Annotated in this window: 60 protein-coding genes, 8 tRNA genes and 1 pseudogene; 54 read left to right on the forward strand and 15 right to left on the reverse strand. The window is 28.8% G+C overall.

Translation table 4 applies throughout. The annotated features are described in order from the left end of the window. The first annotated feature begins 1,388 nt into the window (after positions 1-1,388). The 10 genes from V2E24_RS01715 (at position 1,389) to V2E24_RS01760 (ending at position 3,524) form a co-directional block, all read left to right on the forward strand. Positions 1,389-1,465: transfer RNA gene (locus V2E24_RS01715), tRNA-Pro, on the forward strand. A 5-nt stretch (positions 1,466-1,470) separates the two neighbouring features. Then, a tRNA-Ala gene (locus V2E24_RS01720) sits at positions 1,471-1,547 on the forward strand. A 7-nt stretch (positions 1,548-1,554) separates the two neighbouring features. Beyond that, a tRNA-Met gene (locus V2E24_RS01725) sits at positions 1,555-1,631 on the forward strand. A 17-nt stretch (positions 1,632-1,648) separates the two neighbouring features. Further along, positions 1,649-1,724: transfer RNA gene (locus V2E24_RS01730), tRNA-Ile, on the forward strand. Position 1,725: 1 nt separating this feature from the next. Beyond that, positions 1,726-1,818, forward strand: a tRNA-Ser gene (locus V2E24_RS01735). Positions 1,819-1,847: 29 nt separating this feature from the next. Beyond that, positions 1,848-1,923, forward strand: a tRNA-Met gene (locus V2E24_RS01740). A 3-nt stretch (positions 1,924-1,926) separates the two neighbouring features. Next, positions 1,927-2,003, forward strand: a tRNA-Asp gene (locus tag V2E24_RS01745). Between the two features lie 5 nt (positions 2,004-2,008). Further along, positions 2,009-2,084: transfer RNA gene (locus V2E24_RS01750), tRNA-Phe, on the forward strand. Positions 2,085-2,232: 148 nt separating this feature from the next. Further along, positions 2,233-2,385 (forward strand): 50S ribosomal protein L33, encoded by a 153-nt coding sequence (gene rpmG, locus V2E24_RS01755; protein WP_330500707.1) that lies wholly within the window; start codon positions 2,233-2,235, stop codon positions 2,383-2,385. 98 nt (positions 2,386-2,483) lie between these two features. After that, positions 2,484-3,524 (forward strand): M24 family metallopeptidase, encoded by a 1,041-nt coding sequence (locus V2E24_RS01760; RefSeq protein ID WP_330500708.1) that lies wholly within the window; start codon positions 2,484-2,486, stop codon positions 3,522-3,524. Between the two features lie 38 nt (positions 3,525-3,562). Here V2E24_RS01760 and V2E24_RS01765 read toward each other — a convergent pair whose 3' ends face one another. The 5 genes from V2E24_RS01765 to V2E24_RS01785 all read right to left on the reverse strand — a co-directional run bounded on the left by V2E24_RS01765 (position 3,563) and on the right by V2E24_RS01785 (position 10,509). Next, positions 3,563-5,122, reverse strand: coding sequence for an MAG5620 family putative phospho-sugar mutase (locus tag V2E24_RS01765; protein WP_330500709.1), 1,560 nt, complete (start codon positions 5,120-5,122; stop codon positions 3,563-3,565). A gap of 60 nt (positions 5,123-5,182) precedes the next feature. Then, on the reverse strand, positions 5,183-6,187 hold the full coding sequence (locus V2E24_RS01770; RefSeq protein ID WP_330500710.1) for an ABC transporter permease: 1,005 nt from the start codon (positions 6,185-6,187) through the stop codon (positions 5,183-5,185). Continuing rightward, on the reverse strand, positions 6,180-7,169 hold the full coding sequence (locus tag V2E24_RS01775) for an ABC transporter ATP-binding protein (protein WP_330500711.1): 990 nt from the start codon (positions 7,167-7,169) through the stop codon (positions 6,180-6,182). Before V2E24_RS01775 ends, V2E24_RS01770 begins: the two co-directional genes overlap by 8 nt. 8 nt (positions 7,170-7,177) lie before the next feature. Further along, positions 7,178-9,850, reverse strand: a complete 2,673-nt coding sequence (gyrA, locus tag V2E24_RS01780; RefSeq protein WP_330500712.1) for a DNA gyrase subunit A — start codon at positions 9,848-9,850, stop codon at positions 7,178-7,180. Positions 9,851-9,957: 107 nt separating this feature from the next. Then, positions 9,958-10,509: a YgjP-like metallopeptidase domain-containing protein gene (locus V2E24_RS01785; protein ID WP_330500713.1), complete on the reverse strand. Its 552-nt coding sequence runs from the start codon at positions 10,507-10,509 to the stop codon at positions 9,958-9,960. Positions 10,510-10,621: 112 nt separating this feature from the next. Between V2E24_RS01785 and V2E24_RS01790 the strand changes: the two genes are divergently transcribed. Next, positions 10,622-11,620, forward strand: a complete 999-nt coding sequence (locus V2E24_RS01790; protein WP_330500714.1) for a phosphatidate cytidylyltransferase — start codon at positions 10,622-10,624, stop codon at positions 11,618-11,620. Positions 11,621-11,773: 153 nt separating this feature from the next. Here the strand turns inward: V2E24_RS01790 and V2E24_RS01795 are convergent, their stop codons facing one another. Genes V2E24_RS01795 through V2E24_RS01835 form a run of 9 tightly spaced genes read right to left on the reverse strand, consistent with a single transcriptional unit; the run spans position 11,774 to position 18,965 of the window. Further along, positions 11,774-12,904 (reverse strand): anhydro-N-acetylmuramic acid kinase, encoded by a 1,131-nt coding sequence (locus V2E24_RS01795; RefSeq protein ID WP_330500715.1) that lies wholly within the window; start codon positions 12,902-12,904, stop codon positions 11,774-11,776. Beyond that, positions 12,894-13,982 carry a DUF871 domain-containing protein gene (locus V2E24_RS01800; protein WP_330500716.1) on the reverse strand — a complete coding sequence of 363 codons (1,089 nt, stop codon included), beginning with the start codon at positions 13,980-13,982 and terminating at the stop codon, positions 12,894-12,896. The genes V2E24_RS01795 and V2E24_RS01800 overlap by 11 nt, the downstream gene beginning before the upstream one ends. Then, the gene (locus V2E24_RS01805) at positions 13,982-14,332 is read right to left on the reverse strand and encodes a hypothetical protein (RefSeq protein WP_330500717.1); all 351 of its coding nucleotides are present in this window, start codon (positions 14,330-14,332) and stop codon (positions 13,982-13,984) included. Before V2E24_RS01805 ends, V2E24_RS01800 begins: the two co-directional genes overlap by 1 nt. 24 nt (positions 14,333-14,356) lie before the next feature. Next, positions 14,357-15,823: a PTS sugar transporter subunit IIC gene (locus V2E24_RS01810; protein WP_330500718.1), complete on the reverse strand. Its 1,467-nt coding sequence runs from the start codon at positions 15,821-15,823 to the stop codon at positions 14,357-14,359. After that, entirely contained in the window at positions 15,823-16,131 is a 309-nt protein-coding gene (locus V2E24_RS01815; RefSeq protein ID WP_330500719.1) for a PTS sugar transporter subunit IIB, read from the reverse strand. Before V2E24_RS01815 ends, V2E24_RS01810 begins: the two co-directional genes overlap by 1 nt. A gap of 1 nt (position 16,132) precedes the next feature. Further along, positions 16,133-16,720, reverse strand: a complete 588-nt coding sequence (locus V2E24_RS01820; RefSeq protein WP_330500720.1) for a hypothetical protein — start codon at positions 16,718-16,720, stop codon at positions 16,133-16,135. A gap of 1 nt (position 16,721) precedes the next feature. Then, positions 16,722-17,057, reverse strand: a complete 336-nt coding sequence (locus V2E24_RS01825; RefSeq protein WP_330500721.1) for a PTS lactose/cellobiose transporter subunit IIA — start codon at positions 17,055-17,057, stop codon at positions 16,722-16,724. Further along, positions 17,050-17,928 carry an N-acetylmuramic acid 6-phosphate etherase gene (locus tag V2E24_RS01830; protein ID WP_330500722.1) on the reverse strand — a complete coding sequence of 293 codons (879 nt, stop codon included), beginning with the start codon at positions 17,926-17,928 and terminating at the stop codon, positions 17,050-17,052. The genes V2E24_RS01825 and V2E24_RS01830 overlap by 8 nt, the downstream gene beginning before the upstream one ends. Positions 17,929-17,930: 2 nt before the next feature. Beyond that, positions 17,931-18,965 (reverse strand): N-acetylmuramoyl-L-alanine amidase-like domain-containing protein, encoded by a 1,035-nt coding sequence (locus V2E24_RS01835; RefSeq protein ID WP_330500723.1) that lies wholly within the window; start codon positions 18,963-18,965, stop codon positions 17,931-17,933. 187 nt (positions 18,966-19,152) lie between these two features. Between V2E24_RS01835 and V2E24_RS01840 the strand changes: the two genes are divergently transcribed. From V2E24_RS01840 to V2E24_RS01865, 6 genes are all read left to right on the forward strand, one after another. Further along, entirely contained in the window at positions 19,153-19,716 is a 564-nt protein-coding gene (locus V2E24_RS01840; RefSeq protein WP_330500724.1) for an NUDIX domain-containing protein, read from the forward strand. 269 nt (positions 19,717-19,985) lie between these two features. After that, positions 19,986-21,677, forward strand: coding sequence for a putative glutamine/gamma-aminobutyrate antiporter GadC (gene gadC / locus V2E24_RS01845; protein ID WP_330500725.1), 1,692 nt, complete (start codon positions 19,986-19,988; stop codon positions 21,675-21,677). A 12-nt stretch (positions 21,678-21,689) separates the two neighbouring features. After that, the gene (gene glsA, locus V2E24_RS01850) at positions 21,690-22,619 is read left to right on the forward strand and encodes a glutaminase A (RefSeq protein WP_330500726.1); all 930 of its coding nucleotides are present in this window, start codon (positions 21,690-21,692) and stop codon (positions 22,617-22,619) included. Between the two features lie 11 nt (positions 22,620-22,630). Then, complete coding sequence (locus V2E24_RS01855) at positions 22,631-24,025, forward strand: glutamate decarboxylase (RefSeq protein WP_330500727.1); 1,395 nt, start codon at positions 22,631-22,633, stop codon at positions 24,023-24,025. Between the two features lie 207 nt (positions 24,026-24,232). After that, positions 24,233-25,942, forward strand: a complete 1,710-nt coding sequence (gene ptsP / locus V2E24_RS01860; protein ID WP_330500728.1) for a phosphoenolpyruvate--protein phosphotransferase — start codon at positions 24,233-24,235, stop codon at positions 25,940-25,942. A gap of 261 nt (positions 25,943-26,203) precedes the next feature. Continuing rightward, on the forward strand, positions 26,204-33,463 hold the full coding sequence (locus tag V2E24_RS01865) for a hypothetical protein (RefSeq protein ID WP_330500729.1): 7,260 nt from the start codon (positions 26,204-26,206) through the stop codon (positions 33,461-33,463). 56 nt (positions 33,464-33,519) lie between these two features. Here V2E24_RS01865 and V2E24_RS01870 read toward each other — a convergent pair whose 3' ends face one another. Continuing rightward, positions 33,520-34,086 (reverse strand): ECF transporter S component, encoded by a 567-nt coding sequence (locus V2E24_RS01870; RefSeq protein WP_330500730.1) that lies wholly within the window; start codon positions 34,084-34,086, stop codon positions 33,520-33,522. Positions 34,087-34,168: 82 nt separating this feature from the next. On the opposite strand from V2E24_RS01870, the gene coaBC reads away from it, so the two are divergent. From coaBC to V2E24_RS02055, 37 genes and pseudogenes are all read left to right on the forward strand, one after another. Continuing rightward, positions 34,169-35,311 (forward strand): bifunctional phosphopantothenoylcysteine decarboxylase/phosphopantothenate--cysteine ligase CoaBC, encoded by a 1,143-nt coding sequence (coaBC, locus tag V2E24_RS01875; RefSeq protein ID WP_330500731.1) that lies wholly within the window; start codon positions 34,169-34,171, stop codon positions 35,309-35,311. Next, positions 35,299-36,045 carry a type III pantothenate kinase gene (locus tag V2E24_RS01880; protein WP_330500732.1) on the forward strand — a complete coding sequence of 249 codons (747 nt, stop codon included), beginning with the start codon at positions 35,299-35,301 and terminating at the stop codon, positions 36,043-36,045. The genes coaBC and V2E24_RS01880 overlap by 13 nt, the downstream gene beginning before the upstream one ends. A gap of 80 nt (positions 36,046-36,125) precedes the next feature. After that, the gene (locus tag V2E24_RS01885; RefSeq protein ID WP_330500733.1) at positions 36,126-37,778 is read left to right on the forward strand and encodes a ribonuclease J; all 1,653 of its coding nucleotides are present in this window, start codon (positions 36,126-36,128) and stop codon (positions 37,776-37,778) included. Positions 37,779-37,798: 20 nt separating this feature from the next. Further along, positions 37,799-39,292 (forward strand): hypothetical protein, encoded by a 1,494-nt coding sequence (locus tag V2E24_RS01890; RefSeq protein ID WP_330500734.1) that lies wholly within the window; start codon positions 37,799-37,801, stop codon positions 39,290-39,292. A 21-nt stretch (positions 39,293-39,313) separates the two neighbouring features. Continuing rightward, positions 39,314-39,664: a thioredoxin family protein gene (locus V2E24_RS01895; protein ID WP_330500735.1), complete on the forward strand. Its 351-nt coding sequence runs from the start codon at positions 39,314-39,316 to the stop codon at positions 39,662-39,664. A 390-nt stretch (positions 39,665-40,054) separates the two neighbouring features. Further along, complete coding sequence (gene rpsJ, locus V2E24_RS01900) at positions 40,055-40,360, forward strand: 30S ribosomal protein S10 (RefSeq protein ID WP_330500736.1); 306 nt, start codon at positions 40,055-40,057, stop codon at positions 40,358-40,360. Positions 40,361-40,388: 28 nt separating this feature from the next. After that, positions 40,389-41,198, forward strand: a complete 810-nt coding sequence (gene rplC, locus V2E24_RS01905) for a 50S ribosomal protein L3 (protein WP_330500737.1) — start codon at positions 40,389-40,391, stop codon at positions 41,196-41,198. 35 nt (positions 41,199-41,233) lie between these two features. After that, positions 41,234-41,806 (forward strand): annotated as a pseudogene (rplD, locus tag V2E24_RS01910) (50S ribosomal protein L4); the annotation flags it as partial. After that, positions 41,806-42,267: a 50S ribosomal protein L23 gene (gene rplW / locus V2E24_RS01915; RefSeq protein ID WP_330500738.1), complete on the forward strand. Its 462-nt coding sequence runs from the start codon at positions 41,806-41,808 to the stop codon at positions 42,265-42,267. The pseudogene rplD and the gene rplW, both read left to right, overlap by 1 nt. A gap of 107 nt (positions 42,268-42,374) precedes the next feature. Further along, the gene (gene rplB, locus V2E24_RS01920; RefSeq protein ID WP_330500739.1) at positions 42,375-43,220 is read left to right on the forward strand and encodes a 50S ribosomal protein L2; all 846 of its coding nucleotides are present in this window, start codon (positions 42,375-42,377) and stop codon (positions 43,218-43,220) included. After that, entirely contained in the window at positions 43,220-43,498 is a 279-nt protein-coding gene (rpsS, locus tag V2E24_RS01925; protein ID WP_330500740.1) for a 30S ribosomal protein S19, read from the forward strand. The genes rplB and rpsS overlap by 1 nt, the downstream gene beginning before the upstream one ends. Beyond that, positions 43,498-43,839, forward strand: coding sequence for a 50S ribosomal protein L22 (rplV, locus tag V2E24_RS01930; RefSeq protein ID WP_407940491.1), 342 nt, complete (start codon positions 43,498-43,500; stop codon positions 43,837-43,839). Before rpsS ends, rplV begins: the two co-directional genes overlap by 1 nt. 1 nt (position 43,840) lies before the next feature. Next, on the forward strand, positions 43,841-44,515 hold the full coding sequence (rpsC, locus tag V2E24_RS01935; protein WP_330500741.1) for a 30S ribosomal protein S3: 675 nt from the start codon (positions 43,841-43,843) through the stop codon (positions 44,513-44,515). Next, the gene (rplP, locus tag V2E24_RS01940) at positions 44,493-44,921 is read left to right on the forward strand and encodes a 50S ribosomal protein L16 (protein WP_330500742.1); all 429 of its coding nucleotides are present in this window, start codon (positions 44,493-44,495) and stop codon (positions 44,919-44,921) included. The genes rpsC and rplP overlap by 23 nt, the downstream gene beginning before the upstream one ends. Beyond that, positions 44,921-45,112 carry a 50S ribosomal protein L29 gene (rpmC, locus tag V2E24_RS01945; protein WP_330500743.1) on the forward strand — a complete coding sequence of 64 codons (192 nt, stop codon included), beginning with the start codon at positions 44,921-44,923 and terminating at the stop codon, positions 45,110-45,112. Before rplP ends, rpmC begins: the two co-directional genes overlap by 1 nt. Before the next feature lie 2 nt (positions 45,113-45,114). Continuing rightward, positions 45,115-45,384 carry a 30S ribosomal protein S17 gene (gene rpsQ / locus V2E24_RS01950; protein ID WP_330500744.1) on the forward strand — a complete coding sequence of 90 codons (270 nt, stop codon included), beginning with the start codon at positions 45,115-45,117 and terminating at the stop codon, positions 45,382-45,384. After that, positions 45,384-45,749 carry a 50S ribosomal protein L14 gene (rplN, locus tag V2E24_RS01955; RefSeq protein ID WP_330500745.1) on the forward strand — a complete coding sequence of 122 codons (366 nt, stop codon included), beginning with the start codon at positions 45,384-45,386 and terminating at the stop codon, positions 45,747-45,749. Before rpsQ ends, rplN begins: the two co-directional genes overlap by 1 nt. Positions 45,750-45,758: 9 nt before the next feature. Beyond that, positions 45,759-46,088 carry a 50S ribosomal protein L24 gene (gene rplX / locus V2E24_RS01960; protein WP_330500746.1) on the forward strand — a complete coding sequence of 110 codons (330 nt, stop codon included), beginning with the start codon at positions 45,759-45,761 and terminating at the stop codon, positions 46,086-46,088. A gap of 2 nt (positions 46,089-46,090) precedes the next feature. Beyond that, positions 46,091-46,639: a 50S ribosomal protein L5 gene (gene rplE / locus V2E24_RS01965; protein WP_330500747.1), complete on the forward strand. Its 549-nt coding sequence runs from the start codon at positions 46,091-46,093 to the stop codon at positions 46,637-46,639. After that, positions 46,639-46,824 carry a type Z 30S ribosomal protein S14 gene (locus V2E24_RS01970; RefSeq protein WP_330500748.1) on the forward strand — a complete coding sequence of 62 codons (186 nt, stop codon included), beginning with the start codon at positions 46,639-46,641 and terminating at the stop codon, positions 46,822-46,824. Before rplE ends, V2E24_RS01970 begins: the two co-directional genes overlap by 1 nt. Further along, positions 46,824-47,219, forward strand: coding sequence for a 30S ribosomal protein S8 (rpsH, locus tag V2E24_RS01975; protein WP_330500749.1), 396 nt, complete (start codon positions 46,824-46,826; stop codon positions 47,217-47,219). The genes V2E24_RS01970 and rpsH overlap by 1 nt, the downstream gene beginning before the upstream one ends. Positions 47,220-47,228: 9 nt before the next feature. Further along, entirely contained in the window at positions 47,229-47,768 is a 540-nt protein-coding gene (rplF, locus tag V2E24_RS01980) for a 50S ribosomal protein L6 (RefSeq protein ID WP_330500750.1), read from the forward strand. Positions 47,769-47,789: 21 nt separating this feature from the next. Beyond that, positions 47,790-48,140 carry a 50S ribosomal protein L18 gene (gene rplR / locus V2E24_RS01985; protein WP_330500751.1) on the forward strand — a complete coding sequence of 117 codons (351 nt, stop codon included), beginning with the start codon at positions 47,790-47,792 and terminating at the stop codon, positions 48,138-48,140. Between the two features lie 2 nt (positions 48,141-48,142). Next, positions 48,143-48,769 carry a 30S ribosomal protein S5 gene (gene rpsE / locus V2E24_RS01990; protein ID WP_330500752.1) on the forward strand — a complete coding sequence of 209 codons (627 nt, stop codon included), beginning with the start codon at positions 48,143-48,145 and terminating at the stop codon, positions 48,767-48,769. 1 nt (position 48,770) lies between these two features. Next, entirely contained in the window at positions 48,771-49,214 is a 444-nt protein-coding gene (rplO, locus tag V2E24_RS01995) for a 50S ribosomal protein L15 (RefSeq protein ID WP_330500753.1), read from the forward strand. A gap of 264 nt (positions 49,215-49,478) precedes the next feature. Then, positions 49,479-50,885 (forward strand): preprotein translocase subunit SecY, encoded by a 1,407-nt coding sequence (gene secY / locus V2E24_RS02000; protein ID WP_407940493.1) that lies wholly within the window; start codon positions 49,479-49,481, stop codon positions 50,883-50,885. Further along, on the forward strand, positions 50,879-51,529 hold the full coding sequence (locus V2E24_RS02005) for an adenylate kinase family protein (RefSeq protein WP_330500755.1): 651 nt from the start codon (positions 50,879-50,881) through the stop codon (positions 51,527-51,529). The genes secY and V2E24_RS02005 overlap by 7 nt, the downstream gene beginning before the upstream one ends. Before the next feature lie 71 nt (positions 51,530-51,600). Further along, positions 51,601-52,347 carry a type I methionyl aminopeptidase gene (map, locus tag V2E24_RS02010; RefSeq protein WP_330500756.1) on the forward strand — a complete coding sequence of 249 codons (747 nt, stop codon included), beginning with the start codon at positions 51,601-51,603 and terminating at the stop codon, positions 52,345-52,347. 1 nt (position 52,348) lies between these two features. Next, entirely contained in the window at positions 52,349-52,564 is a 216-nt protein-coding gene (infA, locus tag V2E24_RS02015; RefSeq protein WP_330500757.1) for a translation initiation factor IF-1, read from the forward strand. Between the two features lie 16 nt (positions 52,565-52,580). Next, positions 52,581-52,694, forward strand: a complete 114-nt coding sequence (gene rpmJ, locus V2E24_RS02020; RefSeq protein ID WP_013054600.1) for a 50S ribosomal protein L36 — start codon at positions 52,581-52,583, stop codon at positions 52,692-52,694. A 10-nt stretch (positions 52,695-52,704) separates the two neighbouring features. After that, positions 52,705-53,073, forward strand: a complete 369-nt coding sequence (rpsM, locus tag V2E24_RS02025) for a 30S ribosomal protein S13 (RefSeq protein WP_330500758.1) — start codon at positions 52,705-52,707, stop codon at positions 53,071-53,073. A gap of 2 nt (positions 53,074-53,075) precedes the next feature. Next, positions 53,076-53,459 (forward strand): 30S ribosomal protein S11, encoded by a 384-nt coding sequence (rpsK, locus tag V2E24_RS02030; RefSeq protein ID WP_330500759.1) that lies wholly within the window; start codon positions 53,076-53,078, stop codon positions 53,457-53,459. Between the two features lie 30 nt (positions 53,460-53,489). Continuing rightward, the gene (locus V2E24_RS02035) at positions 53,490-54,494 is read left to right on the forward strand and encodes a DNA-directed RNA polymerase subunit alpha (protein WP_330500760.1); all 1,005 of its coding nucleotides are present in this window, start codon (positions 53,490-53,492) and stop codon (positions 54,492-54,494) included. 2 nt (positions 54,495-54,496) lie between these two features. Continuing rightward, positions 54,497-54,859 (forward strand): 50S ribosomal protein L17, encoded by a 363-nt coding sequence (gene rplQ / locus V2E24_RS02040; protein WP_330500761.1) that lies wholly within the window; start codon positions 54,497-54,499, stop codon positions 54,857-54,859. A gap of 158 nt (positions 54,860-55,017) precedes the next feature. Next, on the forward strand, positions 55,018-55,851 hold the full coding sequence (truB, locus tag V2E24_RS02045; protein ID WP_330500762.1) for a tRNA pseudouridine(55) synthase TruB: 834 nt from the start codon (positions 55,018-55,020) through the stop codon (positions 55,849-55,851). Position 55,852: 1 nt separating this feature from the next. After that, positions 55,853-56,665 carry a YcsE-related riboflavin metabolism phosphatase gene (locus V2E24_RS02050; protein ID WP_330500763.1) on the forward strand — a complete coding sequence of 271 codons (813 nt, stop codon included), beginning with the start codon at positions 55,853-55,855 and terminating at the stop codon, positions 56,663-56,665. Then, a complete protein-coding gene (locus tag V2E24_RS02055) occupies positions 56,665-57,534 on the forward strand; it encodes an FAD synthase (protein WP_330500764.1) in 870 nt (289 codons plus the stop codon). The genes V2E24_RS02050 and V2E24_RS02055 overlap by 1 nt, the downstream gene beginning before the upstream one ends. Positions 57,535-57,671 lie beyond the last annotated feature (137 nt).

The raw sequence follows: 57,671 nt of genomic DNA on the forward strand, positions 1-57,671 counted from the left end.
TATATTCAACTCATTTTAGTGAATTAAATTACTATTCAGTTTTCAAAGAATTTAAAGCCACAGCGGCTTTTTTTATTTTTTAATGTTTATTAGAAAATAGTAATTTAAAAACCTAAAAAAATTAAGTTGTTTCAAAAAACAAATAAATTTAAGCATCAAATAGACAAGAAAAACATTGAATATCTTTAAGTTTTAATGATTATTATATAAATGTCAAATGCGATATTTGCGACAAATATACGACCAAAGTAATAAATTTTTGATAATTTACTTTACAATAAAAAATAAACAATTGAAATAAAGTAAAAAGTCAAAAAAATGAAAGATTTTTGATTATTTTTTAAGATGATATCAGAGTTGATATTGTATATATATCGTTCAAAAATATAATCGCCTAACTTTTGTTCAAAGGTTAATTTATGATTTCGAAGAATGATTGGATACTGATAAAATAAATCATAAATTCAAGCATATACTTACAATACAGTTCTTATACTGCTATATGGACAACGTTTGTGTTTAAATGGCATACGAAATATTTTTAATTAAACATAAGTATAGAAAATCTCGAAAAGCATTAAAAGCAAAAACAAACATTTTAGAACTCAAATCAACAGCCTCGAATATGATTAAAATCTTTTTCAAAGATCAGACTATATTAGTGATAAAAATAAATTTGGTTATTATGAATTTTGCGCTGTTATCACTAATAAAAAAGAAACCATTATATAAAAGAAAAGCAAAATCAAGCTTCTCAATCATGTCAAAAAGAGACGCTAATTCCGTTTTAAATACTTAAAAAATTAATAAAAATATAAATTAAATATTAAATCTTTAACAATGAATAATGTTTTAGAAAATACTTTTTTATACAAAGTGGACATAAAAAATAAATTTTATGTTTGTGACCCTTATTCATCATAACAAAAGGGCGGTATCGAAAATTATCGTAATAAATAAACCAGAATATTCAAGCCAAAAGGTAAAGCTCCAAAATTAGCGAATAATTGGAATATTTGTATTCTAATTTATACTATTAACAAAACAAAAAATAATATAAAATTGATGGTTTAAATCAAATCCAATTGATTTTTTTTAATAAGTACAGCAAACTTCAATAAAACATAATAAAAAACAATTTTTAGCTTTAGTGATTTTGTTTTTGTATTTTTTTATCAAAACCATTAAAATTTAATTAATCAAAATGCCTTACAAAAGGAAACCACCTTAGGTGGAATTTTGTTTTTTTAATTAACGTTTTAACTTTCTATTTATTTTTGTTTTTTATTCAATATTTTTTGTTATAATAATTACACCAAGCTCAAGCATAAAAAATAAAAAAATATTTTTATTTTTATATTTATATGCTATAATTATAAAGCAAACACGGAGAAGTAGCTCAGCTTGGTAGAGCACTTGGTTTGGGACCAAGTGGTCGCAGGTTCAAATCCTGTCTTCTTCACCATTTTCGGGGGGATAGCTCATTTGGCTAGAGCGCCTGCCTTGCACGCAGGAGGCGGTGGGTTCGAATCCCATTCTCTCCACCATTTTTATGGCACTGTAGCTCAGTTGGTTAGAGCATCCGGTTCATACCCGGAAGGTCATGAGTTCGAATCTCATCGGTGCTACCATACGGAAACTAACTTTAGGACCTATAGCTCAACGGTTAGAGCAACCGGCTCATAACCGGTCGGTTACAGGTTCGAATCCTGTTAGGTCCACCATGGGTGATTACCCAAGTCTGGCTGAAGGGACTAGTCTTGAAAACTAGCAGGGGATGCAAGTCCCGCGGGGGTTCGAATCCCTCATCACCCGCCATTTAAAAAATAAAATATAAAACTGAATATAGCGGAGTGGAGCAGTCGGCAGCTCGTCGGGCTCATAACCCGAAGGTCACAGGTTCGAGTCCTGTCTCCGCAACCAAGTGGTCCAGTGGTAAAGTGGTTTAATACGCCTCCCTGTCACGGAGGAGATCGCGGGTTCGATCCCCGTCTGGACCGCCATTTATGGCCTTGTAGCTCAGTTGGTAGAGCAACAGATTGAAGCTCTGTGTGTCGCTGGTTCGATTCCTGCCGAGGCCACCAAAAAGCGATTTACTTTGTGTATTAATCAAAATATATAAAGTAAATCGCTTTTTAATATCTATTATATATAATTTACCAATTTTAAAATTTAATGTATAATATTGCTAACTTGTTAAATTTAATATAAATTAATAAAGGAGAGTTTACAATGCCAAGAGAAGGTTTTACACTTCAATGTACAACATGTAAAATGGAAAATTACATAAGCAAAAAAAATAAAAAAGCTCACCCAGAAAAAGTGGAAATTAAAAAATACTGCTCAAAATGTAATTCACATGTAAACCACAAAGAGAAAAAATAATTTCTTTAATTATTATAAAATCATGTCTTATAGACATGATTTTATAATAAAGAAAATTTAAATATTTTTTATAATATATATTAATAAAAGAGGTAAAAATGAAATTTAATAAAATTAATGAATTATTTAATAAAAATAATATTGACGCTTATATTTCTGAAGCCCCACAAACGAGATTATGATATAGTGGCGTTTCAACAAGCGACGGATACATTGTTATAGAACCAGGTAATAAAGCTACTTTATTTGTTGATGGACGCTATATCGAATATGCAAATGCACACGCGCAGAATGTTGACGTCGTTTTAATTACTTCGACATCTATGAAAGACTTTTTTAACAAAAAACAATTTAAAAACATAGCTTTAGAAAAAAATTACTTAACTAAAGAAGTTCAAGATAAAATTATTTCTTTAGTTAAACCAGAAAATATACAATGAGTGGATGGTCAAGCCATCAGAGTTATCAAAGATCAGAGTGAAATTGCTACCTTGCAAAAAGCAATTGATATATCACTCAAATCTTATGATCAGCTAATGCAATGACTTAAGCCCGGAGTTACAGAAAAAGAAGCTGCGGCCTATTTAAATTATTTATTGAAATTAAACGGTTGTCAAAAAGAAGGATTTACAGAAATTGTTGCTACAGGTCCTTCATCAGCAGAACCGCACCATCATCCTACTGATAGAAAAATAGAAGAAGGTGATTTATTAAAAGTTGATTTTGGAGGAGAATATAACGGATACACAGCTGATATCACAAGAACCGTTATTTTTGGAGGTGAACAAAAAGCCAAAGATCCTAAAATGATCGAGATACTAAATATAGTTAAAGAAGCTGCTAAAAAAGGTCGTGAAAATGTAAAACCAGGTATTAAAGCTAGCGAAATCGATAAGATATGCCGTGATTATATTAAAGAAAAAGGATATGGTGAATACTTTGTTCATGGTACAGGTCATGGTTTAGGTATTGATGTACATGAGTGACCAAGCGTTTCAACTTTAAGTGATTGAACTCTTGAACCAGGAATGGTTTTAACTGTTGAACCAGGAATTTATATCGAGAACTTCGGTGGAGCTAGAATTGAGGATGACGTTTTAGTAACAGACCAAGGACATATAGTTTTAAGCAGAAAATAAAACGACGAAGAAAAGCGCTTTTTAAAAGCGCTTTTTATTTATTTTTTTAAATTCTTAATTACTTTTGAAATGGCAAAGTATAATTTGATAAATTCAATAAAATTATTTATATTTTTTTTGTTGTGATCTTTGTTGTAGTTTAAATCAACACTTATAATGTGTTTTTTGGGTGAATAATAAAAATGCAACCAATGTTGTTTATTTATTTCTAAAGATAATAAAAATAAATATTTATTATTTTTATATTTATGAATATTCACTTGCGTAATTATGTTTTCATTAGAAAAATAAGAATTAACAGAAAACATCTTAAATATACCTTCTAGCTTTTGGGGAGGGATTTTAAAATTAAAGTTTTTACTTAAAAAGTCTTTTTGTCGCTTTTCTTTTTCTTTAATTTTTAAAGAAATCAAATTATTATTATTTTTATAGTTTTGTAATAATAATGTTGAATAATTTATAAAATCTAATAAATCGTCACTCATATTATTTTTAATCCCACTAGTGAATATATTATTATCGTATTTAAAAATAATATCTTCTTCGTTTATATTTTGATTTTCGTAAGTTAATTGGAGACTAAGATTATTTATTTCATTTTTTATAAAATTAGAAGCATTTAATGCAACGAACACACTTTTGTTTGTTTGGTTTTCATTTTTTCAATTTTGATAAATATAATCTAAATATATAGCCGCGAATAAATCGCTTTTTATTTTTTTAAATTTGTTAGTATTTTTTACAAAAAAATCAACATTTTGTTTAGAATCGATGAATATAATTACATCATAGTTATTTTTATTTTTTATAGCTGCTAAAAACTTAATTTTATTAACTCAAAAATTAAGTTTTTTAGAATAAGAAAGCGAAAAACTATTTTTGGTAATATTCTTTTCAAAAGGTAATAGTGAATTTTGATTATCCACATGAGCAATTATTTTTGCATTAATTTTTTTATCATGTTTATTAATTTTAAAAATTGTATTATTTTGTTTATTGTTAAAATAAAGATCAACGATTTTGTTATAGCTTAGTTGCGTTATATCATCATTAGCGTGGTAATATAACGGATATTCAAATAAATATAAATCACTTACTAATTTGATAACCTTTTGGTAATTTTGCATTTTTCCATCTTTATCATATAGCTTTATTATGGGTTTATTTGTTAATTTATCATATTTAAAATACAATCCCCCATCTAAAATATCAATTTTGAAAGCTTCTCTGATAATAGCTTCACTTATTTTTTGTTCTGGTGCAAATCCATAAACATTATGGCCTTGTTGCTTAAATATTTTGATTACTTTAGATTTTATGTTTGACTCGATTAACTGATCAAAACAAATTAAAAGGTTATTATTATCTTTTAATAAAGTTGATAATTTAGCACAAATTAAACTTATAACATATTCGTTAGCTTGAGCATAACCGATAAAATCGCCAAAAACAATTCCTTCGTTGGTTACGCTTGGAAACTGCATAAACGTACTTTGATTAATGTTTCAGTGTTTGAAAGTGTTAATTAATCTTTCTTTAAAATTAGAATCGTGTTCATAGAACTCTAATCATTTTTTTTCAATATTTCTAATATCCATACTTATCAAATTTTACTAAATTAAAAAATAGTGAAAATTGTTTTCACTATTTTTTAATTTTTATCTACTATTTTTCTTAAATTTAACAGCGAAATTTAAAAATATGAAAATAAGTGTAAATGAAGCACAGTAAATTATATTCACACTTTGGCTTACGTCTATTCCGAATAATTTATTAAAACTTATTGATGAGACAGATAAGTCAATAATTGATAATAATTTATTTGTCTCAATATTTAAACCTGATGATTGGTTAAATTCAAGAGCTTTTTGAAAAATTGATGGATCAAACTTATTTAAAGGTAGAATAGTTAATTTCATAGCATTAACCATTTGAGTACCAGGTAGAATTGAAGCCACTTGCGCTAAGGATTGTGGTAATTGTGTAAGCGGTATAAATGAACCAATAAAAAAACCAATTACACTTGATATTCCTGCACTCATAGCTGCAAAAGCATTTGTGTTTCTGACGTAACTTATAACAAAAATAAAAAATGCAGAATTTAATAAACAACTTAAAATAACTAAAGCAATAATGATAAATACTTGATCTGTGTGATAGTAGAAAGTTCCTCTAAAAGCTTGATATATAAATAAAAATACCATTATAATTAGCGAAATAATTGTATTTATTACAAAATTAAAACCTAAGTAACTCATTCTTACCACACCGCCTCTAACTGGTGTGATAAATAAATCATTTAAAACTTTATTTTTTGCATCCTCAACCATAATCGAACATAAACTTAAGGCTGTAGTTATTGTTGTAATTCCCAATAAACCAGCTAAAAAAGTCGAATCTATAAATGCATCCACTATTTTATTTGGATCTAGAGTTTTGATCAAATCACCTTTTAAAGCGAAAGCAGAAGAATCTGTTTTTAAAGCATATATTTGTGCTGTAATTGATTGAGAATATGTTTCTTGATTAAAAAGAGATTGAGCAAATAAAAGAAAAATTAATGTTGCCAGTAACGGACTTAAAAACGTAAAAAATACACGTTTAGGTTCTTTGATAAAGGAGATAAAATTTCTTTTTGTTAAAAAATAAAGCTGACTAAACATTATTTATATTCTCCTTTTTTAAGTTTTTATTAATCTCTGGGTTATTTGTAACGTTTAAAAACACCTCATCCATTGTTCCTTTAATTAATTCGAAGTTTTCAAAATATTTTAAATTTTGCTCGCAAAAGATTTTGGCTTCTTCATAGTTTTTAAAATAACAAGTATAGTTAAGATTTGTTTTTGTAACTTTGGCATTAGTTAATTTTAATTGTTTTTCTAACTCTGGATTTTCTTTTGTGTTGTATATTTTTAACTGTGTTGTAGCGTATTTAGTTTTTAAATCAAACACATGTCCTTCAACTAGTTTAACACCTTTGTCGATAATGATAGAGTAATCACAATTATTAGCTTCTTCCATATAGTGGGTTGTTAATAAAATGGTTAATTGCTTTTCATTTTGTATTTTAGTTAAAATATCCCAAACTAATTTTCTAGAAAAAGGATCTAATCCGGTTGTAGGTTCATCTAAAAACAAAATTTTAGGTTTGTGAACTAATGCTCTAGCTATGTCAGTTCTTCTCTTTTGTCCCCCACTTAAAGAACCATAGTTTCTGTCTAAAATATCTTCCAATTGAAAATCTCTTATTATTTCTTCAACAGCTTTTTGTGGTGTCAAATTTTGTTGTTTGAGATAGTCTTTGTACATTTGCGCTCTTACAATTAAGTTTTCGTAAATGTTTAACTTGTCATCTAATATCGATTGTTGAAAAACAATTCCGATTTTTTGTCTAACGCTAGCCAAATCTTTATCGATGTTTTGTCCATCGATGTATATTTGACCAGAGTCTCTATTTAATAGACCTAAAATAATATTTAATGTAGTTGTTTTACCGGCTCCATTTAAACCTAAAAAACCAAATAACTGACCTGTTTTAACTTTGAAAGATAAATTATCTAAGGCCTTATATTTTTTAAATGTTTTATTAAGATCTTTGATAACTATCACATCTGGGTTGTTATCTTTTGTTTTAACACTTTCCATTTTTCTCCTTAAACATTATCATTTAACGGATTTTGATCGTCTTCTTGTGACTTGTCAATTGATATTACGTCTACATTAGAAATTTCATCTTTGTTTCTTAAATTAATTAATTTAACACCTTTTGTATTTCTTGATGTTATTGGGAATGATGATAAATCAGTTCTAATTGTTAAACCATTTTTTGTAATGATTAATAATTGATCATTATGATTAACAAATTTTGAAAATACTAAATTACCTGCCTTATTGGCGTTAAGAGCAGTAATTCCTTTAGCACCTCTTTTTGTTAATCTAAAATCATCTTTATGAGTTAATTTAGCATAACCTAAACTACTTACACTTAAAACATAATCACCATTTGTATCACAAGAAGCTGAAATAACTTTTTGTTCTTCATCTAACTTAATAGCCTTAACTCCAATAGCTATACGCCCACTTGGTCTTATGTCGTGACTATTAAAGACAACAACTGATTTTTGATTATTAGCAACTAAAATTAAATCATCTTCATTACTAATAAAACATTCAACCAATTTATCGTTATCTTTTAAATTGAAGGCGATTTTACCTGATTTATTAACATTTTCATATTCTTTTATATGTGTTTTTTTAATAATACCTTTTTCGGTTACACTTGTTAAATATGAATCTTTTGAAAAATCATTAACTTCTAATATGCTAATTATTTTTTCATTGTTATGAATATCAAGATTATTAATTATATTAACAAAAGGTGTCCCCTTGCTTTGTTTTGTAGCTTCAGGAATTTGATATGCTCTAATTTTATAGACTTTATTTAAATTAGAAAAAAGTAGCAAGTCAGTATGAGTTGATGTTTTTAAAATTAAATTAATTTCATCATCACTGTATGTTTTCATTGTATTAGAACCAATTCCACCTCTTTTTTGAGTATGATAGTCTTCTAAATCAATTCTTTTTACATAACCTTTAACTGTTTTGGTTAAAACAATTTCTCTTTTAGCTATTAAATCTTCTTCGCTAATTACACCTACGGCATTGTAGTCAATTTGTGTTCTACGTTCATCTCCGTATTTTTCTTTAATGACATTTAGTTCATCAATAATTAGCTCAATTAATTTTTGCTCTGAATTCAATATTTCTAAATAATATTGAATTTGCTTTTGTAACATTTCGATTTCTTCTAAAGTTTTTTCAATGCTTAAACCTGTTAATCTTCTTAAACTCATATCCAAAATCGCTTTTGTTTGTTTTTCACTTAATTCAAATTTTTGTGAAAGAGTTTCTTGAGCTTGTGCATCTGTTTTAGAAGCTCTAATTATTTTAATTACTTGGTCAATATTATCTGTTGCAATTTTAAAACCAAGTAAAATGTGATGTCTTTCTTCATCTTTGTTTAGATCAAATTGTAATCGTCTTGTTAAGACTTCTTTTTGGTGATCTAAGTAAATACTCAATGCATCTTTTAAATTAATTAATTTTGGCTCTCCTTTAACTAAAGCAACCATATTAGCATTAAAGTTCATTTGTAAAGGTGTTTTTTGGAATAATTTGTTAAGCAAAATGTGCGGGTTATGATTTCTTTTTACATCAATAACAATTCTAATACCTTCTCTATTAGACTCATCTCTTAATTCAGCTATTCCGTCAATAATTTTATTTTTATGTAATTCAACAATTTTTTCAACAATTGTTGTTTTTTTAACTGCGTAAGGAATTTCAGTAACGATAATTCTGTTTTTACCGCTAGCTAATTCCTGAATTTTACATACACTTCTTAATGGAATTTTTCCTCTTCCGGTTTCATATGCATCTATTATTCCCTTAGTTCCTAAAATGGTTGCTCCAGTAGGAAAATCAGGACCCTTAATGTATTCCATTAATTCAAGTGTTGTTATATCATTATTTTTTGCGTAAGCTATAACCGCATCAATAGTTTCACGTAAGTTGTGCGGAGGAATTTCAGTTGCTAAACCTACTGCAATTCCGGAACTTCCAGAAATCAATAAATTAGGAAAACGTGCAGGTAAAACGACTGGCTCAATTTCTGAAGAATCATAGTTATCAGCAAAATCAACTGTATTTTTTTTGATTCCGTCAATCATTTCAGAAGCTAATTTTGACATTCTAGCTTCAGTATAACGCATAGCAGCCGCTTGATCTCCGTCGATTGAACCAAAGTTACCATGACCATCGACCAAAGGATAACGCATACTAAAATCTTGCGCCAAACGAACCATCGCTTCATAAACGGAACTATCACCATGAGGGTGATATTTTCCTAAAACATCCCCAACAATTCTAGCGCTTTTACGGTATTGAGAATTATGTGTGATACCTAATTCGAGCATATCATATAAAATACGTCTATGAACAGGTTTTAAACCATCTCTAGCATCAGGTAAGGCCCTAGCGACAATAACACTCATAGCATATTCTAAAAAGCTACTACGCATTTCGTTGTCGATAATAACTGGTATTAATCCGTCACCTTCTTTTTTAACAAGTTGTGGTTTCACTTTATACTCTTCGTTATTTTGAGGCGAAACTTCTTCTTCAACTTCTTCTTTAGGAGCTGGTTTTCTTCTTTTAAAAACTAAACGATTATCCTCTTCATATTCATATTCTTTATCTTCTTCTAATTTGACAGCTTGTTCGTTTTTATCATCAATTAAATTATTTTTTTTATTTTTATCACTCATATTTCTCCTTTTTGAATAATATAAAATAGTATATTTTATATTTTACCAAAATAACTTTTTTAAAGGCTTAATATCAAATAAAAAAATACACACTTTTATGTGTATTTTTATCACTTAAACAACAAATTATATGGAGCTATTTTTGTTTTTAAAATTTTAGATTTTAGTTTATGTGTTGGCTCTAAAAGTGACAGACAATTATAAAAATCGCTGCTGTGGTTTTGGTGTTGAATATGAGAAAATTCGTGATTAAAAAGATATTCGATTATACTTTTTGGAAATTGAAAGGCAAAAATATTGATGGTAATTAATTTCTTGTTTTTTTGATATGAGCCTCAATATGTCTTTGCGCAATTAAGTTTGAAGCTAATTGATTCTATTTTGCTTTTATTACACATATATTGGCAAAAATCTTCAAAAATTAAATTAGTTTGTTGAATAAATCATTTATAAATATTATTAATTGTTTTATTTGGGTTTTCTTGAAAAAACTCAAATTTTTTATCATCATAAAGCAAAATCAATTTTTGTGCATTTGCTTCGTAATTAAAATTTACTTTTTGACCTAAGAAATAAAAGTATTGGTTATTTAATATTATTTTATTTAATTTATTATTTTTTACCATTGTCTCAATTGTGTAGTTCAATTTTAATTCCATATTTTTATTATAATACACACCTAAAAACTAAAAATAAAGATATTTTTAATAAATCAACAACGTTTAATCATTTTATAACTTTTCAAATGTAATATATTATAATAATGAACATATGGAAACAAAAGAAAACAAAAAATCATTATTCAAATCCAGAATTTTGCCAGGTATAGCCATGATCGTTTTTGCGATTTTTTTCTTTGTGGGAGGCTATTTCATTTTTCAGTTTAATAATTCACAATCTACAGAATTACAAAATTATAAAAAAATATTAAGGTTAGTTTTTTTAGGTATTTTTGCATTATTTTTAGCTGTTGTTTCATATGAATTCATCAATAGTTTTGATTTACCAATTTACATAAGTTTAATTATTTCACTTTTTGTATCATCAACAATGCTTTTTATTTTTATCCCTGTTCCATGGGTTGATTCGTCAAATCAGTCGTATACTTTAATCTTGTCGCTTAACCAATTAAGTTTTAAATCATTAATAAGCGGAAACTGACATACTGAAGTATTTTCACTAATAAGTATTTTTTGCGCTTCTGCGATTTATTTATTATTTAAATTAATAACAGTCAAAGGCGTTAATGTTAAAAACATTTTAATTAAAACATTAATTATTTTAGTAACCTTTTTCATTATTTCTTTAGCTGTAAGATTTATGTATTACTCTTACATTAGCCAAATTCAGTATTTATTATTATTTGTATTAATTTCAATATCTAGCGACATAGCAGGTTTTTTTGGGGGAAGATATTTTGGACACAAATTTTTCAAAAGAAAACTGGCGCCATATATTTCTCCTAAAAAAACAATTGAAGGAGCCATCAGTAGCATAGTTATTGCATTTTTAGTAGCTATATCAATTGTTTTAATGTTTAATTTATATTCAATTTTTGAATCAGATGCCTTTAGAGTTGTTCAAATTTTAATACAATTATTTTTCTTAATTGTTTTAGCAATTTTAGGAGATTTATATTTTAGTTTAATCAAAAGAATCAATAACAAAAAAGACTATTCTAATATTTTCTTAGGACATGGAGGATTTTTAGATAGATTCGATTCTATTTTAATTGTTGTTGCTATGGGTAGTTTGTACATATTATCTTAAATATATAAACATCTATAAAACAATTGCTTTCGTTAATTTTAACAACAATTTAAATTCTAAAAAATACATTTAGTTTTTAAACACAACCAACAATATTAAAAGTTGACAATTACTTGTCAACTTTTAATATTTTTACTAAGCTCAACAAATTTTTTATTTTGCGATTTTTCCTAAAACTGTGTATTTTTGAGCGCCGGTAGCGTTTTTTACATTAGAGTTAATATTCTTTAAGTTTAAGTAACCTAAGAACGCGAAAGCGATAGCTTCTTTTGCGTCGTAATTAATATTTATTTGGTCACTTAATAAGACAGGATAATCAATCAATTCTTTTAAATATTGAACCATTAATTTATTTCTTGCGCCTCCACCACTAACAAAAACTTTATAGTCTTGATTATCTTTGAAAATAAAGTCTTTATAACTATTTGCTATAACTAAGGCGCTAAAATATGTAAGTGAATGAATTAAATCTTCTTTAGGTACATCAATAAATTTAGCTATTAAATTATCCACAAATAAGCTAGTATATTTTTCTCTTCCAGTTGATTTTGGTGGTTTAGTTTTGTAATATGGATCATCTAGTAAAAACGAAATTATTTGATTATTTATTTTTCCTTTTAATGCTATTTTAGAGTCATAATCACATTCTTGATTATAAAGTTTATTTACCGCCAAGTCAATTAAAATGTTACCCGGGCCATTATCAAAAGCAAAAACTTTATCTATATCTTTATAAATAACGCTTACATTCGACATCCCACCTATATTTTGGAACAAACTAACATAATTTTTGTCTTTATTTAAGTAATAGTCAAAAATAGGAACCAAAGGTGCACCTTGACCTGATAAGGCCATATCAGCTGTTCTAAAGTCACCAACAGTCATGATGTTTGTTTTTTTACTTATAACACTAATATCACCAATTTGTAGAGTACTTTTTACTTGTGAACCACTAGGATCAATTAAATGATAAATGGTTTGGCCGTGCGAAGAAATTAAATCAATTTCATTATTTTTAATATTGCTATCTTTTAAAAAATTATTAACGCATTCAGCGTAAAAATAGGCAATTTCAAAATTTAAGGAGCAAATATCTTTGGTTGTTGCTTGGTTATTAATAGCTTTAATAATTTTATTTTTTAATTCATTAGGATATTTAACAATGTCAAATTTTTGTAGTTCTATTTTTAATTCGTTTGAATCTTCGATATTTACAAGTGCAATGTCAAGACCATCGACACTTGTACCGCTCATTAAACCAATGATTTTATATTTATTTTTCAAATTTAAATCTTCCTAAAGCTGGTAAATAATCAAGTAAAAATATTTCATGCTCTTTTATTTTAGCAACAACATTTTTGCCTAAATCATCGTTATCGGTGTCTTTTAAAATAATTTGCAATTCGCCTTTATATTGTTTGTAATTATCATTGCAAATTACTACATCACCTCTTTTTAGTTTTTTTGGCGTGTTTTGAGGTAAAAAACTTTCATTTTTGTATTTAACTCTGCTTTGTGTACTTCTGACAAAAAAGTCATTGGTATCACCTCGTCTAAAGTGTTTTTCATTAAATAAAATGTCTTTAATTACTTGATTATTCTCAAAATCTTCAATTGTTTTAACTTCAAAAGTAATAATATCAGGATCCACCTGCGACATTTGTTTTAATTCAATATCAGAAGCGAATGAATTACCAATTATAATGTCATCAATTAATTTTGTCGCATATAGGTGTTTAACTTGTGTTTTAATTGGTAAATTTCTGCTAATTTCAAGTGTACATAGGCCATGACTAAGATCTCAAGGACCAACCTTAGCAATTTCTGAAGTGACAAATGCAGCTGTTTTAATGTGATTTTGTTTGAATTTTAATGTTATTTTATTAAAAAATTCAAGTGATAGTCCTGTATATTTTTGTGGATAAAAATTATGCGAAGCAATTAAGAAATCTTTTTTAGGATGATATGAAATTATGTTATCTAAATATTTGTTATCGTTAGATATATTAATCTCAACCAATAAGTTTTGAGTGTTAAAAGTCATATCAGCTTCTTTTTTGCCATCAAAACCCATATCTAGTCTAATTCCGTCAGCTTTTAATTCTTTAAAAAAACTTAAATCATCATAGCTAGCACCAAAAGTATCAAAGACTCTAGGGTTTACATCTAGAATAACAAACATACCCTTTTTGTGGGCGTATTCGTTAATTTCACTAAAATTTTTAATTAAATTTTCTTTAGTATCTGTAACTGATAACAAGCATGAAAAAATTCTTTTAAATTTATATTCACTTGCTTTATCTATATATCTAAAAATCTCTTTTTTATCTTGTTTCTCAGGGTAAATGGAAATTCCCAACATTATTTATTACCACCTTTTTTATTAGTCTTTTTTTTCGAAATATTATGCTTTTGAGCGTTTTCTTTTTTTCTTATTCTTCAATCATTAAATCTTTGTAAAAATATTGGTGTGGAAAAACCAAAAGCAACCATCGTAGGTATTGACGCTGCATACAAAGTAATTTTCCCAAAATCTACATTAGCTATTGTAAGCGGTAAAGCAATGCTAATTAAAACAAAAAATGGCAAAGCAACAATTATTCAAGAGGGTATTTTATTAAATCAAATTTTATTTTTGTTGATTCAATTAAAAATAACATATGAAACAGCCAAAATTACAGATCAAATTATAAATAAAGCTAATTCGTTCATTATACCCTCTTATTTTTTACAAAATTACTTACTTTTTTTAGTTTTAAATTTGAAAATTTTTCTTGATTTAAATTCTTTTGTTACTTCTTCTCTAATTAATTTTTCATCATAATCATGAGAATTTTGTTTAGCTAGTTCAATTCTATCTTGAATTTCTTGTTCAATTTCTTCAGCTACCATTTTATTATCGTAGGCTTTAGCAAAAGGTAATCAAACAAAACAACTTACGACAATTAATATTAATGAAAGAACTAATGTTCTTCAATCCAATCCTGTACTTAGAAATGCTCCAACAGGTGTTGGTAGTGTTCATCCAACTGTTTGAGTTGGGATCGAAACAATGTTTAGTTTCATACAAATAAATGTTATTGTCCCTAAAATTATAGGTGTAAAAATTGCTGGTAAAGCTAAATAAGGGTTTAAAACAAGTGGATAACCAAAGATAATTGGTTCGTTTATGTTGAAAATTCCAGGGGCTATTGATGGATATGTAACAGCTCTAATGTATTTACTTTTGGCAATTATCAACATAACAATAATTAAACCTAAAGTTGCTCCAGCACCACCAATTCATACGAATCATTGGAAAAATGGTTCTACTAAAATATTTCCTTTATCCGCTACTGTTAGTGATGTTAATTTTAAGTCAGTCATAATTTTTTGGTTTTGATCTAGCGCTATTAATCAAAATGGTCTAGCTAAAGCACCAACAACAGCAACACCGTGGATACCTGCTATTCATAAAACCATAACTAAAAATACAACAACAATAAATCCTAAATAGTTATTACCACCAAAAACAGATTGTAACGGTTGTAATATAAAGTTGGTGTATTTATGTATATCAAAACCTCAGAAATTAAAGATAAATACTGCTGGTAAAATTACCAATAACATTGGTATCAAGGCATTAAAAGGTTTTGCAACAACTGAAGGTACAGATTTTGGAAGTCTAATTGTGATTTTGTATTTAACACATAATCTAAAGATTTCAACACTCAAAATAGCAACTACCATACCACCAAAAACAGTTGCACTACCAAATTGCGCAGTTGTAAATGAAGGGTTTGCTATTCCTTTGTAATTAGGCCCAACAATACTAATTAAATATGCAATAAAAGCTATTAATATTCCTTGTTGTTCATCTAATTTATAACTTTTTGAAAGGCTTCTTGCAATTCCCATTACAGCAAAAAGACCTAACATTGGGTATGTTAATCTATAAGGCAACATAATAAAAGATGCCCATTTACCATCCTGAACCTTAAGTAAAAAGTCGATTCCGAATGTTTCGCTTTTTCCGATTGGGAAAAAGAAAAGAATTAAAAATGTAGAACCAATAAGTAAAATCGGAATTATAGAAATCATTCCATTTCTAATAGCGTCAATATATCTGTTTTCTCCGATTTTAGAAATAATCGGCATGAATGTTTTTTCTACATATTTTAAGAAAGCTTGAATATAATTCTTCTTATTTTTGGTTGTTGTCATTATTGTTCCATCGCTTTCACAACGTTTTTAAGAAGTTTTGGTGCTCCGATTGGATTGTATTCCATCATTTGAATTTGGTATATTTTTTTACCTTTCTTTTGAGCGACTTCATTAATTTGGTCGAATTTATGTTTTATTTGTGGAGCAACTAAAATAATGTCAAATTCTTCCTTAAAATCTTCTAATTCATTTGCGCCTATAGCTTGAGCTTCGAAGTTTTGAATATTTTGTTTGTGTGCTTCTTTTTCTAAAGAAGTAATTAAAATTTGTGTGCTCATACCACCACTACAAATTAATAAAACTTTCATATTAAGCCACCTCCACTTTTGTTTTTTGTGTTTTTTTAGCAATTTTGTAAATTATCATTGCTGCATAATCTGCACATAATAAAAATAGCGGAATTAAAATAATATATTTAATCATTTCGTTGTTTTTTATTGACATATTTAGTGAGTTAACAAAAATATTTTTAATTTCTTCTTCAGGATTAGAATCAATTAAATTTTTAGTAGCACTAAGTAGTAAAATATTGTCTTCTAAAACACTAAAACTTACAGCTGCATAAATAACCATTACAGTTGTTAAAACAATTGTAATTGAGCCAAAAATTAAAAATAATTTTTGGTCTTTATTTTTGTTTTCTTGTTTATTTTTAAATATTTTAATTAAACTTTTAGCATATATAACTATTGCTGAAAAAGCAAAAATAGCCATTAATACAACGGTCGCGATTAAGTATTTGCTATTTGCATATGTCGCGTGCACATCTTTAAAGGTTTCGACATCTTTATTGGCCGAAACTTCCAAAGAAGGTATAAATGCTAATGTACCAATAATTGTAAAAATAGCAGCCAGAACTGATAAAACAATTAAAGATTGTAATTTATACTTGGACATTTTAACCTTTCATATTGAGTTTTTTCTCTATTGTTTGCATTACTTTAAGTAATTTTTGTGCTAAAACTAATGAGTTTTCTGCTGACATAAATTGATCTTCTGCATGAATTAATAACAACGATGTTTTTTCAAGCGAATCATTTGCTTCCATTGTGATTAATTTATAGTGTGATTCGTGTGATTGAGCTAATATCTCTTGCCCTTGTTTAATACACTTTTGAGCTTTTTCAAACTCAAAATCACATATGTAGTCAACAGCCTCTAAAAATAGAGCTTTTGCGCCACCTGCATAACTTATAATTTCAAATGCAGATTGCTCAATTATTTCTTTATTCATAAATTTCCTCATAGATTTTTTTAGCTTGTTCATAATTAACATTTTCTTTTAACATAATAATTGACATTTTTACATTTTTTGTTTGTTCAAAAACCTCATCAATTTTTTGATCGTTTGCATCAGTTATTATTTTGATTATATTTTTACACCTTTGAACCAATTTCTTATTTGAAGGTATTAAATTAATCATGTAATTTTGTTCAACATATCCTAATTTTGTCATTAATGATGTTGAAATAATGTTACAAATCATTTTTTGACTGGTTCCTGCTTTCATTCTAGTTGAACCAGTAATAACTTCAGCCCCTGTGTTTATTTCTAAAAATATGTCAGCATATTTTGAAATTAGTGCATTGTTTGTATTTGCTATACTTACACAAGCGGCGTTTATTTTTTTAGCATATTTTAAAGCGGCAACAACATAAGGAGTTCTACCTGAAGCAGCAAGACCGACTAAAATATCATTTTGATTGAAATTGATATTTTTTAAATCTTCAATTGCTTGATTTTCGTCATCTTCAACATTTTCATAAGCGTTTGTAATCGCTTTTTGACCTCCGGCTATAAGTGCTAAAACCTTGTCTTTTACTCCATAAGTGGGATAGATTTCGCTAGCGTCTAAAATTCCTATTCTTCCGCTAGTTCCAGCACCTATATAAATTAATCTACCTTTGTTGAATTTAACCTTTTGATAAGCTAAATCAATAATTTGACTAATTTTTTGTTTTTGTTGTGCAATTTTTTGAGTAATTTGAGCATCTTCATTAATAATAATATCGACCATTTCAATAGTATTTAAAGATGAAAAATTTTTAGAATTAGGATTGTTTTGTTCTGTGTCAATCGTATTTAATTTTTTTGTATTATCCATATTTATATTGTTCTATAAAGTAAAATTCCAGGCACTTTTGGTGCATCATAAGGTTTTTGATTTTTTGTGTCGTAATTTCTATCTTTAATATAATCAACTAAAGGAATATCTACAACACGATTGTATTTTTTGCTACTTGAAGCGTTTCTGTAGTAAGCAACTTTTTTACCGTCTTCATCTTTAAAAACTAAATAACCACAGTGAGTTACGTCTAGCCAGTCGTTTAATGTTTCTGGAGCAGCTAACATAATTAAGTCACCAGATTTAAAGTTGTTTGCTAAAAATTCATCTGTTAATTTGTCATGTTTTAAGTAAGATATTGTTCTAGAACCTTCACTAGCTCCTTGAATATTTACTTTTCCTTTTATAACGTTAAGATTTTTAATTTCATGTTTAACGATGTTATCGCTTCCTAATGAATCAACCACTAAGTTTTTAACTATTGCAGGTTCAGATAATTCTCAATCTGTAAAATAGTGTTTTCTTTTTGAGTATTCCACTTGTGAATTTTTATATCTTGTGGCTTTAAGATTATCAATAAATGTATCAATGTTTTTAGCTGTAATTAAGGCATTTACATAATCTAAATATGTAAAGCAATCTAATCTATACAAATCAACAATCAACTCTTCTGCTACAGTTGGTGATCCAACTAAATAATCTCCTACATATTGATGACCAAGCATCATTTCGCTAATTTTTAATATTTTTTGATTTTTGTCAAGTTTGTTATATTCTTCAGAGTTTGTAACTTGAAAAATATCTTTTAGTAAATTTTGAGTTTCAGGACTTGATTTATATTTGATATTTGTGTTTGGAACATAATAATCTCTTAGTTCGTTAACACTTACCATTTTTTTAAGTTTCGTAACTTCAGTATTTAGTTTTTTGTTTTGACTTTCCAAATCTTTTAGTTTATTGGCAACTACATCCATATTTTTTAATTGTTCTGATGTTTGAACACAAGAAGCCGACAATAAAGGAATTGTGGCTGATGTTGAAGCCAACACCAAAGTCATTATTTTTTTAAATTTCATTTTACCCCCGTTAGGAAATTCTCCCTATTTCAATTATCAAAAAAGCCACGCTAAATTTTTCAAGTTTTCCACATTAGTGTTTCCATTTTGTAAAGTTTTTTATATTGATGTAAAAAAATTAACAAATTTACATTAAAAACTTTTTAAAAATTAGCACTGATATTTTTAATAAATCTATAATTAAAATATGAAACCAGATAAGTTACTTTTTCAAACCAAGTGATTAAGTTTATATGAAACCAATAAAGGGTTTATTTACGCAGAAAGAAAGGGCGTTGACAGCATCGCTTTTTTAGCTTTTAAAAAGGAAAATGGTGAATATTTGTTTCATTTACGCTATCAACTTTACCCCAATTTAAAACATTTAAACAACGAATACAAATTTTACCCCAGTTGCATAACAGGAACTATTGAAGCAAACGAAACACCAATTCAAACAGTGATAAAAGAAGCTTTTGAAGAAGGTGGTTTTAAAATTTCACAACAAAATATAATTTCTTATACACCTTATTTAGCAACAACCCAAAGTAATGAAATAGTTCATGTTTATTTAGGGTTGATTGACTCAAGTGTTGAGTGCTGCGAAGCTCAAGGGGATGGAAGTTATTTTGAAAAAATATCCTTTAATAAATGAGTCAATATTCAAGAGCTACAACAAATTTTAAAGAATGAAATAACACATTCGTCATTGTTTGTTGCCTATAAATTATTTTTAGAGTATATTAATAAAGCAAATCAACAAAAAAATTAACGCCAAATACGTTAATTTTTTTGTGCTTTTTTATTATTTATCAGTAAAAAAATAGCTGTTTTTTTAGGGTTAATAGCAAAGGCGAAAAAACATTTTTAAAAAAATGAGTTTTTTTTGAAAAATATAATATTCAATATCAAAACAAGCTTTTTTTAATCTTTTTAGTGATATTGGAAATATTTTCCAATTTTATCTTTATCCAAATTTTTGTGTTAAACGGGTATATAATAAAAATGACTTAATGTCACTACTTATTAGGAGGTAAGATTTTGTTTAAAAAATCTGATAATACAACTGTCAGCACTCAAACAAATTCAACCAAATCTACAGGAGCCATTCCAGTCAAAGCTAAAAAAGCCTTAAGTTTATCAAGTCTTATTTTGATGAATATTGTTGCTGTTGTTAGCTTAAGAGGGCTTCCAGCAGAATCTGGTTATGGATTAACCTCAATCTTTTACTATGTTTTTGCAGCGGTTTCGTTTTTAATTCCTGTTGCTTTAGTAGCAGCGGAATTAGCATCAACATACACTGAAAAAGGTGGAGTGTTTAGATGAGTTGGAGAAGCTTTTGGGCCTAAATTGGCTTTTGTTTCAATGTTCTTGCTTTGAGCAGAAGTTACAATTTGATTCCCAACTGCTTTAACTTTTGGAGCTGTATCATTGGCCTATATTAGTCCTGACCAAGCAACAGCAGATCAACTAAGCAACAATAAATATTTTGTCTTATTTATTGTTTTAGCGATTTATTGAATCGCAACAGGACTTTCATCTTTGGGAACAGGAGTGTTCTCAAAAGTTGCAAAATGAGGTGGAATCATTGGAACAATTATTCCTGTAATTGTTTTAATTGGTTTTGGAGTTGCGTATTACGCAAAAGAAGGTGCGCCAGAAAATTTCAATACCGACATTTTCCCTCAATTCAAAAATTTTGATAATTTGGTTTTAGCCGCTTCTATTTTCCTATTTTACGCAGGAATGGAAATGAATGCTATCCATGTTACAGAATTAAATAAACCAAAAAGAAATTACCCTCTTGCAATTATGATTTCCTCAATTGTAACAGTATTAATTTTCATTTTTGGTACTTTATCAATTTCATTAATTTTACCAGCTAAAGAATTTAGTCTTACAAATGGTCTTTTGATAACATTTTTAAATGCATTTAAATGAGCCGGAGTAGCTTGATTAGGACCAATAATAGCAATTATGCTTGCTGTTGGGGTTTTGGCTGGAATTGTTACTTGAGTTTCAGGACCAAGTAATGGTATGTTAGCTATAGCTAAAGCAGGATATCTACCTAGATGATTCCAACACACTAATAAAAAAGGTGTTCCAACACATTTATTATTAGTTCAAGGACTTATTGTAACTGCTTTATCAATCTTTTTTGTTGTGTTACCTTCAGTTGAGGCAGCATATCAAATTTTAAGTCAGCTAACAGTTATTTTATATTTAATAATGTATTTATTAATGTTTGCTGCAGCTATTTATTTAAGATATAGCCAACCAAATAGACCTAGGCCTTATCATATACCAGGAAAATATAATATAGGTATGTTAGTTGTGGGTGGAATTGGATTTATGGGTTCACTTTTAGCATTTTTATTAAGTTTTGTGCCGCCGTCACAAATAAATGTTGGAAGTCCACTAATTTATGTTTTAATGTTAATTATAGCCGCAATCATTTTTACCTTAATACCTTTTATTATTATTAAATTCAAAAAAGATCACTGAAAAGATCCTCAAAGTGATTTTGCTCCTTTTACATGAGAAGTTGAAAATGCAAATCCTGGTTTAGTTAACCATTCAAGTGAAAAAACAGAAGATTTAACACATAAGCACTTTTTACAAAAAGCAAAAAATGAGTTAAAACATATCGAAAGTGAAATTGTAGATAAAGTAAAAGAAGAAGCGCAAAAATTAACTCACAAAAATGATCAAACACCACAACAACAATCTTAAAAAGAGAAGATAATGATTACAAATGAATTAAAAGCAAGTTTAAAAGAGTCTTTTGATAAATATAAAAACTTATCAAAAGGTCAAAATGCAAGCTACATTCCTTATTTAGCAAATGTCGAATCTTCCTTGTGCGCAGCATCTTTAGTTAGTGTTGATGGTGAAAAATTTAATATTGGAGATTCTCAATATCGCTTTGCGATAGAATCTATTTCTAAGGTGTGTACTCTAGCCTTAGCTTTAGAAGAAAATTCAGCTCAAACTATAAGAAATAAAATAGGTGATAGCCCAACGGGATTGCCATTTAATTCTGTTATGGCGTTGGAACTTCACAAGGACAAACCTTTATCTCCTCTTGTTAATGCTGGAGCTATAGCAACCACAAGCATTATTAAAGCTACAGATAAAGAAAATAGATGAGAAAAAATACTTAATTTTCAAAAATCACTGATGTCTGATATGGTTGAATTATCAGATGAAGTTAATGAATCTGAACAAACAACAAATTTTCATAATCGCGCTATTGCTTGATTATTATACTCGGCAAAAAATTTATATAGCGACGCTATGGAAGCTTGCGAAATTTACACAAGACAATGTTCTACATTGGTAAGTTCTGAAGATTTAGCTATTATGGCAGCAACTTTAGCTAATGATGGAATTCATCCAATAACAAAAAAACAAGTAATTAAATCACAAAACATTAGCCACATTTTAGCGGAAATGACTATGGAAGGTCTTTATGATAAATCAGGTGATTTTGCCTATTTTGTAGGTCTTCCGGGTAAAAGTGGTGTCGGTGGAGGGATCATGGCTGTAGTTCCGGGTAAATTTGGGATAGCCACATTTAGTCCACCTTTAGATAGTTACGGAAATAGTGTAAGAGGTTATGAGATAATCAAAGATTTCTGTAATAAAAATGGATTTAATTTATACAAAAAATAAAAGAAGGAAATATGCCATTACATAAAATTAATACAAAAGACGATAATGATAGTGTTTTTGGTAGTGCTATATCTGATATAAAATTACCAAAAAACAAAATGCCTGAAAATCAATCTAATCCAGATGATATTTTAGAATTAATTAAGGATGAATTATTTTTAGATGGAAACGCAAGACAAAATTTAGCCACATTTTGTCAAACATACGAAGAAAAACAAGTTCATGAATTGATGGATATATCTATAAATAAGAACTTAATAGATAAAGATGAATATCCTCAAACTGCTGAAATTGAACGTCGTTGTGTAAATATTATTGCTAATTTATGAAACGCACCTTCAGACTTATCACCTATAGGTACTTCTGGTATTGGTTCAAGCGAAGCCTGCATGTTAGGTGGTATGGCTATGCTTGAAAGATGGAAAGAAAAACGTCGCAAATTAAATAAACCAATTGATAAACCAAATTTAGTTTGTGGGCCTGTTCAAGTTGTATGAGAAAAATTCTGTAGATATTGAGACATTGAAATAAGACAAGTCCCAATGGAAAAAGATCGTTTTTATATGGATAGCGAAAGCATGCTTAAATATGTAGACGAAAACACAATTGGTGTTGTTTCAACATTTGGGTTAACATTCACAGGAGCTTTTGAACCTATTAAAGAATTAAGTGACGCATTAGATAAATTACAACAAGACACTGGATTAGATGTTGATATGCACGTAGATGCAGCAAGCGGAGGATTTTTAGCACCATTTTGTGCTCCTGATATAATTTGAGATTTTAGAGTTAATAGAGTTAAATCAATTAGCGCTTCTGGACACAAATTTGGTTTGGCACCTTTAGGGGCTGGTTGAGTTGTTTGAAGAGACAAATCTTACTTACCTGAAAAATTAGTTTTCCACGTAAATTACTTAGGTGGAGATATGCCAGTGTTTCAAATTAACTTTTCAAGACCTGCTGGACAAATTATTAGTCAATATTATCTATTCTTACGTTTAGGAAAAGAAGGATACAAAAAAATTCACTCAAACTGCTATGATACAGCTAAATTCATCGCTGACGAATTGAATAAATTAGGATATTTTGATTTAGTACATGATGGAGATCCAAATAAAGGAATACCTGCAACAACATGAAAATTCAAAGATGGAGTGGATTTAGGTTTTAATTTATACGACTTAGCTGATAAATTACGTGTTAGAGGCTGACAAGTCCCAGCTTATTCACTTCCAGCTAACGCTCAAGATATAGTTGTACAAAGAGTGTTAGTAAGACAAGGTTTTGGAAGAGACATGGCTGCTTTATTAATGGACGATATTAAAAATGCAATCGAACAACTTAAAGTTAATAAACCTACAGTTTCTTTAGACGAAAAAAGTGTAGGTGGATTTAAACACTCATAAAAAAACAATTCAAAAAGCTAACAATCTATCTGTTAGCTTTTTGAATTAATTTTTTTGAACATTTAATAGTTTAAAACACAAGTAAATTTTGAGCGTAATTTTTGTAAATCTTTCCACATTTCTTTATTTTATATATGTATTGACAAGGGAGCAAAATCTTTAAAGTATAAAATAATATTATTAAATACACATATAAAGGAGTTATTTATGAAAATAAAAGGAATTGGAGCATCTAAGGGTGTAGCAATTGCTAAGGTTTTTAAGATAGAAGAGTTACCTTTAGAAGTGACTAAAAACTCTGACGATCCCCAAAAAGAACTTAAACTTTATCAAGATGCAATTTCTAAAGTTACTGAGAAAATTAATAAAACAAAAGAACTTGCTCAAGATCCAGAACATGCAGCTATTTTCGAAGCTCATTTAAACTTTGTTACAGATCCATACGCAAATGAATCAATTACAAATATGATTTTAAATGACAAAGTTAGTGCCGAATACGCAACAAAAGAATTTTATAATCAATTTGCAGATATGTTTTTAGCTATGGATGACGAATATATGCGTGAAAGAGCTGCAGACGTAAAAGATGTAGCTAAAAAAATGTTATTTGCGCTTAATGGTATTGAAGAAGCTGATTTAGCTGCAATTGATACAGAAGTTATTATTGTAGCTGAAGATTTAAGCCCTAGTCAAACTGTACAATTGAACAAAAAATTCGTTAAAGGTTTTGTTACTAATATTGGTGGACCAACTTCACATACAGCAATTATGGCTAGAAGTTTAGGTATTCCTAGTGTAGTTGGGACTAATTCGATTATGTCAGCTTGCAAAAACGGAGACATTATTGCTTTAGATGGATCTAAAGGAGACGTTGTTGTTAATCCAACACAAGAGGAAATTAAAAAATTCGAGTTAGCGATGCAACAATATAAAGAATATCTTGAGAGAATTAAAGCACTTAAGGGAAAAGCTAGTGTTTCTAAAGACGGAAGACACATTGAAATAGCTGCAAACATCGGAACTCCAAATGATTTAATGAGTGTATTAGACAATGACGCAGAAGGAATTGGATTATTCAGAAGTGAATTTTTATACATGGATAATCAAAACTGACCAACAGAGGAAGAGCAATTCCAAGCCTACAAAAAAGTTCTTGAAGGAATGAATAATAAAAGAGTTGTAATTCGTACACTTGATATTGGTGGTGATAAAACATTAAAATACTACAAGTTCCCAGAAGAATTAAACCCATTTTTAGGTTATAGAGCTGTAAGATTTTGTTTACAAAATTTAGATATTTTTAAAACACAACTTAGAGCATTGATTAGAGCTAGTTATTATGGTAAGTTAGCAATTATGATTCCGATGATTACAAATGTAGATGAGTTTTTACAAGCTAAAGAAGTTTTTGAACAAACATATTTAGAATTAAAACAAGAAAATGCTCAAATAGCACCAAGAGAAAACATTGAATTTGGTTTAATGATGGAAACTCCTGCTGCAGCCGTATTAAGTGATGTATTTTGTAAATATGCAGATTTTGTGTCAATTGGAACAAATGATTTAATCCAATACTCAATGGCAGCTGATAGAATGAATGAAAACATCTCTTATTTATATCAACCGCTAAATCCATCAATTTTAAGATTAATTAAAATGGTTATTGATGGAGCTCACAAAAATAACAAATGAGCTGGTATGTGTGGCGAAATGGCAGGTGATTCAAAAGCATTACCTATCTTACTTGGTTTAGGTTTAGATGAATTTAGTATGTCAGCTTCAAATGTTTTAGCAGCTAGAGAATTAGCCTCAAAACTTGATTATCAACAAATGAAAGAATTAGCTAATAAAGCAATTATGTTAGATGATCAAACACAAGTTTTAGACTTACTTAAAAAAGAATTAAAAGACATTTAATTACTAAAAATAGCACGTTTTTAAAACGCGCTATTTTTATTTATAAGTGCTATATAAAGGTTTTAAAATTATAAAATTTTTATTTTCTATTAAAATAAATTTAAACAAGATCACTAAAGCATTTTAAAAAAGTGAATTCGTAATTAAAACAGCGATAAAAGTTTATTTTTTGTTAATTATTCAAAACATTAGAGACAAGATACATGTTTTGTTGAATTTAATAAAATTTTAAATATAAAAACTTTTATTTATGAGGTGATTATGAAAAATAACAATAATAATTCTGATAATAATAAAAAGAAAAAGAAAGTTATAATTATAGCTACACTAAGTTCAGTAGCTTTATTAGGTGGCGGATTAGGAGCTTTTTTCCTAGCTAAACAATGCAGTGCTAACAAAGAACTACGTTTAAATTCTTATTTAAAATTACAAGAAAAAATAAAAGAAGCAGATGAATTTTTATCAGGTTCAAAATTAGATAATTCCGAATCTGTTTTAATGGATCTAAGTTCAGAAAATGATTCAGCTAAAAAAGTTAATCAAGAAGATAATTTAGCAAAAATTGAAAAACAAACTAAAGATTTAGCTGATAAAATCGAAAAAGCTAATCAAAAATATAAACAATTAAACGATGATAACAAAAAAGACTTTAATAATAAAGCTGATAAATTAATTCAAAAAATCCAAAATAGCGATGATTTAACAAATAAACAAAAAGAAGATTTTTTAAGTCAGATTAATAATATTAAAACAGATTTATCAAATAATCCCGAGGCAGATTGAAAAGACTTCCAAAAAGCAATTAACGATTTAAGTAGAATTGAAAATGAAGTTGATAAAAAAATTGAAGATAATAAATTCTTAAAATCTGATTTACAAAATAACATTGACACTTTAAAGGACTCAGTTAAAAATAGCACAGATAATAACAAAGAAGCAATTGATCAATTCACTAAAAAAGTGAATGAAATAATTGATAAATATGGTGGTGTTAATCAAATAGACGACTTTCCGAAAGTCTTAAAAGAAATCGCTGATGCGCATGATTCTATTGTTTATGAATTTGAAAAAAATAAAACACCAAAAGAAAAATACGAATCTGCTCTTGAAAAAGTTAATAATTTAATTGAAAGCTTAAACGATTCTAATAAATATCCTAATTTAGTTGAAAAATTAAATAACCAAAAAAACAACGCTCTTTTAAATAGCGATTCAGAACATTCGACAGACGAATACATGCAAGCTACAGACGAATTGAATCAAATTTACAATGGCGGATTAAAAGATAAATTAGAGCTAGATAAACAAAGAAATAAGTATAAAGATAATGTTTCTAAGATTGAAGAATTGATTGAAAAAGTAAAAAATGTTTTCAATATTCAAGCGGATGAAATTAAGAAAGCTTTAGATGAAATTAGAGTTTCTAATGAAGACTTAAATAACAAAAATGTTGCCCAAATTCAAGAAATTAATGACAATTTAGAACAATTGTTTATTTCAGCCAACAATAAATTTAAACAAACATTAACTGCAAAAGATACTTTTGATAATGCCAAGAAAAATTTACAAGATTTTATTAAAAAACTAAATGAAAACGACAACCAAGAATTAATTAAACAAGCGCAAGATTTAATAAATAATTTAACAACAAAAAATGAAAATTCACAACAATCGCAAACATATTTAGAATCAGCTAAAGAAATTAGAGACTTTTTAAAAGATAATTTATCAAGAGTCTCAGAATCTTACGATGATAACGAATTAGAAAATGCAATTGAAGCGGTTAAATTATTTTCTCAAAATTATCCAGATAACACTTCTGTACAGGAAGATACAGCAAATAAGATTAATGAATATTCTCAATACTTAAATAATTCTGATGAAAGTTTTAAAAAACAAAAAGCAGATGAATTAAGAAATTGATTGGAAGATTATAAAAATAAAGTTAGACAAAATGATAAAGCGCAAGACGAATACGAAAACAATAAAAATAACTTAATTAAGAAAATCGAAAAAGATTTAAGTGATTACCCTCTAACTAAAAATAATTTATTAAATCAAGTTGATAAAGTAGATAAAAATTTACCTTCTTCACCTGTAAAACAGGATTATTTTGATGCTATTGATAAATTAAAAGAAATTAGTGATTCCTTAAACAAACACAAATCTGATTTAGATTTAGCAAATAGCAGATTTAATTTCGAAAAAGACCAAATTCAAGAATGATCTAACAATAATTTAAAAAATTACCCATCCATAAAAGAGAATTTTGATAAAAAAGTTAATGACATCATTGATACATTTAATTCGAATAATAACAACGAAAATATTGCAAAAATTAATGAACTGATACAAGAATTAAGAGATATCAAACGTGAAGCTGAAGAAGTTGTTTCTGTTAAAGGCGACTATGACAAAACATTACAAATCGCAAAGGAAATTATTGATTCAATTTCTGATAAAAATACAAAAGAAAACCTTTCAACACAAATAAACACAATAGATTCACAACTAAATCAAAAAAATCCTAAAAATAATGAAGATTATTTAAATGCCAAAAAAGAAATTGAGGACTTATTATTAGATTCACTTAAAGATAAGTATCAAAAAACATTAGAAAAAGCTAAAGAAATCGCTGAAGAAAAAAATGATGATATTCTTAAAAATAAACTTAATGAAATAGAGTCCCAAACAAACGATTCACACAAAAACGCTCAGTTATATATAGATCAAATACAAAAAATTGAGGATGCACTTTTAAGCAGTGATATTAAAAAAGCTATTGAAGATTTACAAAAATCAATTGACAAAGCAAACGAAACTAACCAAAAAATAGGTACAGCTAATACTAATTTATTTAACGATTTAAATGAATTCATAAAAGAAACAATTAAGCAAAAAAATATTTTAGAAGCGAATAACTCTAAAGATGTAGATAAATTTAAAGAACTTAAAAATCAATTAGAACAAAAAAGCCAAAATATCTATGATCAAGCAGTAAATGAAGAAATATCTGAATTTGAAAAAGCTGTCAACGCTGCCAAAGATAATTCTGAGAATTCTAAATTAGCACCAATATGAAACAGTGGCGTTGATAAAATAAAAAATGATATTTTAGATTGAAATTCTGTAAATAATTTGAATAATTTAACACCAACCCAAATTTCAAGTATTAAAGATGAATTTAATAATCAAATAAACAAACTTCAAAAAGTTAAAGATAATTTGGAAACCAAATTAACAGAAGTTAATAATATAATCGCAAATGAATCTCATAAAGATTATGAACCAAATTTAAAAGATAAAGTTGATAAAATATTGCAAGATTTATCGCATGACTTTAACAAAGATAATGTCGTGGATTCAACTAAAAAAATTGATGACTTAATTGACGAATACAACAATAAAAAAGCTTTATTAGACGAAAATAAAAACTTAGTAAATGAAGCTAAACAAACTCTTGAAAGTATCAAAGATTTAACAGATCAAAGTGCTTACAATAAATTAAACGACATTATCAATAAAAACACCGCTACAAGTGCAAATGATTCACAAGAGATTGCTTTATTCAATCAAAATCTTGTTGATGCAATTGCTGATGCACAAGCAGAAAAACGTAAAAATTCTAATGATTCAGCCGCATCAAAACAGGAGTTTGAAAAAGTAAAAAATGAGGCAGAAAGTTTAATTGAAAAAATTAACCAAAAAGGCGAAGAATACGCTGATGAGGCTAATAAATTACAAGAAAAAATCAATGATTTAACTGCTAAAACAAACCAAAATGACGCTAGCGTTAAAGATATTGAAAATAACATTGTTGAACTTAAAAAAGCTATAGATATAGCTAAAATGGATGTTGCTAAACAAGATTTAAATAATTTAATTTCTAAACTTAATCAAATTTATCAAAACAACGCCTCAAAAAATAAAGAAAACGACAATGAATATAAAAACATTCAAGATCAAATTCTTTCTCTATTAGAAAAAGCTAAAGAAGCTTCTGATGAAACCAACCCAGCTCAAGCTGAAATATCTTACTTAAATAAAGCTAAGAAACTTCAAAATGATTTTGATGATTTATATAATCAATTACAAAATAAATCTACTAATTATTTATTAGAACAAATAAATTCTTACAAATTTAGCCCTGATCAAATTGAATCAATAATCGAAGATAATTTTAATAATTTTGTTAATTCAGTTCGCGATGAAGCCGATAGAAGAATTCATAATGACAACAGCGATTCAGACTTTTACACACCTAAGCCAAATAATATTTTAGACGGCGTAAACGAAGCTAATAGTAAAATCGCGCCAATTAAGCAAAAGGTTATAGAACTAAGTGCAGCAATAAAAGATTTTAGAGATCTTTTAAACGCAGATAAAAAACAAGATAGCAATTCTATTTATCCTGATAAATATTTAAATGATTTATCTCAGTTAATAAGCACTGTTGACACATCAAAAATCAACATTAATGATTTAGAAAAATTAATTCAAGATGTTAATGCACTTAAAAATAATTATTTAGAGGAAAAAGAAAATAGAAATACTATTGTTGCTGATTTCAATAAAGTTATTGTTTCTGTTGATTCTTATCATAAATTTGTTACAGGGATTTCAACTACAGATTTATCAAGCGGAATTCTTGCGAGCGAATATCAAAAAGCTAAAGCGTTGTTAGATGAAACTAAGAGGGCATTAGATTCGACACAATATTCAAATGAAAAACTACAAGAAAAAATAAATTCAGCTAAAAATAAATTACAAGAAATCGTAAATAACTATAAACAGTCACAAAACGTTATTACAGATGCTATAAATAATGAGGTTGAATCTTTAAAATTACCAGAAAATTTAGATGATACCCAACAAAATAAAATAAATAAAGCTTATAACAAATACATAGATGAGATTGTTAAATCGCAGGATTTTTCAAGCGCTGATGCTACATTAAATCCTCTTGTATCTAAAATGTTGGATTTTTACAAACACAAAATTGATGAGTTAATAGTGCCTATTAACGATTCAAAAATTGTTATTGATAAATCTTTAGAAAATTTAAATCAATATTTTAATGAAAATTTACAAGATCCTAAATACGGAACTATTATTCAAGATATAAATAATAAATTGAACGATATTCTTGAACCGTTGGCATTAACTACTTCACCTGAGAAATTTAAAGAAACAGCCCAAAAAATAAACGATTTAATTTCAGAAGCTAAGAAGTTAAAAGATGTATTTGATTTAAACGAAGAAATAGCAAGTTTAAATGTTTTAGTAAACAAAAATCAAAGCTTAATAAATTCGCTTACAAATCCTAATTACCAAAAAATCAAAAATAACTTCCAAGGCCAACTAAATGAAATTGATAATTCTCCAAATGACACTATAGAAATGGTAAAAAGAGCAAAAGTTAGAGCTGAAGAACTTTATAACAATATTCAAAGTGAAAAACAAAAAATCGACCAACAGATAAAATCATCTAAAGATAAGTTACAAGATCAAATTCAAACATCTCAAGCGTTTGTTGATTCGTTAGACAAATCAAGTGATCAATTAAATAAAACAGCCCAAAAAATATCTGCAGTCATAACAGAAGCGCAAAATATTTTAAATGACAATAATTCACTTATTGCTAATATCGATCAGATTAGAGAAACACTTAAATCTATAACTGATGCAGAAGCGGGTAAATCACAAAAAGAAATACTTATTAATGATTTAGATAATCAAATTCAAAAAATACTTAATGACCCAGGAAACGGTATTATCGGTGGCGAAGAGTCAATTAATTTAATTAATGAAATTTCAAAAATTAAGGAAGAATTATCAAACCCAAATGCCAATATTGACGAGTTAGCAAGAAGATTAAAAGAAGCACTAGATAATTTGAAAAAATTTAGTGATTATCGTGCCAAAGAAATTAAAGATAAATTAAATGATCAAGTAATCGATCAAGCTAAAACCATTACTCAAAAAGATAATGAAATGCTTAATGGGATTTTAGATAGTTATATATCACCAGAGCCTAAACAATATGAAACATTGCTTATTAGAAAATCAACAATAAATTCAATAAAAGGATTTAACAAATTTACTTCTGATATGCAAAACAAATACTATCAAAAACTTCAGCAAAACCCAAACGATTCTATCGCAAGATTGATGGTAAAATCAATTGAGTCAACAGCTCAACAATACAGCATATTAGCACAACAAATTATAAATAACCCTAACTCTGACAATGATGATCTTTTCTGAGATAGAAGCACACAAGAAACTGTCAAGAAAATAATTAGTCGTTTTTATAATTCAGGATGAGCTATAGGTGAATATGGACTACTTCCTAAAATAATTGGTGAAAGATTATTAATAGAGCTTGAACCATATAATTTCAGTAGCAACTCCCCATCATTTATTCAGTTAGAGTTTTGTGGTAGTTACTTTTTAGAACAATGTCCTTTCTATAATAATGATCTATCACGTTATACAGGGAATTTCTGACACCCTAATTCTGGAGTTGAGAGAGCCGGTTCAATGGATTCTTCAATTATAGAAGCGCAGCGTGCTTCAAGGGGTATTGAATTTATATTTGTTAATGATGGTTTAATCCCTTATTCAACACAGGCTTATTTATACATTGATAGATTAAACGAAATATTCTATAATTTAGACGAAAACGTTAAATTATGACTTTCAAAAATACCTAAAAACGAAGATAAAATTCAATTTATTAAAGGTATTGAATATTTAAAACAAAAATACAATAAAGTTATTGATAATGTTTTAGCCAATATTTATACACCAACATACAATAAAAATGTTTCCTTGGTTGAAGCTTATAACCAAAAAGTACAAGAATTTAGAGATTATGTTGAAAATACACCAGCTAACGAAAGTATAAAAAAGGCTATGAAAGATTTTGCTAATAAAGTTATTTCAAAATCTAGTGAGCAAGATATTAATACTTTAAGCGATAAACAAAAATTAGAAATGATTGTTTATTTAGATAAATCATTAGCTAACTTGAAAACAAATAAACCTGGCTCAAACATACAAACATGAAAATTAACAGATGAGGCTCTAAGTGACTTAAGTGACCCAATTAACGCTTCAATTTTAGTGGATATTTATAGAAACTTCGTCGAGATTTCACAAAGTCTAGGAACAGACAATGTTAAGTGATTATCAAGAATGACAAACAAAAGCGTTTATGCTGTAGTCGATTCAAAAAACATTAATAGAAACTTAGTTGACGCTAGATTTGATTACGCTGACAAAGACACAAGAACTTATAGAGAATTCATGTGATCAAACGATAAAGATAAACAGTATAAACTTTATTTCTCATATGTTAAAGATGCTATATACACTAAGTTTTATAATGATACATCGCTACAAAGAACCGCATCTAACATTATAAACACAGCTCAAGAACAAAAAAACAATGGTCAAATAGATGAAGCTATTGACACTTTAAAAAGATTTTTAACAACTCAAAATATCAAGTTTTAAGAACAAAAAAATTAACATTTCAAAGATGTTAATTTTTTTAATTTATTTTTGAAGTTTTAATATCCTAAATTACTAAAAGTTTTTTTATTTAAATAGTTAGCCAAAGGTCATAAAGCAACACTAGCTACAGGTATAGCTAAAAATTCAACCGTTGCGTTAATTCAAATCACACTTATTCAAAAAACAAAAGGATTGTTATTTAAATTTTTTTCAAAAAAACTCAAGGGTGAAATTGCATTATGTAAAAAAATAAATGCACTAACAAATGTAGTGTTTAAAAAAGCTGCTAAAAAACCTAAGATAGCTACTTTTAATATGTTTAATTTTCCAAGTGCCAAGTAAATAAAATATAAAACAACACCAACTAAAATTCTAGGTAAAACGGCTATATCAAAATAAACAAAAAGTAAACTTCCGTAAATAAGTGAAGCAAATCAACTTCCAAAGCCAATATACACACCCATTAAAATCCCTCATTTGCGCATGTGAATAATCATAACAACCAACAATACTGTAACTATATTAAATGAAACAATACCAATTCTGATAATTCCCAATTGTCCTATTGTCATTATAAGCGCTAATGAAAGGTAAAAAGCTAAAAAAACTATTTTTTTTATCATATAACCTCATTTTTTCAAATATCTATATAATATTAACATATTTAAATTTATTTAATCAAAACTTAAAAAAGTGGAGCAATTTATGAAAATTTTAATTATTTCTTCATCAAGTATTTCAGCTAGAAAAACAAAAGAATTAGTTAAGTTACTTGAAGAAAAATCTTGTGAAGTCAAAGTTGTTTTGAGCGACAATGTTAAAAAATTTGATTTAGATTTTTCTGGATTAGATATTGAAGTGGATGAAGGATACACTTCTGAAATATCAAATCATATTACTTTAGCTTTATGAGCTGATTTAATTATTGTTTATCCGGCTACTTTTAATACTATAAACAAGTATGCTAACGGTATTGCCGATAATTTTGCAACAAGTATTTTTAGTATAGGAATGCATCATAAAACTATAATTTGTCCAGCGATGAATTTTAGAATGTACCAAAACCCAATAATTCAAAAAAATATTGAATATTTAAAAAGTTTAAATATCACTTTTTTAGGACCTAATTATGGTGAATTACACTGTAAAGGAAGCGCTTTAGGAAGATTAGTAGAGCCTGAAGAAATAATTAAATTTCTTTTTGGTAAAAATAAAAAGAAATTGTTGATTACTATAGGGTACACAGACGTTTATTTAGATGATGTAAGAACAGTAAATGTTAAAAGTAGCGGAAGCATGGGCATTAATTTAATTCATAAATTAAAATTTGACTATGATATTACTGTGATTAACGCTAATTTACAACATTTAAATCACAATTTTGATTCGAATATTAAAGTTATTGATGTAAATGACATCGAATCCTATAAAACAGCTGTATTTGAGCAAATTCAAAATAACGACATTTTCATTAGTGTAGCAGCTGTAAGTGATTTAATTTTCAAAAAACATCCACATAAAATTAAAAAAGATACTCATGTCAATTTTGAATATGAAATAGGGGTTGATGTTTTAAAAACTATTTCTGTTGACAACCCACAAAAAATATGTATTGGCTTTGCGCTTGAAAGTGAAAATATCAAAAATAATGCATTAAAAAAATTAGAGACTAAAAATTTAAAAATGATAATTGCCAACGACAAAAAAACACTTAAAAACACAAAATCATCAGGTCTAATAATTTACAAAAAAAATAACAAGATTAATGAATATAACTTCCAAGAGATGGATAAGAGCGATTTATCTTTAAAAATTAAAGAATTTTTAGGGGATATATGTCAAGAGTAGTTGTAATTGACGGCGGTAACACTTTTTTAAAAGTAGCTCATTTTGAGGATGATCAGATAAAGTTCATAAAAGAATACAAAAACACTGCAATACAGCAAGATATGTCAATATTATTTAATGATTTAAATCACTTTTGTAATCAATGTACTCTTGTTTATGGAAGCGTTAATAATTACACTAACCAATTAATCGATATCATTAAACAAAAATACAATTTTAAAAACTATTTCGAAATAAACTCACAAATAAAATTAAATTTTGAAATAGATAAACAAATAAACAAAAACAAAGTAGGTGTAGATATTTTAGGTGGTTGTGCATACGCGGCACATTTAAATAAAAATGCTTTAGTTTTTTTATTGGGAACAGCAATGGTTGGAATTTTTGTTCAAAACAATGTTATGAAATTAGCATCTATTGCTCCAGGTGCTGGCTCAAGTGTAAATCATTTAATTTCTAAGGCGGATGGTTTAAAACATTTAGAATTTGATTATCAGTTTAACAAACAAATGGGTGCTAACACTTTAGATTCAATAAAAAGCGGTTATTTTCATATTTTAAATGGTTTTATTTTAAGTTTAAAAGACTATATAAACACTGAATTTGATCAGTTAAATTACTCAACTTTTATAAGTGGCGGGGATGTAAAAAATATCCAAATCCAAAACACACAAAAAATCGAAAACATAGTAATTAAAGGTTATTTTTTGCTTTATAAGCTTAATAATCTTTAATTTTTTAATATAATTAAAAAAATGTTTGAAACATTACACATTCTTATTTTTTTAAAAATAATAATTTAGAAAGGACGTTTATGCCTCACATTAATATTTTTGCGCTCGGAGGATTAGATGAAAATGGCAAGAACTGTTATGTTTTACGTAGCGATGATGATATTTTCGTAATTAACTCTGGGGCAAAAGTTCCTATTTCTTCTTACAATGGAGTTGATACGTTGATTCCTGACTTTAATTACTTAATCAACAACAAAGATAAAATCAAAGGTATTTTTGTTACTGATGTTAAAAACGATAGCTTCTCCGCTTTACCGTGATTAATCATGCAAATACCAGGAATCACAATTTACACATCCCCATTTAACAAAATAATGATTGCAAGTAGATTGCAAAAATACCAAATTGAACCTAACTCTTTCAAAATCGAAACAATAACAAAAAAAATTACAATAGGTCAAACACAAATTCAACCTATTTTAGTAGCCGGAAGCCTACCTGGAAGTTTAGGATTTGATTTTATTGTTGATTCTAAAACAAGTGTTGTATTTATGTTTAATTATGTTAAAGGAGATTTGGGTATTTATGGTAATACTGATTATTCTTTAATTAAAAATAGCTTAGAAGACAGAGATTTACTAGCTTTAGTAAGTGATGCAGGACACGCAAATTATTCAGGATACGCAATAGATAGAATTCAACTGCCACCTTCAGTTAAAGAAGCCTTTTTAAATACTGCTGCAGATAAAAGAATTATTGTCGGTGCTTATGATGAAGAGATGGTTGCAATACACCAAATTCTTGAATTGGCACGAATTACAAATCGTCCTGTTGTAGCTTATGGAAAAACATATGCTCAACTGATTTATTTAATTCAAAAAATTAAGACTAATTTGCCTTTACCACAGATATTTAAGCACAAAAACTTGAACCAACACCCTAATGCAGTTATTTTAGTAACAGGAAGTGTCGAAAGACTTTATTCGAGATTTTTAAGAATAACTGACAACAAAGATGTTTTACTTAAACTTAAAAATACAGATACGGTTTTAATGATAGCGCCACCAATTAATGGATTAGAGAGTTTAGCGGCATTAACTTTAGATGATATTGCAAGAATAGCGCCTAATATTATTGAAGTAACCAATAGTGAATATTATTCACACAGACCAGCTAGAGAAGATATTTTGGATTTATTAAGAGTTTTAAAGCCGAAATATTTCTTACCTGTTCAAGGTTTATATCGTTATTTAGTTGATATTTCTAATAACGCAAATGAACAAAAATCATTAAATAAAACAACACCAATTATTTTACAAAACGGAAAAATCGCCCACTTTATTGATAATAAATTAGCAAGTACTAACGGTAAAATTAAAGAAATAGGTGATGTGATTGTTGATGGTTTTGGAATCGGTGATATTTCTAGCGAAGTAATTTACGAAAGAGAAACACTCGGAAGAGAAGGATTAGTAACTTTGAGTTTTCTTTTTAACCCAAAAACAAAAGAAATAAGTCAAGATTTTAAAATACATTTTGTTGGAATAGCTCCAGCTAGTGTATGTTCAGAATTAAAAGCGGTAATTCATGAAACAATTACACAAGTTTTAGAAAACGAAGAATTTGCTGGACTTAAAGACCTTCAAGAAAGACTAAGAAGAGTTGTTAGAAAAAAAATATTTAAAGCTCAAGATAAAGAACCAATGGTTGTAATCACATTTAACACTATTTAATATGAAAGTGTAATCAAGATATGAACGATAAAATTTTTAAAAATAAATGAGGAGAAAACAGATTTAAGTTTTTATATAACCTAATTTTAGTTTTTAAATTATTAGGTAATTTTAAAATCTTTAAAAAACTCAATTTAAAATTTGTTGAACCCCTCAAAAAAGAAGATCGCTTTTTAGTCGGAAAAAACAATATTATCTTTACTTTAGTTAAAGGTTTAATTTTAATTTCTTTATTAATTACAACATTTTTACTTAGCTTTATTGATAATTCGTTACTTTCGGCTGCCTATCGATATACAATTGGTATGGCTTTTGGTAATAGTATTTTTATTATCCTAATATTTTCCTTAGTTTCCTATTTTGTAGGCATTTTTGCTTATCTTAATAAAGATAAGTGTTTTGCGTTATTTTCAAGAATTAGAAAAGTCAACTCTTATACATTAAAAAAACAAATCAATATATCATTGATTTACTTATTTTTTATTGTTACATTAGTGCAGTATTTATCATATTATTATGCAAATAATTATGCATTTGAATTTAATCCTTCTAGCGTCAGATTATTTGAATATAGTTGATACTACCAATATTCTTATCCTGTTGTTTTTGAAAACGATAATTTTTTACCTGATGTTAAAAATAATATTGGTTTTGTTTTAAATTCTTTATATGTGATTTTAACATATATAAGTGTTTCAAGTATTTTGCCAGTGATTTTACTTATAAGCCTTATTTTTGCGATGATAATCCAATTTTTATTTGTCTCTCCATTTAGAAATTTAGCGATTTTGACAAGCAAAAACAAAACAATTTTAGATTACAAAAAATTCCTAAAATTACACAATAGTGACTTTTATTTAAGTCAAGACACCCAAAAATTTATTGACTTTTTATTTTTCTATGCAAGAACAAAAAACATCGATGTTAATCAAATGAGTTTTATCGATTTACAAACTCATGCTATAAAAGATTTTAAAGATATCGATTTTATCCTTTTTGAAGCTAAATATAAAGCTCACTTACAAAAAATAAATTCTGATCATTACACAAAAACACAAGAGTTAACACAAAATATTAACCAAGAAGCCGCGGAATTTAGTGCACAAATGTTAAACAACACTGATATACAAAATTATCATCAAGATAGTTCTGAAATCATTATAAGCACAAAAAAAGAAGATAAAAAAGTTAAAAACACAAAACCTTTTAGCTTTGATTTTGGTAAAAATAAACAAAAAAATGATGAACCTAAAAATGAGTTAAAAAACGAAAAAGTTGAAAAAACCCTCGAAAATCATCAAAAAAGTGAAGAAATGCCAAAACAATTAGAAAAAGATATGTATAATAAACATGTTCAAAAAGATAATGACACCCTTAAAGTTCACTCTAATGCTGAAGAAGTAATTCAAGAGCAAAGAGGTTTAAAAGAAAAAGATAAAACTAAAACGAAAGTCGATAGTTTAGAAGATTTTCTTAAAGGTGTATCACCTATTGAACATTCAAAAGATAAATAATTTTTTTAATTGAAGGATAAAATGTTTGAACAATTAACATGGCAAGAAGCTCAAAATAAAATTTCATCAGAAAAAGATAAAGTTTTATTTTTAGAATTCACAACCACATGATGTGGTGATTGTAAAATGATGAAACCTGTTGTTGAGTCATTAGCTAAATCATACTCAGATAATAACAAAGTAGAATTTATTAAAATTGACGCTGAAGAAGCTCAATTATTTAGAAATGCAGATAACAAATGACAAATTTTAAAAGTTCCTACACACATGGTTATTGTCAATGGTGAAATTCTAAGTAAAGGTTACGAATACTACCCAAAAGAAATTCTTAACACATGAGTTGAAAAAGCTTTAAGTAATTTTGAAGAATAAAATATTTATTTTAGACACCCATTAAACCAAGACACTAAAAGTTGACAAGAAATAGTCGAATTTTAGTGTCTTGGTTTAGATAAATGGGTGTTTTTTTATTTTAATATTAAGTGTTGTAAAAAAGCGCTTATTTTTTTACTCAACCCAAAAAACTTAATGTGGATTTAACGATAAAAATTTGGAAAAAACACTTCAAAAAACGTGCCGATACACCAATAAGCGTTGTCAATAATAAATATTTTTAGTATTTGCTTTTATTTTTTATTTTTATATATATAATTGTAAAGCAACTAGACGAAGATTTATAAGGTTGTCATTGTATCAAAGTTGTTGAGGATACAGTGAGTTTTTATAAGGAGTCAAGTTCAAGAATGAACAAAGGAGACAACAATGAGCAAACTTAATATTAAAGTTAAAGGGTTTGATCACGCTTTAGTTGATGAAGCTGCTAAAAAAATCTACTTAGTAGCTAAAGCTGCTGGAGCAAAAGTTAGTGGACCAATTCCTCTTCCTACAAAAAGAGAAGAAATCACTATCTTGAGATCTGTTCACGTTAATAAACCATCACGTCAACAATTCGAATCAAGAACTAGTCAAAGATTAGTTGTTATCGAAAACCCAAGTGCTGAAGCACAAGATAAACTTAAAAGATTAGAATTACCAGCAGGTGTTGCAATTCAAATCAAAGAAAAATAAGAAATTTTTAACAATTTAAGGAGAAAAAATGAAAGGAATCTTAGGACGTAAAATTGGAATGACTCAAATTTTTACAGAATTTGGAAAATCTATTCCTGTTACTGTAGTTGAAGTTCAACCAAATGTTGTGTCAAAAGTTCTTTCTAAAGAGTCAAATGGTTATGTTGCAACTCAATTAGCTGTTTTTGATAAAAAAGCAAGTCGTTCAAACAAACCAGAACAAGGGCACTTTAAGAAAGCTAACACAACACCTAAGCGCTACGTAAAAGAAATTCGTGATATGTCTGGTTACGAATTAGGGCAATTAGTTAAGGCAGATATTTTTGAATCAGGAGAACTTGTTGATGTTACAGGTATCTCTAAAGGAAAAGGATTCGCCGGAACTATTAAAAGACACAATCAAGCTATTGGACCTAAATCTCACGGGGGAGGTGGAGGATCACAACCTGTACGTCAAACCGGATCATTAGGGGACATTAGTGGAAACAAAGTTGTTAAAGGTATGACAATGCCTGGACAATTAGGAAACACAAGAACAACTGTTCAAAACTTAGAAGTTATTAAAGTAATTTCTGAAGAAAACTTAATCTTAATCAAAGGATCAATCCCTGGACCTAAAAAATCATTCGTTATGATTAAACAAGCTGTTAAAGGGTTACCTTCACACACACCAACAGTTTTAGTTGATGTTCAAGAAGTTATCTTAATGAATGAATTAGTTGAAAAAGCTAAAAAATACAACATCGAAGTTAAAACAGGAATGCACTCATCAGAGTTAAAACCATTAATCGATGCAGCTGAAGCGGCTGAACACAATAAAGAAGGAGGAGATAAATAATCATGGCTAACACAAAAGAAATGAAAACTCCTCAATTACCACAAAACTTATTTGCAAGCGAAAAAATCTACGAACAAGCTATTTTTGACACAGTTATGTCAGATAGAGCTTCTAGAAGACAAGGTACACACCAAGTTAAAAACCGTGCTGCTGTAAGTGGTTCAGGTAAAAAACCTTGAAGACAAAAAGGAACAGGTAAAGCAAGAGCTGGATCTTTAAGAAGTCCTATTTTCGTTGGTGGAGGGCGTGCATTTGGTCCTCAATCAGAAAAAAATTATTCACTTAAAGTAAACAAAAAAGTTAGATTTGCTGCTTTAAAATCTGCTTTAACTTTATTAGCTAAAGATAACGCAGTTTATGTGAATGATTTAGAATTATCAAAAATTTCTACAAAAGAATTTGTTGCTAAATTAACAGAACTTAAAGTTCAAGATCAAAAACACGTTTTAGTTGTTACAGAAAACGAAACAGTTTATAAATCAGCTAAAAACGTTCCAAACGTGCACACAGTTAAAGCTAACTCTATTTCAGTTGAATTATTATTATTGGCTGATGTTATGGTAATTTCAAGTCAATCATTAGAAATATTAGAAGGAAAATTTAAATAATGCAAGTAACAGATATCATTAAAAAACCTATATTAACTGAAAAAACATACTCACAAATGCAAGACAATGTTTTTACATTTGAAGTGGCTTACCACGCAAACAAATTCCAAATTGCTAAAGCTGTTGAGTTTATTTTCCAAGTTAAAGTTGAAAGAGTTAACACTATCAAAGTGGATAAACAACCAAAAAACATTGGACGTTTCCACGGGTTTACAAATCGTTACAAAAAAGCTATTGTTAAATTAGCTGAAGGTTACACAATTAATTTATTCCCTAATGAAGAATTATCAACTGAAGAAGAAAAAGAAGTTAAAAAAGAAGCTAAAGCTGCTAAAAAAGAAGTATCAGCAGTTGAAAAACGTGCAGCTGAAAAATTAGCAAACAAAAATTCTAAAGCAACAAAAGCAACAAAAGCACCTGTTGCAAAGAAAACAACAACTCGTAAAGTTGGTGGTGAATAATTCTATACCACAGTTTTCAATACAAATAATAATATAAAAAATAAAAGCGGTAAACAGTGCTTAAAAGACAGATCCGCAACTATTTTTAAGCAAAGGAGAAATGACAAATGGCAATTAAATATTATAAGCCAACTACAAATGGTCGCCGTAACATGTCATCTCTTGACTATAAACAAAACTTAAGTGGACACGCTCCTGAAAAATCTTTAATGGTTATTTTAAAAAACCACGCTGGTCGTAATAACCAAGGTAAGATTACAGTTCGTCACCACGGAGGAAGAGTTAAGAGATTTTACAGAATCGTTGACTTTAAACGTAATAAAGATAACATTCCTGCTATTGTTAAAACAATTGAATATGATCCAAACAGATCAGCAAACATTTGTTTATTAGCATATGCTGATGGAGAAAAAAGATACATTTTAGCTCCTAAAGGAATTAAATTAGGACAAGTTGTTTTATCAGGAACAGAAGCTGATATTATCGTAGGTAATACATTACCTTTAAGCCACATTCCTGAAGGGACATTTGTTCACAACATCGAAATGCAACCTGGAGGTGGAGGTATCATAGCACGTAGTGCTGGAACATCTGCACAAATCTTAGGTAAAGATGAAGATGGAAAATATGTAGTTTTAAGATTAAAATCTGGAGAAACAAGAAGAATTTTAGCTCGTTGTCGTGCAACAATCGGTATTGTTGGTAACGAAGAACACTTACTTGTTAATTTAGGAAAAGCTGGAAAAAATAGACACATGGGAGTTCGTCCTACAGTTAGAGGATCAGTTATGAACCCTGTAGACCACCCACATGGAGGAGGAGAAGGGAAACAACCTATTGGTCGTAAAGCTCCTCTTACACCTTGAGGTAAAAAAGCTCTTGGAGTTAAAACAAGAAAAACTAAGAAATCTTCAAGCAAATTAATTATTAGAAGAAGAAAGGATGCTAAATAATGGCTCGTAGTCTTAAAAAAGGACCATTTGCTGACGATCACTTACTTAAAAAAGTTGATGCGATAGTATCTGGTAAAGCACCTAAAAAACCAATTAAAACATGATCAAGACGTTCAACAATCTTCCCAGATTTTGTTGGATTAACATTTGCGGTGCACAACGGAAAACAATTTATCGAAGTTTACGTAACAGATGATATGGTTGGACACAAATTAGGAGAGTTTTCTCCAACAAGAACATATACAGGACACGGTGCAGATAAAGGTAAGAAAAAATAATGGCTCAACAATCAAAAGCACATGTTAAAATGCAACGTGTTAGTGCACGTAAAGCTCGTTTAGTCGCAGATTTATTCCGTGGTAAAGACGTGCGTGAAGCATTAGGAATTTTACACAACACAAACCGTAAAGCCTCATCAATGTTCATTAAATTAATCAACTCTGCAATCGCAAATGCAACACACAATCATGGAATGGATGCTTCAAAATTATTTGTTAAAGAAGTTTTAGTTAACGAAGGACCTACTTTAAAAAGATTTCAACCTAGAAGTCAAGGTAGAGCTTATTCAATTTTCAAACGTACATCACACTTATCAGTAACATTAGAGGAGAGAAACTAGTATGGGACAAAAGGTTAATCCAAATGGATTCCGTTATGGAGTTACAAAAGCTCACGCTACAACATGATTCGCAGATAAAGCTGATTTTGGAAACAGATTAGTTGAAGATGCTAAAATCTACAATTTCTTCGATAAATTAGTACGTCAATATCAAATTGGTAAAGTTGAAATCAAAAGAACTCAAGACAACCATGTAAGTGTTATTGTTCACACAGCTAAACCTGCTGCTATGTTAGGGCAAGAAGGTAAAAACATTAACGAATTAACATTAAAATTACAAAAATTCATCAAAAACAGAAATATTAAATTAAACATTCAAGTTGTTGAATTACCTAATCCAGATCTTAATGCTAGATTATTAGCTGAAATGATCGCAGTAAAATTAGAAAACCGTGAATCATTCCGTATCGCTCAAAAAGTTGCAATTAGAAATGCAATGCGTGCTGGAGCTAAAGGTATTAAAACAGCAGTTAGTGGACGTTTAAATGGTGTTGACATGGCTCGTACAGAAGGATATTCTGAAGGAGAAATGAAATTACACACATTACGTCAAGATGTAGACTACGCTACAGCAACAGCTCGTACAACATATGGAGCTATTGGTGTTAAAGTGTGAGTTTCATTAGGTGAAATTTTGGAAGGAGAAAATAAACATGCTTCAACCAAAAAGAACTAAATACCGTAAACCATTTATCCAAAGACATGACAAACGTCGTGCACACAAAGGGAACACAGTTGCTTTTGGGGAATTTGGATTACAAGCAGTAACAAGCTCATGAGTAGATGCTCGTCAAATCGAAAGTGCTCGTATTGCTATCACAAGAAGAATGGGACGTGAAGGACAAGTTATTATCCGTATCTTCCCACATTTTGCAAAAACATCTAAACCAATCGGTTTACGTATGGGATCAGGAAAAGGTTCTCCTGATAAATGATATACAGCAGTTAAAGTTAATACAATGATGTTTGAAGTAAGTGGTGTTAGTGAAGAAGTAGCACGTGATGCTCTTCGTTTAGGTGGACACAAATTACCTGTTAAATGAAGAATTGTAGCTAAAAAAGATCAAGAAGGAGATAAATAATGTTATACAGAGACATTAAAGCTAAAAGTAAAGAAGAATTAGTTAAATTAGCTAATGATTTAAAAGCTGAATTATGAACTTTAAGATTTAAAAACGCTACAGGTTCACTAGACCAAACACACAAAATTAATTTATTAAGAAAAGATATTGCTAGAGTTTTAACAGCTTTAAATGAAAAAGGAGCTAAATAGTTATGGAAAGAAATACAAGAAAAACTCGTGTTGGTACAGTTGTTTCTGCTGGTAAAACAGCTAAAACAATTATTGTTGCAGTTGATACATACAAAAAACACCCATTATATTCAAAACGTTACAAATCAACAAAACGTTTCGCAGTTCACGATGAAAACCATGAAGCAAAATTAAATGATATTGTTGTTATCATGGAAACTCGTCCACTTTCAAGAACAAAACACTTTAGATTAGTTTCTATTAAAGAACGTGCTTTAGAAGGAGCAAAATAATGTTAATAGAATTATCAAAAGCAAATGTTGCTGATAACTCTGGTGCAAAAGAAATCGGTGTTATTCGTATTTTAGGTGGAAGTAAGAAAAAAACTGCTAGAATCGGTGATATTATTGTATGTTCAGTTAAAAAAGCGATTCCAAATGGTATCGTTAAAGAAGGTCAAGTAGTTAAGGCTGTTGTTGTAAGAAGCCGTTATGGAACAAAACGTTCAAATGGTTCATACATCCGTTTTGACGATAATGCTGTTGTTTTATTAAAAGAAGATTTAACACCAAGAGGAACACGTGTTTTTGGGCCAGTTGCTCGTGAAATTCGTGAAAAATTCCCAAAAATCGTTTCTTTAGCACCTGAAGTTTTATAGGAGAGAATTATGAACAAAATCAAATTTAAGAAAAATGATGAAGTTTTAGTTATCGCTGGAAAAGAAAAAGGTAAAAGCGGAAGAATCGAATCTATTAATCATAAAAACCAAACAGTAATTATTAAAGACCTTAATTTAGTAACAAAACACAACAAACCAAACCAACAAAACAGTGAAGGTTCAATTTCAACAAAAGAAGCACCTATTCACGTATCAAACGTAGCATTTTTAGTTAAAAAAGCTGGAAAAAACAACCCTGCTCAATATTCAAAAATTGGTTACTTAGTAAAAGATGGTAAAAAAGTTAGAGTAGCCCGTAAAACTAAGAAGGAAATTTAATTATGAATTTAAAACAAGTTTACTTAGAAAAAGCTGTTCCAGCTCTTAAAGAAAAATACCAATACAAATCATCAATGCAAGTGCCAAGAATTGAAAAAGTTGTTTTAAACATGACAGCAGGTAAAGAAGTATCAAACTCTAAAGCAATCGAAGAAGTTCTAAATGAATTAACACTTATTTCAAGCCAAAAACCATACCAAACTGTTGCTAAAAAATCAAACGCTTCATGAAAATTACGTGAAGGAATGCCTATGGGGGGGAAAGTTACTCTTCGTAGAGAAAAAATGTGAGATTTCTTAGAAAAATTAATCAATGTTGCTATGCCACGTATTAGAGATTTCCGTGGAGCAAACCCTAAAGCATTTGACGGAAGAGGAAACTTCGCTTTAGGAGTTAAAGAAGAAATCATTTTCCCAGAGATTGAATTTGACAAAATTCGTCGTATTAAAGGGTTAGACGTATTAATCGTAACTACAGCTAAAACAAACGCCGAAGCTAAAACATTACTTGAGTTAATTGGTGTACCATTTGAGAAAAAAGGAGATAAATAATGGCTAGAAAAGCATTAATCGCAAAAGCTAAACGTCATCCAAAATTCTCTACACGTGCTTACACACGTTGTGAATTATGTGGACGTCCTCACGCTGTTTTAAGAAAATACAAAGTATGTCGTATCTGCTTTAGAAACCTTGCAAACGAAGGTAAAATTCCAGGTATGAAGAAAGCGAGTTGATAATGTTTATTACAGATCCAATTTCAGATATGATTGTTCGTATTAAAAATGCGAACCAAAGAAAACACAAAAGCGTATCTATCCCTTACTCAAATAAAAAAGCAAGAATTTTAGACTTAATTTTAGCTGAAGGATACATCCAATCTTACCAAGTAAGTGGTGAAGGTATTGAAAAATCATTAGTAGTTACATTAAAATACAAAGGATCACAATCAGCTATTGCTGGAATCAAACGTGTATCTAAACCAGGACTTAAAGTTTATGTTAAAGCTGACGAATTACCTGTAGTTTTATCAGGTTATGGAACAGCTATTATTTCAACATCAAAAGGTATAATGACAGAAAAAGCTGCTAGAAAGGAAAATGTAGGTGGTGAAGTTATCGCTTACATTTGATAGGTAATTGTAATGTCTCGTGTTGGAAATCGTGTTTTAACAATTCCTGCAGGAACAACTGTTACTGTTGATGGAAATAAAGTTACTGTAAAAGGTAAATTAGGAACATTAGAAAGAGTTTTTTCTCCTAAAGTTATTATTAATGTTGAAGATAATTTAGTTACAACAAAACGTGTTAATGAAGAAAAACATACTAAACAATTACATGGAACAACTAACTCACACATCGCAAACATGATTAAAGGAGTTAGCGAAGGTTTCAAAAGAGATTTAGAAATTAAAGGGGTTGGATATAAAGCTGTTATCAAAGGAAACCAATTACAAGTTTCTGCAGGTTACAGCCACGACCATTTTGTAGACATTCCTAGCGATATTAAAGTTGAAGTACCTAAAGCTACTGAAGTTTTAATTAGTGGAATTGACAAACAAAGTGTTGGACACTTTGCTGCTGTTGTACGTGCAATTAGAAAACCAAATCCTTACTCAGGAAAAGGAATTGCATATAAAGGTGAACAAATTAGACGTAAAGAAGGGAAAACAGCTTCTAAATAATAAGGAGCTAGGTATTAAATTATGGCAAAATTATCAAGAAATCAAGCTCGTAAAGTTAAACACATCCGTATTCGTCAACACATCAGTGGTACAGCAGTTAAACCTCGTTTAAACGTTTTTAAATCTCACGCTAATTTTTATGCACAATTAATCGATGATTCTAAAGGTGTTACATTAGCTAGTGCTTCTACTTTAAAAGATGCAAATTATGGTGGAAATGTTAAAGCTGCAGCTGCTTTAGGTTCAATTATGGGTGACAAAATTAAAGCACTTAATATTACTGAAGTTGTGTTTGATCGTGGTGGATATATTTACCATGGACGTGTTAAAGCTTTCGCTGATGCAGTTAGAGAAAAAGGAGTTAAATTCTAGTTATGGAAAAACAAAAACAAGAAACAGTTGAAACAACAAAAGTTGTTCAACGTAGAAGCGCACCTAAAAAAGATGCAGCTAATGCTGATAAAAAAGATGGTGCTCGTCAAACAAAATTCCGTAAAGAACGTAAAGTAAAACGTGAAGTAGTAAAAAGTGAATTTAACGAAAAAGTTATTGACATAGCTCGTGTTACAAAAGTTGTTAAGGGTGGAAGAAGATTCAGTTTCTCAGCTTTTGTTGTTGTAGGAAACGGAAAAGGTAGAGTAGGATTTGGACACGGAAAAGCAAATGAAGTTCCAGATGCTATTAAAAAAGCAGTTAAAGATGCTCAAAATAACCTTGTAGATGTTCCAGTTTTAAATGGAACAGTTCCTCATGAAACAACAGCTAAATTCTTAGCAAGTCAAGTTATGTTAAAACCTGCTCCAAAAGGAAAAGGACTTATTGCTTCAGGTACAGTTCGTGCTGTTGTTGAATTAGCAGGATACACAGACGTTGTTACTAAATCATACGGATCACGTTCAAAAGCAAACACAGTTAAAGCTACAGTTAAAGCATTATTAAAATTACGTACTCCAGAACAAATTGCTCAAATTAGAGATAAAGACGTAAAGGAATTATTATAATATGGCAAACATTTCATTACACTCATTAAAAGCTACTGAAGGATCACGTCCAGAAAAACACCGTAAAGGTCGTGGACATGCAGCTGGTAAAGGAAAACAAGCTGGTAAAGGTCAATCAGGGCAAAACAAACGTAAAGGTCACAGACCAGGATTCGAAGGAGGACAAACTCCTTGATTCCGTCGTATTGGAAAACGTGGATTTAATAATGTTAACCACATCGAATTCCAAGTTGTAAACTTAAAAGATTTAGAAGCACGTTATGAAAATGGTGAAGAAGTAACAATCGAATCATTATTTGCAAAAGGTTTAGTAAAAAGAACATTACCAATTAAATTATTAGGTAATGGAACATTAACAAAAAAATTAACAGTTAACGTACACGCAGTTAGCGCAAGTGCTAAAGAAGCAGTTGAAAAATCTGGTGGACAAGTTGTAGATTTATAATAATATAAACTTTATAAAAATACCAAATTCTATTTGGTATTTTTTATTTTTTTACAAAAACCACGTGTTTTTTAACGTAAAAACACGTGCTTTTATTCTTATATAACTAACAGATATTATTTACTAATACTTCTGTGAAACAGTTATATTAGTCACTTTTTTTAAAATGCATTAAAGATAAGGTTCGCAAGCGTTTTTTACTATGTAAAAAAAATAAATTTTATATAATTATTTTGTTATTTATATGATGGGGGAAAATTGAAAATATTTAAATTTTTAAATCAAGGTTTTTCAAATTTATTTTATAAAGCTAGAAGCAATTTTAGTAATTTTTGAAGCACCAAAGATATAACAAAAAAAATCCTCTACACATTAGTTTTATTAACTTTGTACATAATTGGTACAACAATTACTACACCATTTATCAAAATTAATTTAGGAAGAAGTTTATCTAACAATACTTTTTTTGACACACTTAATTTAGTTGGTGGTGGAGGATTACAACAGTTTTCACTGATGGCACTGGGGATAAGCCCTTTTATTAATGCCAGCTTAATCATGATGGTTTTACAAACTAAATTATTTCCTCCGATTTATAAATTAAGCCAAAGCGGACCGCAAGGAAGACGAAAAATCAATATCATCACACGTTTTATTACAGTGATTATAGCCTATCCACAAGCTGTTTTCTTAGTTAAAAGCTTAAGTGCAGGAAATAATGCTTTTATTAGCGTGGTTACAAATGGTATTAGCGTAGCGATGATTGAATGATTTTACTTACCGATAATTTTATTAAGTGCAAGTTTATTTGCTTTATTCATATCTGAGCAAATTACTAACAAAGGTATAGGTAACGGAACAAGTTTAATTATCTTTAGTGGTATAGCTATGCGTTTACCGGCTCAGTTTCGTTCAGCGTTTAATTTTTTAGTTGGAGACTATCAAACAAACGGAACTTTCGTAGGTATTATTAATTTTGGATTTTATTTAATTGTTTATTTTGCGGTCATTTTAATTATTTCGGTAGTTTATAACGCTGAAAGACATGTTCCAATTCAGCAAGTGGGTGCTGGAAGAAGTAAGCACATTAAGGAAATGGGTAAATTACCTATTAAACTTAATCCAGGTGGAGTTATGCCAGTTATTTTTGCGATGATGGTAATTAGCTTTCCTAATATGATTGCTAACATTCTTCCTGATGATAATTATTCAAAAGCGTGAATTATCAAAAATCTCCAATTTACAGAACCTTTAGGTTTAAGTCTATTAATTGTAATTACATTTGTATTTTCAATATTAATGGGAATTCAACAATCAAGAGTAGACAAAATTGCTGAAGATTTCGCTAAAAGCGGAACATTTATCCCGGGAGTTAGACCTGGTGAAGATACTCAAGATTATTTAATTGGTATCGTGTTTCGTTTAAGTATTTTTAGCGGTATTTACTTAGTTTTATTAGCCTCAATGCAATATTTTATGATTATATTCACAAATATTCCGCCAGCTATTACGTTTGGGGGAACTGGGTTGATGATTTTAGTTAGTGTTTCACTTGAGACTTGATCACAACTTAAGGCTAGAAACAAAACAACAAGATTAGCTAAAGCAAAAAGAGTTACAAGAGCTAATTTTGATGTTAATAGTAGAAATGGAAATGGATTATTATGATAAAAATTAAAACAAATATTATTTTTATGGGTGCCCCAGGAGTGGGAAAAGGTACTATTGCAGCATTAGTTGCACAAGAGCAAAATTTAGTGCACGTTTCAACAGGTAATATTTTTAGAGAAGAAATTGCTAAAAAAACTCCTCTTGGTTTAGAAGTACAAAATATCGTAACTAGTGGTGGATATGTACCTGATTCAATAACAAATAAAATTGTTGAAAATAAAATAAACCAACTCAAACAACAAAATGTTAACTTTATTTTAGATGGATATCCTCGTACAATAGAACAAGCAAAATTTTTAGATACTTTAAAAGATTTAGAATTTAAAGTTATTGAATTAGATGCGCCACAAGAAGTTATTTTAGAACGTTTAAGCGGTAGAAGAACTTGTTCAGTATGTAAAAGCGGATACCACACAAAATTTCAACCACCTAAAACAAATGATATTTGCGATAAGTGTCAAGGTCAATTAATTCAAAGAGAAGATGATAAACCTGAGGCAGTTATCAAACGTTTAGAAATTTATAAAGAAAAAACACAGCCACTTTTAGATTACTATAATTCACAACAGAGATTGGTAGTTGTAGACGCTACTGAAGCACCTGATAAAGTAACAAAAAAAGTGCTAAATGTTTTTGAAAAATAGTGTAAAATTACAATACAATTGCATATAAAAATGCAATTTTTCAATATTATGAAACAAAAAGGTGGTTACTTATGTCTTTAATCAAAACACCAAAAGAAATAGAATTAATCACTAAATCATGCAAAATCTTGGCTGAAGTTAAACAAGTTGTTTATGACTTTGTAAGACCAGGGGTTTCATTAAAAGAAGTAGATCAATTGGCTTTTAATGAAATAATCGCAAGGGGAGCAAAACCAGCTTTTTTAGGTTTATATGGTTTCCCTGCTACAGCTTGTATATCTGTAAATGAACAATTGATCCATGGTATTCCTAGTGATTACATCATTAAAGATGGAGACTTAGTAAAAGTTGATTTAGGATGTGATTATTTAGGATACAAAAGTGATAGTGCCTTTACTAAAGCAGTAGGAAAAGTTAGCAACACTGATTTGAAATTAATCAAAGTTGCTCAAGATAGTTTTTACGCAGGTTTAAATGCTATAAAAAAAGGTGCTACTATTGGCGACATAAGCTACGCTATAGGTGAGTGCATCAAAAAAAATGGTTTTTATACACCTGAAGAATTTTGTGGTCATGGAATTGGAAGAGATTTACATGAAGATCCTAATGTACCAAATTCAGGTAAAAAAGGCACAGGAATGACTTTAAGAGACGGAATGGTAATCTGTATTGAGCCTATGATAACTCAATGTAAGCGTATTAAAACCTTAAAAGATGGCTGAACTATCACTTCAGCTGATAAGACAAATACAGCTCATTATGAACATACAGTTTTAATTAAAAACGGAAAAGGTATTGTTCTAACGAAAGGAATCTAATTTGGCAAAAGATGCAATCAAAATGACTGCAATAGTTAAAAAAGCCCACTCAACTGACTCATACGAAGTGGAGTTAGAGAATGGGATGATTATAAAAGCTCACATTTCAGGAAAAATGAGAATTAATCATATTAGAATTCTTCCTGGAGATTCTGTTGAAGTTGAAATTAGTGCATACGATTTAACTCAAGGTAGAATCACATATAGACACAAATAATTAATAAGGAGAAGATATGAAAGTTAGAGCTAGTGTTAAAAAAATGTGTAAAGATTGTAAAATCATTAAACGTAAAGGTGTTATTCGTGTAATTTGTATATTACCTAAACACAAACAAAGACAAGGATAGGAGATAGATAATGGCTAGAATTTTAAACGTTGAAATTCCTAATGACAAACGTGTTGTTGTGTCATTAACATATATTTATGGTATTGGACCAAGCATCGCTAAAAAAATCTGTGCAGAAGCTAAAATAAGCGAAGATGCACGTGTTAAAAACTTAAGTGAAGAAGAATTATCAAGAATTCGTGAAGCTGCGAAAGTTTATACAACAGAAGGTGATTTACGTAGAGAAGTTACATTAAACATTAAACGTTTAATGGAAATTAAATGCTACCGTGGAATTAGACACCGTAAAGGATTACCAGTAAGAGGACAATGTACACAGAAAAATGCACGTACACGTAAAGGTCCTAGAAAAACTGTAGCTGGAAAGAAAGGTAAATAATCATGGCTCGTAAAACTAAGAAAAAAAATATTACAAGTGGTGTTGCGCACATTCACTCAACTAATCAAAACACAATCGTTACATTTGCTGATGAACAAGGTAATGTAATTGCTTGAAGTTCAGCAGGAGCTATTGGATACAAAGGGACAAAGAAAAAAACTCCTTATGCAGCAGGTTTAGCAGCAGCAGCAGCAGCTGAAGCAGCTAAAGAACACGGACTTAAAACAGTTAAAGTTGAATTAAAAGGTCTTGGAGCAGGTAAAGATGCTGCAAGAAAACAAATCGAAGTATCAGGTATCACAGTAACAGAAATTAAAGATGTTACACCAGTTCCACACAACGGAACAAGACCTCCAAAACGTATTTTAAAACGTGCAAAAAAATAGTAACCCATTAATTTTATAAGGAGAGTAATCATGGAAAAAATGAAAAAATTGGATTATTTAAAAATTCCAACATTCAACAAAGTAAATGACTTTGAAACTACATTCGCTTTAGAACCACTTGAAAGAGGTTTTGGTAACACAATCGCTGTAGCATTAAGAAGAGTTTTATTATCAAACATTACATCATTAGCACCTTTTGCGGTTAGAATTGAAGGCGTTAACCATGAATTCCAAGGTATTCCTGGTGTTGTTGAAGACGTACCAAGTTTAATTATGAATTTAAGAAAAGTACGTTTTAGCTATGATTCAGATTTTATTAACGATGACGACATAATTAAAGTTGAACTTAAAGCAGATGAAACCGGACAAATTACTTCAAGATATTTACAAGTTGTAGATAATCCTAATGTTGAAGTTATTGACCACAACATTCACATCGCAACCGTAAGTGCACCTAATGCTTTAAAATTAGAAATGTACTTAGTTCCAGGTCGTGGATTTAAATCAAGCGAAGAAAACAAAGCCGTTATAGCTAAATTAGAATCAGAATTAAACACAAGAATTAAAAAAGGTAAATTCATTGCTGTTGATAGTAATTTCTCACCAATTAAAAAAGTTGCTTACGAAGTAACAGAATTAAACTCAGCGAGTGTTAAAGTTGAAGAAAAATTAACATTTACATTAGTAACTGATGGAACAGTTAAACCAGAACAAGTTTTAACTCAAGCATCAAGCATTTTAATTGCACACTTTAAAGTAATTGCAAATGTAGATGAAATGAGATTAGATGTTTTCAACGAAGAAAATGAAGATGAAACAGAAGTACAAGAATCAGATATTGATATTACACAGTTAAATCTTTCAGTTCGTTCTCTTAATGCTTTAAGAAGAATCGGGAAAACAAAAGTTTCTGAAGTTGCTAACATGACATATGATGAACTTGAACAAACCAAAAACCTTGGTAAAAAATCACTTGATGAAATCGTTCAAAAAATACAAGAATGCGGTTACAATCTTAAAAAAGGAGATGAATAAATATGGCAAATCCAACACAAATTTACTCACGTGATACTAAATGACGTAATGGAGTTATGCGTTCACTTGTAAGTGAATTATACGCTAACGGAAGAATTACAACAACTTTAACAAAAGCAAAAGAAGTTCGTAGACACGCTGAAAGAATGATCCAAAAAGCTAAAACACCTACATTAGCAAACCGTCGTGCAGTTGCAGCTTACTTACGTCCATTAACAGTTAAAGATAAAGGTGATGTTTTATCTTACTTATTTTCAGAAATAGCACCAAAATACGCAGATCGTAATGGTGGATACACACGTATTATTAAATTACCTAAACGTTTAGGTGATAACACAAGAATGGCTATCATTGAATTAGTTTAATTATTTTTGTGAGCTTAATCTATTAAATTATCATTCATATAATAATATATACAAAACAAAAGCTAAAATGCTTTTGTTTTTTTATTTTTATCGTTTAAATTATTATAAAATACATATACACACGACAATGACTATAAAGACTATAAATAAGGAGTATTATGTTTTATTTAATTAACAAAAAAGTTGGAGAATCGTCTTTTTACGCAATAAAAAAATTTGCTAAAAACAACAATATCAAAAAAATAGGACATACAGGGACATTAGATCCTTTAGCCTCTGGACTTTTACTTGTAGCATGTGATTATTCGACAAAATTAATTCAGTACATAAGCAACAAAACCAAAGGTTATATTTGCGAATTACAATTTGGTTATGCAACAGACACATATGATATAGAAGGACAAGTAACCAATACAAGCTCTACCAAAGTTACATTGGGGGTTTTGGAAATGTCTTTGGATAAAATTAGTCAATTAAAAACACAAATACCTCCTATTTATAGTGCCAAAAAAATAAATGGTAAAAGAGCTTATGAATATGCTAGAGAAAAAATAGACATTCAAATAAAGGAACACAAAATAAACATTTATAACTATAAACTAGTTGAATTTGATTTTCAAAGTCAAAAAGCGAAAATATCATTTGAAGTTTCTGAAGGAACTTATATACGTACATTGGTGGATGATTTAGGGAAAATGTGCAACTCATACGCAACCATGACGGCACTTTTTAGAAACAAAATAGGTGATTTTGAAGTTGAAATTCTAAATAATCAAGAATTTAAAGAAATTAACCCCTTAAGTCTTTTTAATTTAGACACATACAAATATACAGCACAGGAAAAACATTTTTTAAAGGATGGCAGAAGCATTAAGTCAAATCTAAAAAATGGTACAATATTATTACTCAATTCTGACAATCAAATATCAGGTGTTGCACAAGTGACAAATAATGTTTTAAAAGTTAAAAATTTATTTATTGAAAGGTTATAAAATGAAAAATTTAAAAGATTTAATTAAAGTTGCTGCTTTTGATGTTGATGGAACTATTTTGCCTAATGGACATAGTGAATTCTCCGAAAAAACAATTGAAGCATTCGCTAAATTAAAAGAAAATAAAATCGCCACAGTTGTATCTACAGCAAGAGAATTTTCTACTATCAATAATTTCTTGCAACAGTTGCAGCCTAGTTATTTTATAGGAGCAAACGGATGTTTTGTTTATGAGTGTGAAACACAAAAAATGATTTATGAAAAATCTATTAGTGGCGAGGTAGTTATTCAAATTTATCAACATTTTAAAAATCAAATAAACGGTTTTTTAGTGGCGGTAGGAAATATTTGTTACTTTACACCTAACACACCTTTAGATACTTGATTCATTCGCCCAAATATTCACAATTACAAACCTTTTGATGAACAAGCAATTTTAAACAACAAAGTTCATTTAATAACAATAGCTAGCGATGACGCTAAAAATCTAAGCAAAAAAATAACTGAATATATTGAACAAAACCACTTAGATATAGAGATAAACAGCACATGAAGCAAGGGTTTATTTATTTCGCCTAAAGGAGTCAACAAAAGTACAACACTAAAATATTTATGTGAATATTTAGGGTATTCTTTAGATAATTTGATTGCTTTTGGTGATAGCTCTAATGATTATGAGATGATTAAAGATTCTTTTTATGGTGTTGCCATGGATAAAGCCAATGATAAAATAAAAAGAGTTGCTAAAGATTATGCGTTAGATTGTGAATATGATGGTGTTTATTTAAAACTTAAGGAGTTAAAACTCATTTAATGAATTTTTCTTCGCAACAAGATTTCTTTATTTATGATTTAGACACTTTTGAACCTGAAAAAAACGATATTTTTGTTTTAGGGAGTTTTGAATCACTGCACATGGGTCATTACCAACTTTTTAAAAAAGCTATTGAATTAAAGCAAACAAAACAAAGCAGAATAGTTTTAGTTTATTTTGATAATTCCAATTTACCTCCTTCTAAGAATAAGGAGGTTTTTTGCGATGAACAAGCAAAAGAGTGAGTTATAGCTAATTTAGACATTTTTGATGCGGCGCTAAAATTAGAATTTTCAAAAATTTCACTTTTAGATGGTTTTGAATTTATTGAAAAACTTACAAAAAATAAAGAGTGCAACATAATTGTAGGTAAAGACTTTAGATACGGTAAAGCAGCTAAATATGATGCTTTTAGCATCAATCAACACACTAATGTATCATTAGATATTATCGATTTTTTCAAATTCAATAATTTCAAAATTTCTACTTCAACACTAAAAGAAATGATAAAAGAAAACCAATTTAACCAAGTAAACGAATTATTAGTTTACAACTATGTTATAAGCGCAAAACTTTTGAGTAATCAATTTCTAAAAACTTCTACTTATACTATAAAACTACCTAAAGGTATATACGCATGCTATACTTATGTGCAAAATATCAAATATTATAGTTATTTAAAAAGTGATAAAGATGGTAACTACTCACTTTATTTTATCGATTTTGCTTATGATTATCAACATGATTTGGATGTAACTGTTGAAATATTAAAACAATTAAACTCTAATAATTCTTCAGAAGAATTTTCTGAAGAAGATAACTACAATCAAGTTAAAAAATATTTTATTGATTTGATTAAAAATTATTAAAGCGCTGTTTTGTAGATGAATAAGTAAAATAAAAATATTTGGGATATTTAAATAAACATTTATAATTTAAAAGCATATCGCAAATTTTATTCTAGGTTATAAAGTACTTTTATGACTTGGGTAAAACATAATTTATA

The organism is Mycoplasmopsis ciconiae (assembly GCF_036350065.1).
Classification (GTDB): Bacteria; Bacillota_I; Bacilli_A; order Mycoplasmatales; family Metamycoplasmataceae; genus Mycoplasmopsis; species Mycoplasmopsis ciconiae.